Here is a 57671-nt window from a genome sequence, read left to right as displayed (position 1 = left end):
GGTATAAGTGTTTTTTACTTCTGAAATAATTTGATTTAAAACCTGTTTTCCAGAAACATCGAATAAGTTGAATGATTTTACATCTAAAGCATTGGGGTTGATAATTTTTAATTCTGAAATGGTGTTGTTCTGATAGATGTTAAAATCGGTAAAAGTAGCCTCATCTACATGTAATGCTTTGCTGTTAAAGGTTATTTCGAAACGGCTGTTGTGAATGCCTTCATCTAAAGTTATTTCAAACGAAGCATTTTTAATATCGGTATACGTGCCATTCAAATTGTCATAAATAAAAATATTTACATCTGAAGGCACATCTTTAAGCGCATTGACTTTAATACTGAATGGCATGTTGTCGTGGTAGGCTTTCAATCCAAAAGGGATTCTTGTTGTTGCGTCATAATTAATAGACTTAATAGCCAATTCTTGATTTTCAGAAAGCAGATAAGCATCTGAACTTAACGCATGAATATTTATACCGTCGTAAAATCGATTGTGAGTTGTATTGTTTGGTGTCGAACTTCGAAACGCAATCACGTTTTCTTTATAAAAAGTATTGTTAACTCGCGTATGTATTCTTATTTCGGGAATAATTGTTGGATTTTTTAAAATAGTCGCATAGTCTACGTTATTGTGCGACATTATAACGACATCTTTTTTCGAATCTTCTTTATCCTTATTTCCTTTTGCAAAAACAGATCCGTTACCTCCAGGAGTTGAGTCTTCTGCTAAATACACGCGCATACTATTATTAAATTCAAAATTCCCTCCCAGACCAATACTGCTTACCACAAAACCTTGGCCTATTGCGGCAAAACGCCTTGAGTTATTTGCGCTAAAATCCGTTGTGTTACCAGTGGTTGTGGTATTTGTGCTGCCATCTAAATTATAACTTTCAAAGGCTGCGGTTGCGTATGTACCATTATCCGATAAATCACCCGGAGCACCCGGAGTATATATGCTGTAACCGCCTTCGTAATTTGCTAAGGCATGTGAGTTTTTAGGTTTTTGCTCCCAGAAAAAAACCTCGCTACTTAAAACGGTTTGATTTGTAGCATTAATTAAAAACAGCTTTAAATCCAATGCGGAAGGATAGGGGTTTCCTGTTAATGTTTCAGCTCTATTGGGTATGCCAGAATTTGGTTCATCGTCTATTCCGTCAAAAGCACAACTAACTAAAATGGTTCCATTGTTTGGTCTGCCTCTAAAATCTAAAACGTTATTGGCGTTTGGGCTTCCTTTTAGTGTAAACCCATAGCCTGTAGTAACCGGGTTGTTATCAAAAACCTGTACCCAATCAAAGTAGCCTTCGCCATCTTTTAAAGTATATAACCAATAATTTGAGAGTTGGGTGGCTGTTCCGTTGTGGGAATTTGTAAATAAGTATGCAGACGAGGTGACGTTTGTTAAATCGGTATGGTCCTGCGGATCGTGTATTGAATTGTCGCCCTGAAAAGAAACGTTAGCTCGTGTTGTGCCATCTAAACTTATTCCAACTGGAGAGCACCAAAAGTTATAGTCGTAAATACCCGTGGTTTGGTTTTGATAAACCGATAACTCACCAGCATCCGAATTCTTAATATTCGTATTTTGAATAAGCTGTGCGTCGCCCCTCAAATAAAAGTTCGATGTTGGGGCCTCAAGCCTAATATCATTATTAACAAACACCACAACATCCCTTGCATAAAGCTCAGTGTTGTTGCCAACATATAAGTCTTGTGCAAAAGACAAGCCAGTAATAAACAATAAAACAAAAGTAAATTTATGGGGCATAAAAAAGGTTTATCTAAAAAACAAAGATAGATTTTTTTTACATAAAATACAAAATACCGATTATCGGTGCATTACAACGATTATGACGCTTGTATTTTACCGGCCATTTATTGATACTAAAACTATTTTTTAGTGTAATTTGGTAACCTAAATTTAAGCGACTTTTTAAATGAAATATTTTAATTACATATTAATCATTCTAGGTGCTGTTATAGCCGTATATTCCAAGGCTGGAACCGAACAAAATCAATATGTTTTAATTGGTGGTATTATGGTGTTAATGATTGGAATTTATAGGATTTCTAGAGGTATTCCGAGTAAAAACACCGATGATGAAGATGTTGTTAACACTAATAAAGAGGATGAATGAAGGCTTTTAAACTAGGAGATGCCGTTTTGGTTTTAGATGAAAATTTATCGGGGGTGATAACACGGATTGATGGCGATTTAATTTCAATTGAAACCGAAGATGGTTTTTTATTGGATTTTAAGGCTGAAGAGTTGGTTAAAAACAAATCTGATAAAACGCTAAAAAACGAATTGTTTTCGCATTCAAATATTGATACCGTTATCTCTGAAAAAGAGCAGCCTAAAAAGAAAGCTTCAAAAAAAGTAAAAGCTAAAGAGCGCTACGAGCCTACCATGGAAGTGGATTTGCACATCAATCAATTGGTGAAATCTCCAAAAGGCATGACAAACCACGAGATGCTAACCTTACAGTTAAATACGGCGCAACGGCAATTGGATTTTGCCATTAAAAACCGCATTCAAAAAATCGTTTTTATCCACGGTGTGGGCGAGGGCGTTTTAAAAATGGAACTGGATTATCTTTTTGGGCGCTACAACAATGTAAAGTTCTACGATGCCAATTATCAAAAATACGGTTTAGGTGCCACCGAGGTTTATATTTACCAAAATGTAGCTCCTAATTAAAATCCGGAGTTTCGGTTCTGGAGCCCGATGTTTTGCTGTCTGATAGCTCTCCAAAATCAAGAAGGTCTTGCGATAAAATATCTATGTCAATGCCCTTTAACATCAACGTTACCACATAGGTTTTAATAATGGTATGTTTTCTGTATGCCGTGGCTGGTGTGTCTGTATTGGCAACAGCTGGGTTTAAATAATCGGGCCCCACATCGGGGTTGGTAATATCGTCTGTAGGGTCTTGGTTTTGGGTGTTGGTTTCTTCATCTATGGTTTTTACGCCATCGCCGTCATCGTCATCATCTAAATAATTGGGGATGCCATCCCCGTCGGTATCATCATTGGTAAAGTCGCCATCACCATTTAAATCTTCATCTTTTGTGGGTACGTTGTCGCCGTCGTCATCTTCATCAATATAGTCCCAAATCTCATCGCCATCGGTATCGTCGTTTTCTAAATTACCATCACCGTTTCTATCTTCCAACGCCGCTGGAATTCCATCATTATCATCTTCGGTTAAAGTTGCCGTTATTTCGGCATCGCAAGTACTTGCGTAATCTTTTGTAATTATAATGTCCGACGGTGGAATATCGTTACAAAACAAATCGTTGCCTATTATTTTTTCATTGCTGTACGTTCGGTAATTAAAGGCATTCGTGCTTTTTGTTATTAAAGTATCTGCACCAGTAAAGCTTAATATTTTATCGAGCGTTAACGATTTTATAACCACGGATAAAGACTCCGAAGGATCGCTTTTGGTCTTATAAAACACTAAGTCTGAAGTGCCACAAGTTTTTGCGTAAAAATCATTCTCAAAATCTAGTTCAACATCAATAATATCGCCATCGCTACACGACATAAAACAAGCAAAACTAAAGGCTATTAAAGTAAAAAATAATTTACGCATGAGTTTGGGTTTTAAGGCAAAAATAATGGAATTGTTATTTATAACGTATCATATTGCTAATAATTTTATTTCAAGTATTTTTGGCACTTATTAAACCGCTTAATTTTAATTATCGATGAAACAGATATATTTTGATAACGCCGCAACCACTCAAATTCGTGATGAGGTTATTGATAAAATGGCTGAAGTGATGCGAGCTAACTACGGAAACGCTTCATCTTCGCATAGTTTTGGGAGATCATCTAAATCGTTAATTGAAAAGTCAAGAAAAACAATTGCGGGTTATTTGAATGTATCGGCTGCCGAAATTGTGTTTACCTCTGGTGGCACCGAAGCCGATAATTTAGTGTTGCAAAGCGCTGTACGCGACCTAAAAGTGGCGCATATCATTACCTCAAAAATTGAGCACCACGCCGTTTTGCACACCATCGATCAGCTTGAAAAAGAATACAATATAAGGGTAAGTTATGTGAATATTGACGGTAACGGAACCGTAGATTATGCGCATTTGGAAACTTTGCTCGATACGTCTGAAAAAACTCTGGTAAGTTTAATGCATGTTAATAACGAAATCGGAAACATTTTGGATATTAAAAAAGTGGCCGATTTATGTACAGCAAAAAACGCCTTGTTTCATAGCGATACGGTACAATCGGTAGGGCATTACAAATTAGATTTGCAAGATGTTAAGTTGGATTTTTTAGCGGCCGCAGCTCATAAGTTTCACGGGCCAAAAGGTGTCGGTTTTGTTTTTATTAGGAAAAACTCGGGCTTAAAACCATTAATTTTTGGCGGTGAGCAGGAACGCGGTTATAGAGCAGGGACGGAATGTGTGCATAATATTGTGGGTATTGAAGAGGCTATAAAACTGGCTTACGATAATTTAGACGAAGAGTCTGAATATATTAAATCTTTAAAGCAATATTTTATCGAACAGCTTATGGCAAAAGTCCCATCGGTAAAGTTTAATGGGTATTCAGGTGATATGGAAAAGGGAACTTATACTTTAGTAAATGTGTGTTTGCCCGTTGCACCCGAAAAAGCCGGTATGCTGTTGTTTCAGTTAGATTTAAAGGGCATTGCCTGCTCAAAAGGAAGTGCGTGCCAAAGCGGAAGCACAAAAGGCTCTCATGTGTTGGCAGAAATATTGGATGAGAGCGATATGCAAAAACCATCCATTCGGTTTTCGTTTAGTATATATAATACAAAGGAAGAAATAGATTACGTCGTTGATGTTTTGCGTGAATTTATTTAAAATGTAACCTCATTTATGCTTGATGTCGTGCAACAAATCTCTAATTTCTTCAAGTAAAATATTCGTTTTTTCATTTGAAGAAACAGATTGTGAGTTGTTTTTTGAATTCGATTGAATGGCCTCGCGCTGTTTTAAAACCTGCTTTTTAAAATTGCCGGAATCAATAATTCCAATAAGTTTCATATCACTGCCCTTTGGGTTGCTTTGGCCGGCGGTTTCAATTTTAAGAATACGCAAATCGAGGTATTTTAACAACGGATTTTCAATAAAGGTTAAATCTTGAATGTTTTCCAACGGAATTGTTTTTTCAACTTTAAACAGCACGCCTTTTTTAAACTCTAAATGGCGGTTTGTCAATTGGCATTCCAAATTGTCGTAAAACCGTTTGCTAATGTGTTGTCCGAGACCTAAAATCCAAAAGATTAATATCGGGATGCCCAAAATGGAAATCAATAAGAAAAAAGAAACCACATAAAGGATGTACGATTTAATTTTTGGGTTAAATTCTGCTTTTTTAAGAATAATAGGTTCTTCGGTCATTTTTGTTTTATATGATTCTAAAAAGAAGTTGCATAAATATACTAAATTTAAAACCTTAATAATGAGGTTGCTGTTTCTTTAAATAACAACACGCCATATTACATAGAAAACTAAAAAACTATATAATACAGCGTGTCACCAATCAAACTAACATAAACAATTCCTTAGGCTGCTTTTACATTTTTTAACAATTTGCTGATAATCATAGCCTCCCATTTTTTTACCAAATCGAATTCGTTGCTCATTTCAAAATTTACATCGATGTTGTAAAACTCCAAAATGCTTGCCGGTTTTTTAGGGGTTTTATAAGTAATCACCAAATCTATTTTATCGGTTTCAGATTTGTTTGTTGTTTTGTTTTTTAAGCGTCTTTCGGTTTTTTTAATACTACAGGAGTTAACCGAGCTTAAATCAATTACTGCAGTGTTGTGAACGCCGTTGATTATCTTGGAATAGAGTAGTTTATTAGCAACTTCGTCTGTTGCCATGGCGTAATAGGTGCCCCAAAAATCGACGGTTGTTAGGTCTAAATGATGTTTTTCAGCATCTTCAAAAAACTCTTTTTTAGACTGTTTCTTTTTCTTTTTTTGAGAGGCTTGTATTAAAATTAAAGGTGTTATGACTATCAATAATATAATGAATCCAATTATTGTGGCTTGTGTATCCATGATTGAAATTTTTATTTGTTATAAGTTGAATTAGTTGGCTGTTTTGCCAATTAAAATGAAATAATAGAGCCAATTAGTCAAACAGACCATTAGCGTAAATAAAAAGCAATCTGGAATTTAAGAAAACGTATGAAACGGGTAGAGCAGAGCCTTAATAGATAGCCCCGGTTGTATGTGTTTACTATAATTTAGGTAAGTGTTTACTTTGTTTTGCGTATACGGTTCTTTGTGTTTTAAAGCCGAAAACGAAGTTTTAAAATCCTCAGTTTCAAAATTAAAATCAAAAGAAAAATCGTTGAAAACGCTATCGATAAAACCTTTATTCGAATACAAATAAGAAACAAGTGCTTTTGTAGCATCTGAGTCTTTTACGGTATCGCCTTGATGCTTTTCAACGCTTGAAACCGAATTGCTAACAACCTGTTGTATAGAAATAACATTGCCTAAGCTATAAACAAGCAAAACACTTAAGGTAAAAATATTTCTAAAAAGCTGTTTCATCTTTTGAAGGTTTTGCAAACCCTGTTTTTAGTAGTTTATTAATTTCAAGCAACATGGGTTAAAGCATCCAAAAGTCCGTTTCGGACTTTTACATATACAAAGTTATAACTGTTTTTAATACAAAATTTAAAATGGCTGTTAAAAAAACATTAAAACTTCATGGTGGTTCGCACATTAAAAACCCGCGGTGTTAAAAAGTTGGGAATGGCATATTGGCGTTTGCTATACACATCGCGCACCCAAGTATTTGTTATGGAGTTTTGAACATCGAAAATGTTAAAAATCTCAACTCCAAACGTAAGTTCCTTAAATGGTTTTTTCCAACCGCTGTTAAATTGCTTTTTATCGTCAACAATTACAAACTGAAAACCAACATCGGCGCGTTTGTACGATGGCAAACGGTTTTGGTATTCATAAGGGTCGGCATAACTTGGCGAGCCACCCGGTAAACCCGTGTTAAATACCAAATTTAAGTACATTTTCATGCTCGGAATGTTGGGCACGTAATCCTGAAACAATGCCGCAAACTTTAAACGTTGGTCGGTGGGGCGTGCAATATAGCCTCTGTTGTTTATGTTTTCTTCGGTTTTTAAATAGCCAAAACTAAACCACGATTCGGTCCCCGGTACAAATTCGCCATTCAAACGCATATCCAATCCATAGGCATACGCTTTCGCGGAATTGTTAGCGCGATAACGGATGCGAACGTTTTCCAAAGTATAAGGGTTTACATCGCTTAAACATTTATAATAAGCCTCGGTTGTTAATTTAAAGGGGCGCTCCCACATTTTAAAACTGTAGTCATTTCCCAATACCAAATGAAACGATTGTTGCGCCTTTACATTGGGCTGAACAACGCCATCGGCATCTCGTAACTCTCTATAAAATGGTGGTTGATAATATAAGCCTCCTGCAATTCTAAACAACATATCTTTTTCCCAATAAGGTTTTATGGCGAATTGCGCACGCGGACTAAATACGATTTGATTAGAAGATGAAATGCCATCACCATTAACCGACCAATTATGCACTCGCAATCCCGCATTGTACCAAACATCACTGGTTCCTATTACAGAACGTTTGCTCCATTGGGCGTAGGCTTGCAGCCTGTTAATTTTGGTGTTGTTTGTGGCTCGCACGTTTTGAAAAGGTTCAATGGGGCCTTCAAACGGCGTGTAAGGTTGCTCGTTAAAAGCATCGATATGTGGCGGACGAATTGAAAATCCAGCCGAATCGATAATTTCCCATTCCACCAAACGATCGCGAATATCTTCGTTGGTATACTTTACAGACCATTCAATACGGTTGTCGTCAATTTTTAAATCGCCTTTATGCTCAACCGTGGTGATTAGTGCATCCAAATCGTTTCGCCCGTGATTCAATTGGCCGCCAATGCCTTCACTAAATTCAACTTCGCCTAAATCCTCATCGCCAATATTCGTGTTAACTTCACCTAATCGGTACTGCGCCAAAATATCAAAATACTCTTCTTCGGTGGTGTGATAGGTCGATGCTATGGCATGAAGCGTTAAATCGTCGTTCGCAAAATACGTACCTTTAAAAGCACCAAAAAGGGTTTGATATTGGTCTTTTTCCTGACCTTCGTAAAATACTAGCAACGCCAACGGATCTGCTAGCGTGCCAAAATTGGTTTGTCGCGTTTGTGGCTGGTAACTGTATTTGTTTAACGAGGCGTTTCCTAAAAAACTCAACTGGAATTTATCGGTAAACTTATAGGTTAAAAACGCCTGGGCATCCGCAAAAGCCGCATCGTAATTGGTTTCGGTTTCTTTGGCATTGACCAACAAGCCGTTATCGCGATAGCGAACCCCAACAATACTCGTAAATTTTGAATCTTTACTTATATCTTCGTACGAAAGGCTTCCGCCCAATAAACTTAAATCGGCATTGATTTCGAATTGATACGGATTTTTATAGGTAATATCTAAAACCGATGATAATTTATCGCCGTATTTGGCTTGAAATCCACCCGATGAAAAATCTACATTTTGCACCAAATCGGTATTTACAAAACTTAATCCTTCCTGTTGTCCAGAGCGAATTAAAAACGGCCGATACACTTCAATGCCGTTTACATACACCAAATTTTCGTCGTAATTACCACCACGAACCGAGTATTGCGTACTCAATTCGTTGTTGTTGCTCACTCCCGGAAGGGTTAACAATAAATTCTCGACACCGGCATTGGCACCTGGTATTTTCCTGATGGTTTCGGGTTTTAAGGAAGTCACCCCTTCAACATCTTTTCTGCGATTTCCTGAAACAACAACGGCTGCAATTTGGGCAACGGTGGTGTTCATTACGGGGTTAAACTCATGGCTTTCACCGTTTTTAAGATTAAAAGTAATGGTGATTTTTTTATAAACAAGATGTGAGAATTCAACGGTAATATCTTGGTTTGCAGGAATTTTTAAAGTGTAAAATCCGTTTTCGTTGGTGGTGGTGCCATCACTTCCGGCTTTAATGTTTACTTTGGAAACGGGCGTATTTTCTTCATTTAAAACAATACCTTTAAGGGTTGCCGTTTGCGAATAGCCCAATGCAAGAAACAATAAAAAAAGGATGGCTGTAAGTGAAAATCTTGAATTCAAAAGCGAGAAAATTTATTTCCTGTAAAACACAGTTTCAAAAGTAGAATTATTTCCAACATTATCGGTAACAATTAGCTTTAAATTATTTTTTGTTTCCGTAATCATCCCATCGTTAAAATCGTGTGTTAGGGTTTTTGTTTTGTAATCGTACTCCATTAAAATCCATATTCCGTTTACGGTTGCCCTATAATTTGATATGCCAGAAAGTTCATCATCAATCTTAATTTTTAAAAATCTAAAGTTGCTTAACCATTGTCCTTTTTTAAAATTTATCGGTGTTATGGTGGGGCTTATGGTATCGGTTGCCAATGCGAATTCTCCCAAATTTTTTGAGTAAGTCGTTAAAATATCGCCTATTTTTTTTGTTGAAGAATATGCCGGAAATTTTTTGTAACCTATCAATTTAGCAATATATAATTTGCTTTTATCCTTATCGGAATAGGCACTAACATCATAAGAAATTTTAAAGCTTTTTTTAGTTGGAATAATGTCTTCGTGCAAAAGAAGGGTGTCGTTTTTTACATCGAAATCCAAATAAAAATTTTCGTAAAAGGTGTCTTTATATAAATCGACCGATACTTTTCCTTTTTTTAAATTGGTGGTTTCATTGGCATTAATAAAATACGGTGTCGTTTTTTTGGGTAGCGCTTCACCGCGATTTGTTTTATTGCCTTTAATGTTTATGGTGGCCCAGGTGTTGTTTTTTTTAAAATCGCCCACTTTTATTTTGTAAACCGAATGGGTGCTATCTTTTATTGATAAAACACCATCGTTTAAAACATCTTTATACAAACTTAAAGGGTTGTTTTGATTGAATAGCTTTTGAACCCGAGATTTTTGGGTTTTGTAATGTTCGTAATCAATAAGTCTATTGAGGTGCTTGGTTTCGCTAAATGAAAACCGACTGAAATCGAGCTCGAAGTTTTTACTGCCATTAACAAAGGTTTGGATATTGTAAACCCCGTTTTTATTGGCGGCCCAATTTTGTCTGTCAATGGTTTCAATGCCAAAACCAATATTGCCTATGGCTTCAATGTTTTCAACTACATAATCGCCATTTTGTATAGGGATTAAGCGCAGTTTTGTTTTGGAATTGGATTGGTTTATAAATGAATGTTCATCCATCGGATAAGCATAAATAGAAGAAATTAGCGGGTTAATGGAATCTTTTATATCCATGCCAAACAACATGGGGTTTATGGGACGCTCCGTTTTATCGCGAATCTCATAATGTAAATGTGGGCCGCCCGAACCGCCGGTGTTTCCGCTTAAAGCAACAATTTGGCCTTTTTCAATTTTTAATTCATCGGTGCTCGGGAACAATTCAATTTCAAAAGATTCCTTTTCATATTGATGCTTTTTTACATAAGCCTCAATATCGGGCGAAAACTTATTTAAATGCGCATAAACCGTGGTGTAACCATTTGGGTGCGTAATGTACAGGGCTTTTCCGTAGCCAAAATGCGAGACCTTTATCCTGCTTACAAAACCACCAGCCGATGCGTAAACATTAAGGCCTATACGCTGTTGCGTTTTTATATCCAGCCCCGAATGAAAGTGATTGGAGCGCAACTCTGCAAACGTACCCGATAAAATTAAAGGAATGTCCAGCGGGCTTCTAAAATAATCTTGTGGATAGTTGTTTTGTGCCACAGTAATTGTAGAGAGCAATAAAAAAAGCATGAGGGTTAATCGCATATCTATGATTTACCAATTGAGTTAAAAAATGGTGTTAAATGGCTATTGATAGTTCTGATTGGAATTAGCTAAATTATTAATTTGGTGTGAATAAGCAAAGTTAAAAGCAATAATCGAGCCAATACTCTGGTTATGAGCCTTAATGAATAAATTAAAATTTTATGATAAAACAATTGTAATTTAAGCCTAGGTATCTTAACTTTGTGATATAAGTATTGAAATTTGTAAATGAGTCATATTGAAGATATTGTAGATTCTTTAGAAAACAAAATTAGCAAACTATTGCACAAACAAGAGCTTTTAAAGCAAGCTAATTTAAAATTGAATGAAGAACTGGAAGCTTCAAAACAAGCACTTCAAAACCAGGAATTGCAAATAACAACTTGGGAAGAAAAATACGAAGCGCTTAAAATGGCAAATTCGATACTTGGTAGTGACGATAATAAGAGAGAAACAAAGCTTAAAATAAACGCATTAATTAGGGATATTGACCATTGTATTGCTCAACTTTCAGATTAATGCAACATAGATTAAATGTCAGAAAAGCTTAAAATAAAGCTCTCAATAGCAAACAGGGTGTATCCCTTAACTATTGAAGCTAGTCAAGAAGAGGGATTGCGTAAGGCCGCAAAAAACATCGAGGCCATGATTAAGCAATTTGAACAAAGCTATTCTGTTAGAGACAAGCAAGATGTATTGGCTATGTGCGCCCTACAGTTTGCCTCTCAAGTTGAACAGAAATCTATTGATAAAGCGAATGTGAGCGAGCATGTGGAGGAAAAGCTAAATGCTTTAAACGAGCTGTTACAATCGCATTTAATCTCTTAAACGTTCTTTAAAATAAACTAAAAGTTACTGCCTACATTGGTTATTTTTTTTGATAAACTCAACGTTAATTCTTTAAAAAGGGTGAGTTTAAGTTGTAAAAGCAAGCTGCATGTGTTATTTATTAGCACCTAGCAGATCCTTGATCAGCTTGTTAGCCCTAAACTTGTTTTTAAGGAGTTTATACAAAACTTTATACTGGTGTAGGCTTTTTTATATACACTAACCAACAAACATAATGGATAATAATTCAATAATATTAACAGTAGGAGGCGTACTATTAGGGCTTATAATAGGATTTATTATAGCTAAAATGCTTGAAAAAAACAAAGCTTCTAAGTTAATACGAGATGCCAAACGAAGCGCATCCAACATATTAAAGGAAGCTAATACCGAAGGCGAATCTATTAAAAAAGATAAAATACTTCAAGCCAAGGAAAAGTTTATAGAGCTAAAATCTGAGCACGAAAAAGTTATTTTATCTCGTGATAAAAAGATTGCTGAAGCCGAAAAGCGCATCCGCGATAAAGAATCTCAAATATCGAGCGAGCTTTCAAAAAACAAAAAGTTGAATGCCACGCTTGAAGCCAAACAAAAAGATTACAGTTACAGACTCGATGTTTTGGACAAGAAACAGGAGGCCTTGGATAAACTTCACAAAAGCCAAGTGCAACAACTCGAGGTTATTTCCAGTTTATCGGCCGAAGAAGCGAAAGAACAATTGGTTGAATCCTTAAAAGGAGAAGCCAAAAACGACGCTATGTCCTATATCCAAGGCGCGTTGGAAGAAGCAAAATTAACTGCCGAACAAGATGCTAAAAAGATTATTATAAATACTATACAACGTATAGGAACTGAGGAAGCCGTTGATAACTGTGTGTCTGTTTTCAATATAGAATCAGACGATGTTAAAGGACGCATTATTGGACGGGAAGGAAGAAATATTCGTGCTATTGAAGCGGCTACAGGTGTTGAAATTATTGTTGACGATACGCCAGAAGCCATTATTTTGTCGTGTTTTGATTCGGTTCGAAGAGAAATTGCTCGATTATCGCTGCATAAATTAGTGACCGATGGCAGAATTCACCCGGCAAGGATTGAGGAGGTTGTAAAGAAAACACAAAAACAAATTGAACAGGAAATAATTGAAGTTGGTAAACGCACCGTTATAGATTTAGGAATTCATAATTTACATCCGGAACTGATAAAGATGGTTGGAAGAATGAAGTACCGTTCGTCTTACGGCCAAAACCTGTTACAACACTCACGCGAAGTAGCTAAACTTTGTGGTGTAATGGCCGCCGAATTGGGGCTGAATCCTAAATTGGCAAAACGTGCAGGTTTACTGCACGATATTGGAAAAGTGCCAGATGCAGAAGCAGATATGGAAACACCACACGCTATACTTGGTATGCAATGGGCTGAAAAGTATAATGAAAAGGATGATGTATGCAATGCTATTGGAGCGCACCATGATGAAATTGAAATGAAATCGTTGCTCGCGCCAATAGTACAGGTTTGTGATGCCATTTCTGGAGCACGCCCTGGAGCACGCCGACAAGTATTGGATAGTTATATTCAACGTTTAAAGGATTTAGAAGATATTGCTTTTGGTTTCCAAGGCGTTAAAAAAGCTTATGCTATTCAAGCAGGTAGAGAACTACGAGTTATTGTTGAAAGCGAAAAAGTGGACGACCAAAAAGCCGCGGAATTATCATTTAGTATTTCCCAAAAAGTACAAACCGATATGACTTATCCAGGTCAAGTTAAGGTGACCGTAATTAGAGAAACAAGAGCGGTAAATATTGCAAAATAGCAAGTTAAACGAATCATAAAAAAAAAAATCAGCTTTAAGCTGATTTTTTTTTGTTTGGAATAGTGATTGTAAAGGTGGTACCAACATTTACTTTGCTATCAAGGGTTATCTCGCCTCCGTAAGCTTCAATTTGGTTTTTTATTAAGTAAAGGCCAACACCTTCAGAATCTTGGTTGTTGTGAAACGTTTTATACAGCCCAAAAACGGAGTCTCCAAATTTTTCTAAATCGATACCAATACCGTTATCGGTTAATATAACTTTTATGGTTTCTTTTGTTAAAATAGTTTTTAGAGTGACTTCTGGTGCTCTATCCGGATGCCTGTATTTAATGGCATTGGTGAACAGGTTTTGTATGATGCTTTCTAAATAGGTTGGACTGTAAAAAATGTATAGTTTTGGGTCTATGTTATTCACTATTTTGGCATTATTCTCAGTGATAGCAATGTTTAGTACGTCCATCATCTTATTCACTTCCTCTGCCAGATAAAGTTTTTCAATTTTATTGTTTTTATTATTTTGTATAGAAACAATTTCATTTAAATTACTAATTGTTTTAGTTAATGAACTTGACAGTGATTTTAGGTAATCTATTAATTCTTGTTTCTCGTTTTCAGATTTGGCTTCCTCATAAAATTCGAGCAAGCTTTCAAAATTACCTGCATGCTGTTTTAAATTATGGGTAACAATATGCGCAAAGTTTTTAAGCTTGTTATTTTGTTCGCTAACCAGGTTTAACGTATTTGATAGTTTTGTTTCATTTTCAATATGCTTTGTAATATCCACATGTGTTCCAATAAAACGAATTGGTTTGCCATTTTTATCCCATTCAATTACTTTCCCTTTGTCCAGTACCCACCTGTAAGAGCCATCTTTACATTTTATTCTATGCTCGTTAACGTATAATGGTATTAATCCATTTATATGGTCTTGATAGTCCTGAAAGTATTTTCCCCTATCCTCCGGATGCACCCTGTCATTCCAAGCGTTTATATCGTCGCCAAAGGTATCGTCGTCTTCAAAACCTATAATTCGTTTTGATGGTTGCGAAAAATAAACCCTATTTAGTTTGGCATCAAAATCCCAGACACCGATATCGGAAATATCAACGGCCAATTGCCATTTTATATCTTCGCAAGGTTTTTTAGAATTATTGATTTTAGGAGTTTCTGGCTTCAGGAAACCCTTAAATTTATTTAGAATTAAAGTATGATAGCTGTGAAATTTCAATTGTATTTTCTAAGGTATTTAATTAGGAATGCATTTATAAAGTTAGCATTAATTTGTTAAAACTAAAAATCTGATTAGCAAAATGATACAATAAAATTTAATGCTTTCTATTTTCTAGGGTGGTATTTTTCTACAACATCGGTTAAATGGCTTTTATCTAAATGCACATAAATTTCGGTTGTGGTGATACTTTCGTGTCCGAGCATGAGTTGAATGGAGCGTAAATCGGCATTGTTTTGTAATAAGTGGGTCGCAAAAGAATGCCTAAAGGTATGCGGGGATATATTCTTTTTCAAACCAATTTTTTCTGCAAGTTGTTTAATAATCGTAAAAATCATGGCGCGTGTTAATTGTTTTCCGCGTCGATTTAAAAACAAGGTATCTTCAAAGCCCACTTGGATATTGATATGATTGCGCATTTCTTTCCTATAGATATTAATATACTTTTGAGTTATAGCAACAATAGGCACAAAGCGTTGTTTGTCGCCTTTACCGGTTACTTTTATAAAACCTTCATCAAAAAATAAATCGGATAATTTAAGATTTACCAATTCGCTTACCCGCAATCCGCAACCGTAAAGCGTTTCTAAAATAGCGCGATTGCGTTCGCCCTGGGGTTTGCTTAAATCGATGGCATTAATGAGTTGGTCTATCTCATCTTCAGATAAGGTGTCGGGTAATTTTCTTCCAATTTTTGGCGATTCAATCAATTCCAACGGATTGGATGTTCTGTAATCTTCAAAAACCAAATAATTGAAAAAACTGCGCAATCCGGAAATTATTCGCGACTGCGACCGCGCATTTACCTGTTTTGCCGTTTCGTAAACAAATTGCTGAATGACTTCAGAAGTAATGGAAACAGGCGATAAGCTAATATTATTTTCTTCTAAAAAAACAATCAACTTTTTTATATCAAGCGAATAGCTGTCTATAGAATTCTGCGATAATCCGCGTTCTATTTTTAAATAAAGTTGATAATCTTTAAGTGCGTGTTGCCATTTCATCAGTGTGTAAAAATAAAGAAAATCTTATAAAATAAAGGTTTAGTGCCTGTGAAACTAAAGATTAAAAGTTCTGCTTTTCAATTAAAACTCAATGCTTTTATTGAGACTTAAACCAATTAAATTCAATCTTGAAAGAAGACCTTTAGAACCCTGTTTTTACCAATTTCAAAGTAGAAAATTAAAGCTAATAGCATTTTTTTAAACTGTTGTTTTGTTAACACAGTTTGTTTTTATCATAATAAAACATTAAATTTAAAGATGTTAATCAACTAAAAACCAGCTAATTATGAAAATTAAATTTATTATTTTGATGTTTGCTGCTTTAACTTTATCTAGTTGTTTTTGTAGAAAAGGCATTAAAGCAGGTGTGAATTTCTCTTCTCTTTCGGGAGAAAACACTGAAGACTTAAGTTCCAGGACAGGTTTTCACTTTGGAGGTTATGGTAGGTTTTGCATAGATGCAGATGGCAATTTAGCAATCCAACCAGAGATATTGTTTTCCACTCAAGGTGCAAATTACGATGATGGTTTTGATGAAGGTTCATTTAATCTAAATTACATCAATGTTCCTGTATTGGCGCAAGTTAAAATAACCGATGGGTTTTATGCCGAGGCAGGACCGCAATTTGGGTTTATTTTGAGTGCTAAGGATAAATACGATGGGGGGGAAGATGATTTAAAAGACGATATAAATTCATTTGATTTTAGCGGAAATGTTGGGTTGGGTTATCAATTCGATAGCGGATTAAATTTGAATGCTCGTTATAATCTTGGGTTTTCCGAAGTGCCGGATACTAACAACTTAAATTGGAAAAATGGTGTATTTCAGTTTTCAGTTGGATTTTCATTTTAAATCATACGATTGAACTTTAAAGAAACCGGAGTTTAACTTCGGTTTTTTTTATGCCCAAACTGGATTCATAAAAAAACGTTTTAACGCTTTATTTGGTTTTATACATTAAATTAGCTGGTTGATAATTTCATTTTTTGCTTAATAACATATTGGCAGTCAATATTGTAGGAAAAAATATCTATATTATATATGTTTTTTCTTGTAAAACAGGTAGGGTTATTTTATGTTTGTTTGAGTATAATTAATAAACTTAAATCAATTATGAAAAAATTACTACTATGTTTTGCTGTGGCATTATTTGGATTAACCTCTATAAATGCTCAAAACTTTGGATTAAAAGCTGGAGCTGATTTTGCTTCCATGAAACTTAAAGCAGATGGAGACAATGTTTCAACCTCAGAAACGGGCTTCTATATTGGAGCTTTTGTTGAAGTAGAAGTTTCGGATTCTTTTATTTTCCAACCTGAAGTACTTTATGTGTCAGTTGAAGAATTAGATCAAATTGCAATACCGCTTTTAGCTAAATTTCCTGTTTCAGAAGAGTTTAATATATTAGCAGGACCTGCTTTAGGAGTTTTGCTTGATACTGAACCTGGTGCGAAATCGTTTAATTTTGGATTGGAAGCAGGTATAGGTTATGATATAACTGAAAATTTCTTGCTTGAAGCCAGATATAATATGGGATTAGCAAATTTACTTGAAGATGCTCCAAGTGGTTACTCGATTAAACTAAGTGGTTTCTTTGTTGGATTGGGGTATAGATTCTAATTTTATCAAATACTTAAATATAGAAAAGGAGCTTGTATAGTTCCTTTTTTTATGCCCAAATTTTAAATATATTTACGATATGAAAAAACTTATCATCATCAATGGGCCTAATTTAAATTTATTAGGAAAACGCGAACCCAATATTTATGGCAGTTTGTCCTTCATCGAGTTTTTAGAGGAAGTAAAAAGAAAATATACAGACATTGAAATTGATTATTTTCAATCTAATATTGAAGGCGAAATCATTGATAAATTGCACGAGGTTGGTTTTAATTTTGATGGTATTATTTTAAACGCAGCAGCTTACACACATACATCGGTGGGTATTGGAGATGCTGTAAAAGCTATTGAAACCCCAGTGGTTGAGGTGCATATTTCCAACACGTTTAATAGAGAAGAGTTTAGGCATCAGTCGTTTATATCACCAAACGCGAAAGGTGTCATTCTCGGGTTTGGTTTACAAAGTTACGAATTGGCTATTCAGAGTTTCAACTAATAGCCCCACCTAACCTCCCCGAAGGGGAGGAACACCACTCTTGCGTATAATAAATAATAAACAAAAAATGCGATTCAAGTTGAATCGCATTTTTTGTTTATTTACCCGCGTAAAAGTTCCCCTTTAGGGGGTTAGGGAGCATACTACAAATGTATCACTTCCCCATAAGCATCAGCAACAGCTTCCATAACCGCCTCGCTCATGGTTGGGTGCGGATGCACCGCTTTTAATACTTCGTGACCTGTGGTTTCTAGTTTGCGACCTAAAACAGCCTCAGCAATCATATCGGTTACACCGGCACCAATCATGTGGCAACCTAGCCATTCGCCATATTTGGCATCAAATATCACCTTTACAAAACCATCTTTTGTCCCGGCAGCACTTGCTTTGCCAGAAGCAGAGAACGGGAATTTTCCAACTTTAATATCTAGTCCTTTGTCTTTGGCTTGTTTTTCGGTTAAACCAACACTTGCAATTTCCGGTGAGCAATAGGTACAACCCGGAATGTTTCCGTAGTCTAAAGCTTCAACATGTTGTCCGGCAAGTTTTTCTACACACAGTATCCCTTCCGCGGAAGCGACATGGGCTAAGGCTTGACCCGGTGTAACATCGCCAATGGCATAATACCCCGGAATGTTGGTTTGGTAGAAATCGTTAACCAAAATTTTGTCTTTATCAACCACAATGCCAACATCTTCCAATCCAATATTTTCAATGTTCGACTTAATACCTACGGCAGAAAGAATAATATCAGCCTCTAGAGTTTCTTCGCCCTTTTTGGTTTTTACCGTAGCTTTAACGCCTTTGCCAGAGGTGTCTACTTTGGTAACCTCGGAAGATGTCATAATTTTTATACCACTTTTCTTGAAAGAACGCTCTAATTGTTTCGATACATCTTCGTCTTCAACAGGAACAACATTCGGTAAATATTCAACAATAGTAACATCGGTTCCCATAGAGTTGTAGAAATAAGCAAACTCAACACCAATAGCACCAGAACCAACAACAATCATTTTTTTGGGTTGGTTTTTCAAGGTCATGGCTTCTCTGTAACCAATTACTTTTTTACCGTCTTGAGGTAAACTAGGCAATTCGCGAGAACGTGCGCCTGTGGCAATAATAATATTTTCTGCACTGTATTCTTTTCCATCAACGTCAATTTTCTTTCCAGCTTTTAGTTTCCCATAGCCTTCAATAACATCAATTTTATTTTTTTTCATCAAAAATTGTACGCCTTTGCTCATGCCATCGGCTACATTCCGACTTCGTTTTACAACCGCATCAAAATCTTTATCATAGTCTTTTACAGAGAGTCCGTAATCATCGGCATGCTTAAGATATTCAAAAACTTGAGCAGATTTTAGTAAGGCTTTCGTAGGAATACATCCCCAATTTAAGCAAACGCCTCCTAGGTTTTCTTTTTCAACAATAGCCGTTTTAAAACCCAACTGAGAGGCTCTAATGGCAGTAACATAGCCACCGGGACCACTTCCAAGAACTATAATATCGTATTTCATCTGTAAAATTTTAAGTCGTTTTTTGAAGCTACGAATTTACGAAATCGAATTCGAATAAAGAATTAAGAACCCTATAAATCTAAAAAAAATCCATGTGGTATAATTGCAAGGTTTCCAACTTAATTTGTCATTCCATAGAAGTAAGGAATTTACCCATGTTTCACTACCTTTGCGTTGCAAGTACTTTTTTATGAACATACCTATTACAAGTTTTCCCAGAATAATTATCATTGGTGGCGGTTTTTCGGGTATAGCCTTAGCCAAAAAATTATCGAAACAAGAAGTGCAAGTGGTGTTGTTGGACAAGAATAATTACCACACCTTTCAACCTTTATTATACCAAGTTTCTACCGGCGGATTGGAACCAGATTCCATTGCATACCCCATTAGAAAAGTATTAAAGAATTTTCCCAATTTTCATTTTAGGTTGGCCAATGTTACCCAAATTGATGATAAAAACAACACCGTTATTACCGATATTGGTAATTTAAAATACGATTATTTGGTAGTGGCATCGGGCTCGACAACCAATTTTTTTGGAAATGCCGAAGTAGAAAAACACAGTATGGCCATGAAAACCATACCGCAGTCTTTGAATTTAAGAAGCTTGATTCTTGAAAATTTTGAAGATGCCTTATTAACCTCCGACTTGAACGAACGCAACGCCTTAATGAATTTTGTAATAGTAGGAGGTGGCCCAACAGGGGTGGAGCTTGCTGGCGCCTTGGCGGAAATTAAAAAAGGCATCCTCCCAAAAGATTACCCCGATTTAGATACGCGTTCGGTACAAATTAATGTGATTCAATCTAGCGATAGCATTTTAAAAGGCATGAGCGAGAAAGCCTCAGAAAAAGCCGAAGACTTTCTAGAAAAATTGGGCGTTAATGTTTGGAAAAACCTAAGGGTAACCAACTACGATGGCAAAACAGTAACTACAAACACCGATTTGGTTTTCGAAACCGCCACCGTAATTTGGGCAGCCGGCGTAAAAGGGGCGCTTATAAAAGGCTTGGACGCCGCCGATTTTGTTACCCGCAGCAACCGGCTTTTGGTAAATTCATTCAACCAAGTTAAAGGTTATAAACACATTTTTGCCGTTGGCGACATTGCTTGCATGGTAACCGACGATTTTCCAAACGGATTGCCAATGATGGCGCAACCGGCCATTCAACAAGGTAGGCAGTTGGGCGATAACATGCTGCGATTAATTGAAGGCAAACCCATGCAGCCCTTCATTTATAAAGACAAGGGCACCATGGCAACCATTGGCCGAAACAAAGCCGTGGTCGATTTAAAACGATTCAAATTCCAAGGCATATTTGCGTGGTACATTTGGATGTTCGTGCACTTGTTTTTCCTTATCGGTTTCAGGAATCGCATGGTCGTATTCGTAAACTGGGTCTACAATTATGTACGGTTCGACCGAGAAGCGCGCCTCATAATAAGGCCTTATAAAAAAAAGAATAAAGTTTAATGTCGCTATTTGGGCGAGTTGCCATAAAAATGGCAAACAGGCTATTGGCAGTCGCTTCCTCTTAAGTCGGCGAGCTCCAACAAACCTGTACTGAGTTTGTCGAAGTATGCCTCAATCCTTCTGGCGGGCCTACTTGCAAAAGTGTTGTTTCAGGAATTTAGTTTTTATTTTTTTTGGAATTTTTCTTTCCTATAAATCATCCGTAAAATGGCGCTTCCCTTTTGTTTTGGCAAACTTTTCTTCATTATATTTTACAGAATTACCTTTTGGAATAGATAACGATTCCCAACCTTCACCTTTAATAAGTTTCCCTAAAAACACGATTTGCCCGATGTGGTAGGCGTAATGTGCCAATTGCCTATTAATGGCCTCGGTAACGGTGTGCCCCTGGTTTCTAATATAAATAATACGTTCTAAATCCTCGGTCTTTAAAGGCTTAATGGCATTAAACAAACCGAGCCAACCATTTTCCCAGGCCGCCTTTAAATCTTCAATCGAATTAAACGAATCAACAAACTCTTCATCGCGTTGCCGCCATTCCTTTTCGCCATCTTCGGTTAAAAAATCAGACCATCTACTCAACATATTTCCAGCCATGTGTTTTACAATTATGGCAATACTGTTCGAGTCTGCGTTACTTTGCCACTGCATGTTTTCAAAAGTGAGTTGGTTAAAGGTTTTGTCACCCAGACTTTTATAATATTCAAACTGTTTAATAATGCTTGTTAAATATGAAGTTTCCATAAGAAGAAAGGTATGTGAAGTCTAAAAAAACAAATTTCAAATTTCGAAAAACATCATTTTGGAATTTAGTTTTTTACTATTGGAATTTTTAAACTTTATTCTTTCGGAATAAACTTTAAAGCCACTCCATTAATACAGTGTCTTTTGCCCGTTGTGTTTTTAGGGCCATCGTTAAAAACATGTCCCAAATGGCCGCCGCAAGTGGCACAATGTTCCTCGGTTCGCGTATAGCCTAAATCGTTATCTGTAGAAAACCCGACGTTGCCATTTATTTCCCTATCAAAACTGGGCCAACCCGTACCGGAATCAAACTTATGTTCGCTCTTAAATAACGGCGTGTTACATGCTGCACAATGGTAGGTTCCCTCAGCGTTGTTTTTATTCAACGGACTGGAAAACGGACGCTCTGTACCGGCATTTCGCAACACATAAAATTCCATTTCAGATAATTCGGCTTTCCATTCGCTTTCAGTTTTCGATACTTCAAAGGTTTTGGATACTTTTTCGTTCTGTTTTTGTGCCGAGGAGTTGCAGTTAAAAAGAAAAATAAAAGCCAATAAAGGGATTAGGTTATTCATGTTCATAGTTGTTTTTTTTATTAAATATGTCGGTAACACGCATTAAACTTAACAAACAAATTGTAAGAAGTTGAGCAAATCAGGTAAACTTAAAGCCAAATGGGTTAATTTAAAATATTAACACAGTTTATTTTTACCATGTTGTGACCAATAATTAAATGTTGTGTCAGAAACAATAAAGGTACAATTTTTGTATTTTTATCAAATATAAAAACCCTATTGAAAAATGAGATTTGAACAAACACTTATATTATTTGGAATGGCACTATTGGTTTTTTCTTGTGCCGAAAACCCATTTACCGGAAAAAGTACTTTGGCCATCATGCCAAACTCCCAATTATTCCCAACGGCCTTTGCCCAATACGACCAGTTTTTAAATGAACACAAAGTAGTAAAGGGAACCAAGGATGCCGAAATGATTAAACGCGTTGGGCAACGAATTGCTGTTGCGGCGGAGCGTTGGTTAAATGCCAACGGACACCAAGGCTATTTAAACGATTACAAATGGGAATATAATTTGGTAGAAGATAAAACAGTAAACGCATGGTGTATGCCAGGTGGTAAAATAGTGTTTTATACCGGCATATTGCCCATCGCAAAAGGCGAAACAGGGGTTGCTGTCATTATGGGGCACGAGGTGGCACATGCCTTAGCGAATCATGGACAACAGCGTATGAGCGCAGGTATGCTGCAACAAGCTGCTGCTGTAGGGCTTAACGTAGCATTAAAAGATGATGAAAATTTAGAACTTTATAACCAAGCATTTGGCATTGGATCGCAAGTAGGAGTGATGCTTCCTTTTAGTAGAGCCCACGAAACCGAAGCCGATAAAATAGGATTGTATTTAATGGCTATTGCAGGCTATAACCCGGATGAAGGTGCAGAATTATGGGAACGCATGAAAGCCAATAGTGGTGGGCAATCTCCACCGGAAATTTTGAGTACGCACCCGTCTAACGATTCGCGTATTGCAAACTTAAGAGCATTGGCACCACAGGCCAAAGCCGAAGCAAAAAAGTTTGGTGTTACTTCATTTAGATAATAAATATTATCTCTTTTAAAATATTTGATTACTTTAGAAGCTGCTCATAAAAGAGCAGTTTTTTTTATGAATCAACTTAAAAAAGGAAGTAAAAAACTTCTTAATGCATGGGCATTTTACGATTGGGCAAACTCGGTTTACACCCTTACTATTGCATCTTCTATATTTCCTATTTTTTATTCGTCGCTTTTTCTTTCGGAAATTAAAAACGTACAAGCTTTTGGAATGGAATTTAAAAGTACCGCTTTAATAACGTTTGTTACGGCATTTACGTTTTTAGTGGTGGCTTTTACATCGCCAATATTATCCGGAATAGCGGATTATGTTGGAAACAAAAAGAATTTTTTAAAGTTTTTTTGCTACGTGGGAAGCGCAGGTTGCGTTGGTTTATATTGGTTCGATATTTCCCCTGATGGCATCCACTTAAGTTTACTATTTTATTTTATGGGACTTATTGGGTATTGGGGAAGCTTGGTGTTTTACAATTCGTATTTACCGGATATAGCCTATGAAGACCAACAAGACGCCATTAGTGCCAAAGGATTTTCAATGGGTTATATTGGGAGCGTGTTATTGCTCCTTGTAAATTTATTTATGGTAATGAGTCAAGATGAAGGCGCCGCCAAAATGCAAATGATGCGCTATTCGTTTGTAACCGTTGGTATTTGGTGGGCATTGTTTAGCCAGTATTCGTTTTACTATTTACCAAAAGGTACATCGTTTGGACATAAAGTAACGCGAGCCATAGTTTTTAATGGTTTGAAAGAGTTAAGGCAAGTTTGGAAACAGCTCAAGCAAGATTTACGGTTAAAACGCTATTTGTATGCTTTTTTTGTGTTTAGTATGGCTGTGCAAACCATTATGTTGGTGGCTGTATATTTTGGTGAAGAAGAAATTGATTGGGGCGGCGATAGCGAAAAAACAATGGGTTTAATTATTAGCATTTTAGTGATACAGATTGTGGCGGTTTTTGGGGCGATATTAACTTCAAGGGCTTCCAATAAATACGGAAATATTAAAACACTTATTGCTGTAAACTGCGTTTGGATGTGCCTGTGTTTTTATGCTTATTTTATGAAATCGCCAATGCAGTTTTATATTGCAGCCTCTATAGTTGGTTTGGTTATGGGTGGTATTCAAGCGTTGGCACGATCAACCTACTCTAAGTTTTTGCCCGAGACCGATGATACCACGTCGTATTTTAGTTTTTATGATGTTGCCGAAAAAATAGGTATCGTTTTCGGAATGGTGATTTTTGCGACTATCGATCAAGTGACCGGTAGCATGCGAAACGCTATTTTGTTTTTGTTTGTCTTCTTTTTATTAGGAATCATTTTATTGTTTAGAGTCCCGAAACACAGAACCGTTGCATCCGATTAATAAAAAAACACCGTTTAAAAAGTGTTACTTTTTTGTCGTATTAACGATAATCCAAAGCTTGTAGATATTCCAAAATTTAAAAGCTGTCAAAATAAATGTTTGGCAGTCTTTTTGTAATATACAATTTGAAACTATTTTTCGTTAGTATTACATAATCACAAATTCTTAAATAGATTCTTAAGATGAAACACATATTTATTTTCCTATTATCTTTTATAACGTCATTTGCATTTGCACAAAGCATCAATCAATTTGATGCCAACGGAAAGCGCCATGGTATTTGGAAGAAAACATTTGAAGGTACTGAGGTTTTAAGATACGAAGGCAAATTTTTTCACGGAAAAGAAATAGGATTGTTCAAGTTTTATAAAAACATTAGAAAGAAACCCGTTTTAACCGCCACTAAACAGTTTAATAAAACTGACAATAAGGCTTATGTTACTTTTTTGTCCTCAAAAGGAAAAGTTATTAGTGAAGGGCAAATGGATGGGAAAACCTATATAGGTGAATGGAAATACTATCAAAATCGAAATGATAATTTACTCACTTTAGAGCACTATAACAATGAAGGTATTTTAGACGGGGAACGCTTTGTGTATTATGAAAACGGACAGGTTGCTGAAAAACAATTTTATAAAAACGGAAAGTTGGATGGGGTATCGGTGTGGTATTCAGAAAACAACATTGTTTTAAAAGAATTTTTTTATGTAAATGGCGAACTGCACGGACCATCAAAATATTATAATCCAAAGGGCGAGTTAATAACAGAAGGCCTTTACAAAAACGGAAAGAAACATGGCATTTGGAAATACTACGAAAACGGTGAATTAATGGACGAAAAAACCTTCACTTATAGTCCTAAGTATATTAAAAACGAGCCATAAAAAAAAGACTGCCTTTACGGGCAGTCTCCTCTTTTTCATAGACAAGATCTTCCCTGTCTACAATCTAACAACCAAACTAATCTAATTAAATCCCTGTTTATTAATTTAAAATCGTTTTGGCAATCAACTATAAAGATGATTTCGGTTATTCTATTTATAATTTAATAATAACAGCCTTAATGTCATAAATTGTAAGTATCAACTAAAGTTGTTATTGTGCTTTATTTATGCTGTTGTTTTATTTTTTAAAATCAGTTTAACTTTGGCAAAACCACTTTATCGATTACATGTATAACACCGTTAGCAGCTTGTACATCGGTAACTACTATATTGCTCACTCTACCATTGGAATCGGTTAATGTAGCGCCACCTGTAACATTAGCGGTAATATCACCTCCTAATGTAATTACGGTCATATTATCGGTTAAAGTAGATGCAAGCACATTGGCACCAGCAACAGCGTGTAAATCGAGGGTTGCTTTCAGGGTAGGTTCATCTATATCGTCTAAAGATGACACACCTAATTCAGAAAGTAAACTTACAAAAGCATCATTTGTAGGTGCAAACACTGTAAATGGAGCAGGTGCTGTACCATTTGAAGTAGATAAGGTAGTTACATAATCAAACGTTAAATCGCTTCTTGTTAATGCCGAGACCAATATCGAAAAGGTGTCATCTGCTAGTGCGAAATCCACTATGTTTGGTAAACCAATTACATTATCTACTATATGGATAACGCCGTTAGTGGCATCAATATCTGCTGTAACAACATCTGAAACACCATTTAGTTTCACACCCGCATTGGTGTTGATGTATATATTCAAATTGTTATCTGTAGAAGCTTCCGTAGCTAAGGTTTCACCGTAACCTGTTGTTAAATCACCCGATTTTACTTCTCCGGAAATCACATGGTTTAATAATACTTGTTTTAACACATCTACGGGGACGTCATCTAAACTAGCAAAGCCATTATCGGTTAAAAATTTTGAGAATGCCGCATTTGTGGGTGCGAATACTGTAAACTGTCCACTACCATTTAATGTAGTTACAAGGTCTGCGCGCTGTAAGGCTGCTACTAAATTACTTAAATCTGGTGTTGCTATTGCTAATTCTGCAATCGTTTCTGGTTGTTTAACCACAATAGGGTCGTCGTCGTCACTACATGAAAATGATAATACCGATATCATTGTGAGTAATAACACTTTTTTTAATGCTGTTAATGCTTTCATTTTTAATAGGATTTTTGTTTTGTTCAACAAATATATAATAAAGTTAAACAAAAAACCAAATTTTGTTCAAGTTTTTTATAAAAATAATAAACAAAATGTAGTTAATCGATGTTTTCAAATGATTTTTTAAAACTTCTATTTTCTATATTTATCTTATCTTTGTAGCCAATTTTTAATTATGAAACGCGTAATAATAGGACTTTCAGGTGGGGTTGACTCTAGCGTTGCAGCTTATTTGTTAAAGCAGCAAGGGTATGAGGTTATTGGCTTGTTTATGAAAAACTGGCATGATGATTCTGTGACTATTTCTAACGAATGTCCTTGGTTAGACGATAGTAACGATGCGATGTTGGTTGCCGAGAAATTAGGAATCCCTTTTCAAACGGTAGATTTAAGCGAACAATACAAAGAGCGCATTGTAGATTACATGTTTAACGAATACGAAAAAGGCAGAACCCCAAACCCCGATGTACTGTGCAATAGGGAGATTAAGTTTGATGTGTTTATGAAGATCGCCTTAGAGCTGGGAGCAGATTATGTTGCTACGGGCCATTATTGCAGAAAAGGAACCATTGAAAAAGATGGTGAAACCATTTACCAATTACTTGCAGGCGTTGATGATAATAAAGACCAATCGTATTTTTTGTGCCAGTTATCGCAAGCGCAATTGGCAAAATCACTGTTCCCTATCGGCGAATTAACCAAGCCGGAAGTTAGGGACATTGCCACGAAATTAGATTTAGTAACTGCCGAGAAAAAGGATTCTCAAGGTTTGTGTTTTATTGGTAAAGTGAAGTTGCCTGATTTTCTACAGCAGCAATTAAAACCAAAAGAAGGTGTTATTGTTGAGGTATCAAAAGAGCAAGAGTTTTTTAATGAGTCTTTACCGGAGTTTCAATCTGAAGAAGACAAACTAAAATTCCTGTCTAAAAAAATTGAATATAAAATAAACGACGGAAAAATTGTTGGCAAGCACCAAGGTGCTCATTATTTCACTAAAGGTCAGCGCAAAGGACTCGCTGTGGGCGGAACCGTTGAGCCTTTATTTGTAATTGATACCGATGTAAGTGAGAACATCATTTATACCGGTCAAGGAAAGGAGCACCCCGGTTTATATAAAAAAGCCTTGTTTGTAACTAACGAAGAATTGCATTGGGTGCGTGAAGATTTGGCATTAAACGTTGATGAAACCATGCAAGTTAAGGCTCGCATTCGCTATCGCCAATCTTTGCAAAAAGCAACGTTGCATAAAGTGGATAGTGGATTATATGTTGAGTTTGAAGCATTTCAGTCGGCCATCACCGAAGGACAGTTTGTAGCTTGGTATTTAAATGACGAATTAATAGGTTCCGGAGTAATTTCGTAACTTACCAAAAAAATTATAATATGTTAAGGCGATTTTTAATTCTAAGCTTTCTTGCGTTTCAATTTTTCACGTTTGCCCAACAAGAAGATGCTTGGGTATATTTAACAGACAAACCTACCAGTACATATCCCGTTAACAATCCTTCTGCATTTCTTATGCAAAAAGCGATTGACAGAAAGGCTAAACACGGGGTAACAATAGATGTTAGAGACGTTCCGGTTAACGAATCATACATTACCACACTTAAAAATGCCACGGGAATTACCGTTATGGCAAAATCCAAATGGTTTAATGCGGTACACGTTAGGGGGACTGAAACCAACATAAATGATTTACTAACAAATCCTGCAACATCATCGTTTGTAGACCGTATTGATTTTGCCGATAAAAGCTTGAACATCACCAAAAATTCTAATGAAAAAGAGGTTCTAAAAACCAAGGGTAAATTTACCGTTGAGAATACCTTTGTGAATTTTACTTATGGTAATACCCAAAATCAGGTAGAGATGATTAATGTCGATGATTTGCATGTTGCGGATTATACGGGCTCTGGCGTTACCATTGCAGTATTGGATAGTGGTTTTGAAAATGTTGATACTATGGGGGCTTTTCAGCGATTAAGAGATGCGGGAAACTTAATGGGAGGTTACGATTTTGTAAACCGAAACGCGAATGTATATGCAAGTCCTGGCGACCACGGTACCCAAGTTTTAAGTACCATGGCCGGTTATGTGTTAAATAATTTTGTGGGTACAGCACCAGACGCCACCTATTATTTGTTTAAAACGGAAGATAATAATGATGAAAACCCAGTTGAAGAAAGTTATTGGGTTGAGGCCGCTGAACGGGCTGATAGCTTAGGAGTGGATATAATAAACACGTCTTTGGGTTATAAAGATTTTCCCAATTATCCTAACTATGATTATACAACTGCCGAAATGGATGGGAATACGACCTTTATTACAAAAGGCACTAATATTGCTTTTGAAAAAGGCTTGTTACTGGTTACCTCGGCAGGAAACGAAGGTGGTGCAGGAGTTAGCGGTCCAGCAGATTCCGAATATACTTTAACCATTGGTGCCGTAAATTCAGCAGGGGGTTATGCGACGTTTAGTTCTGTTGGAAATGGTTTTCAACCCTCACAAAAACCCGATGTTGTTGCGCAAGGTCAGGCTTCGGCGGTTATAAATTCAAGTAATGTAATTGGTGCAAACAATGGTACATCATTTAGTTCGCCTATATTGGCCGGCGGAATTGCATGTTTAATGCAAGCCTTACCAAATAAAACCAATGCAGAAATCATGCAGGTGGTTCGCGAATCGGGTTCTCAATTTAGCACACCAGATTATCAATTAGGTTACGGTATTCCCGATTTATGGAGTGCGTTCAACGCTTTATCAATTGATGATTTAGAAAATGATAATAATATTTCAATTTATCCAAACCCTTCCAAAGCTGTTGTTTTTGTAAAAATGCCTTCTAACGAAGACAAACTAACCATAACGTTTTTTGATATTTTAGGTAAGCAGGTTTTACAACGTTTTATTAACAGTACAGATAATAAAATCGACATCGCTACCTTATCAAAAGGCATTTATATTATCAATGCGACATCAAAAAACAGCGTAAAATCTTTTAAATTTATAAAGAATTAAATGCCCAATAAAATTACTGAATTATTCCATATTAAATACCCCATTATTCAAGCTGGAATGATTTGGAATAGTGGTTGGCGATTAGCCTCGGCTGCAAGTAATGCTGGTATTTTAGGGCTTATTGGGGCAGGAAGCATGTATCCTGATGTTTTACGCGAACACATCCAAAAATGTAAAAAAGCCACAGATAAACCTTTTGGGGTTAATGTGCCTATGTTGTATCCTAATATTCAGGATATCATGGATATTATTGTTGAGGAGGGTGTTAAAATCGTATTCACTTCTGCAGGAAACCCAAAAACCTGGACCTCGTGGTTACAAGATAGAGGTATTATAGTGGTGCATGTAGTAAGTAGCGTAAAGTTCGCTTTAAAGGCTCAAGATGCCGGTGTGGATGCGGTTGTTGCCGAAGGTTTTGAAGCTGGTGGACATAACGGTAGAGATGAGACCACAACATTAACGCTTATCCCCATGGTTAAAGAACAAATTGACATTCCGTTAATCGCCGCCGGTGGTATTGCCACAGGCAAATCCATGCTTGCCGCAATGGTTTTAGGTGCCGATGCCGTACAGGTTGGCAGTAGGTTTGTAGCTAGCGAGGAAAGTTCGGCACATCAAAACTTTAAACAAGTGGTTGTTGATGCCAAAGAAGGTGATACCCAGTTAACCTTAAAAGAACTCGCGCCTGTTAGATTGATTAAAAACAAGTTTTACAACGATATTCAAGAACTATATAAAACTGCACCAACACCAGAAGAACTAAAACAATTGTTGGGACGAGCCAGGGCAAAACGCGGTATGTTTGAAGGCGATTTGGATGAAGGTGAGCTGGAAATTGGTCAAATTTCAGGATTGATTCACGATATAAAACCGGTGGCACAAATTGTTACAGATATGATGAGTGAGTTTGAAACCGCTAAAAAAGAAGTTCCTAAACTGTAAGTTTTCAATTGAGTATGTGTGTTTGGCTTATATGACGTAAGAATGACATACGCTTGACGGTATCAATAATACACAACGAAACTACATTTGTTCTAAATAATTTATACTACTAAAATGAAGAACAAAAATTTAGCAAATCGAGTTAAAGCATTAAGAAAAAGAAAAGGGTTTTCTCAAGAAGAGTTAACCGAGAATTCAGGTTTAAGTTTAAGAACCATTCAAAGAATAGAAAATGGCGAAACCGAACCGCGAGGTGATACACTTAAACGGTTGGCAAATGCACTACATGTTACTCCTGATGATTTAATTGATTGGACTGTGCAGGAAGATAATGGTTACTTGCAGGCTCTAAATCTATCTGCTCTTTCTTTTTTGTTTTTTCCATTATTAGGTATAATTATTCCATTGATTATGTGGATTTCTAAAAAAGATAAATTAAAAGATGTAAATGTTTTGGCGAAATCAATTATTAATTTTCAAATAACTTGGATAATAATTTTTTCTGTCGGCTTTATATGTAATGCGTTACTATTGGCTAATAAAATAGATACTACTGGAGTGTTAAGCCCAACAATAATTATTAATAATTTAAGAAATCAGATGATTCTTGTGGTTGTAATGTATTGCTTTAACCTCATAATGATTCTGATTAATTCATATAGAATTCATAAGAAAGTGAATGTTAGGTATTTACCAAAAATTAATTTTTTAAGAACCTAAAATTAATTTTTAAACGGATCAGTGTTAAATTTAATCGTATACAATCTACTCAACCCATTATCGTATTTATTAAACTCGGTTAGTAATTCGTTAAGAGTTAAAGGATTTTTAAAATGCGATTTGGTATTATCTAATTTACTTGTAAAGTAAAGGGTGTTTGTTTTTACATCAACAAATGGGCAATAATCCATTTTTTGGCTATTGATGGTGTCTCCTAAGTTTTTCGCTTTCGTCCAGCCTTCATCAGTGTTATAACTAATATACAAATCGCCACTGCCCAAACCGTCTTTTCGGTTGTAACCACCAAAAATCAAATACGATTCGTCGGGCGCAATAAAAGCATTGTATTCGTAACCTTCAGAATTTATGGTATTTGGTAATGCTTGGGGTTGGGTTAAGTTTCCGTTAATGTTTTTACTTACATAAATATCATCTTTACGTTTTAGCTCGGGGTTATCACGAGTAAAATAAAAGTTTCCGTTTTTGGCTATTGAAGGATAAAACTCCCCATGTTCGGTATTTATCGGGCTTCCCATATTTTTGGGTGAAGACCAATTGCTTTTTAAACCCTGTCGTTCAACATACCAAATGTCAAAATCCTTTGGCTCGTTGCTTGAAGCTTCTATTGGTCTTGTCGATACAAAATAAAGCTTTAACCCATCATGCGAATAAAAAGGTTCTAAATCGAAATACTGTCCAGAAAACGATGCGATTTTTGGATCGTTCCATAAACCATTTATTTTTGAAACGGTAACAATAGCAGATGTGTTCCCCATAACGCTTTGCGCAGAAAACATAATTTCGTTGCCCTTTGGAGCAATGGCAATATCCCTAACATTAGGAAATTGTTTTACAATATGCTCTAAAAATGGCGTAACGTTTTGTTGCGAAAAACTAAAAAATAAATTAAAAGTAAACAGCAGGAATAATAGTCGCTTCATAAAAAAAATAATAGGTATCACAAGATACTAAATGCATGAAATAAAAAATCTAAAAACTATGTTAATGTTAAAATGGAAAAAGAGGCTATCTCTATTTTGAGACAGCCTCTTTTAAAAATTTAGAAACATAAAAGCTTCAGTTTTTTTAAATCCCTATTAAACAAAAGCGAAAATGGTTTCTAATCAAATAGAATAAGCGCTTAACTATGTTGAGGGATTATAAATATACGAATAAATATTTAATAATCAGCTATTTATAGATTTTTTTATAATGTTTAATGTATGAATTATTAATTTTTCAGAAAATTATATCATAAAGTTTAAAAAGCTAAAGCTAAAGTTTACTTTTGCGGGATGCAATTAAAAGATTATACCAAAGAATTCAAATACAATTGGCAATTGGCGGCTCCGGTTATGTTGGGAATGCTAGGGCATACCTTTGTAAGTTTTGTTGATAATATCATGGTTGGTCAATTGGGAACTGCTGAATTGGCTGCCGTATCTTTAGGTAATAGTTTTATGTTTATTGCCATGTCTTTGGGTATCGGGTTTTCAACGGCTATTACGCCTTTGGTCGCCGAGGCTGATGCCGAAGGGAATTTTAAAAATGGCAAATCATCTTTTAAACACGGGTTGTTTTTATGTACGGTTTTAGGTGTTTTATTGTTTTTGGTGGTGTTTTTTGCAAAACCACTTATGTATTTAATGAAACAGCCTGTTGAGGTTGTCGAACTGGCCATTCCGTATTTGGATTTGGTGGCGTTTTCATTAATTCCGTTAATTGTTTTTCAAGGCTTCAAGCAATTCAGCGATGGATTGTCTATGACCAAATATCCCATGTACGCTACCGTTTTAGCCAATATTATAAATGTATTTTTAAACTATATTTTAATTTTTGGAAAATTCGGTTTTCCCGAAATGGGCATCGTAGGTGCCGCTTACGGCACTTTAATATCACGATTTATTATGGTTTGGTATTTATGGTATTTGTTAAAAGGAAAAGACAAATCGAAAGCTTTTGTAACCAATATTAAGTTTTTTGTGCTCAATAAATTGATGCTTAAAAAAATTATAAACCTTGGAGCACCAAGCGCTATGCAAATGTTTTTTGAAGTCGCCATTTTTACCGCTGCCATTTGGCTAAGTGGATTGCTGGGGAAAAATCCGCAAGCGGCAAATCAAATTGCCCTAAACTTGTCGTCAATGACCTTCATGGTTGCCATGGGTTTAAGTGTTGCATCCATGATTAGGGTGGGCAACCAAAAAGGTTTAAAAAGTTATTTTGAGCTGCGCCGTATTGCGTTTTCATTGTTTTTAATGGGCACCTTGTTTGCCGTTGGTTTTGCTATTGTTTTCTTTGCGTTTCATAATCAGTTACCTAAAATATATGTCGATTTTGATGATGCAAAAAATCTGGTTGATAATACCGAAGTGGTTAAAATCGCATCAAAATTATTAATTGCGGCAGCCATTTTTCAAATAAGTGATAGCATCCAAGTTGTGGTTTTAGGCGCATTACGCGGATTGCAAGATGTTAAAATACCAACTGTTATTACCTTTATTTCGTATTGGTTAATTGGTTTTCCCATAAGTTGGTTTTTGGGAAAGGAAGAGGCGTACGGAAGCTTTGGTATTTGGTTAGGATTGCTGGCGGGATTAACAACAGCTGCTATTTTATTGTATATTCGATTTGATTATTTGACAAAAAAATTGATTAAAGTTGAAAGTATTTAAAGTGCGCCTGAGTACTTAAAGTTAAATGAATAAATGATAACTTTGCTTTTTTAAAATAACTTTAGTGCATTTTAGGCACTTATAATTTATAACTTCCATGGCACTTCCAAAATTTATACTTGGCGATAATACAGAATACCCAAATGCTATTTTTGTAATTCATACTGAATTTCCTAGATTTATTATCAATCTTGAAGATGATGAGGTGGAATGGTTTGAGGATTTTGATGTTGAAGACCAAAAGGAATTGGAAAACGAAACCGAGAATGCTATAAAATTAGCGACCGAGTTTTATGATAGCGAAGTGGCAAAATACGAGGAATAGATACCTTGGGAATAGGGAAAGCTGTCTGAAGGTATTCAGCCGGAAAAATTAACAATAATGATTGATACACTTTTAGAATACGACACCGAACTTTTTTTGTTTTTAAATAATTTAGGGGCGCAGCCTTGGGACAATTTGTGGTTAATTATCACCAATAAGTTGGCGTCTATACCGCTTTATGCGTTGTTGTTGTTTTTTCTCTATAAGAAATTTGGAGCGAAATCTTTATTGGTTTTTGTTGTTGTAGTGGCTTTAATGATAACCTTTACCGACCAAATAACCAATGTTTTTAAGCGTACATTCGAGCGTCCGCGACCTTGTGGTGAAGCCGATTTAATTGATCAAATGCGATTTATTGCCGTTCGTTGCGGTAAGTATGGTTTTTTCTCAGGACATGCATCAAACTCCATGGCAGTAGCCGTATTTGCAGGGTTAATGCTTAAACCTTATTATAAAAACCTTATTTTTATTTTATTGTTTTGGAGTGCTGTTTTGGCGTATAGCAGAATTTACGTTGGCGTACATTACCCGTTGGACCTTTTATGCGGATTAACTTTTGGCGCAATTTCAGGGTTTTTATTCTACAAACTGGCAAAATATCTTTTAAACAGATTTGCACCCCAGAATTAATGCGCAAGGTTTAACAAATAATAAGCCGCTGCGAAAGGCGTGGTTTTATTGTTGTCTATTAAATGCAATTGTGTAGCCAATTCTTTTTTAATATCCGGACGGTTAAAAAAATCTGATTTTAATTGGTCTTCGATAGTTTGAATGAGCCAAAATTTATTTTGCTCCTTTCTTTTTTTGTTGAAATAATTATTTTGGGTTGTGGTTTCAATATACTCTAAAATGATATTCCAAATATCGTCAATACCTTCGTTTTTCAGCGCACTGCACAACATAACTTTAGGTTTCCAATTTGAGGTTTTTTGAGGATAGAGGTGTAGCGCTCTGTTGAATTCTACCTTGGCGATTTTAGCCTGTTTTAAATTATCGCCATCGGCTTTATTGATAGCAATGGCATCGGCCATTTCAATAATGCCGCGTTTAATGCCTTGCAGTTCGTCGCCAGCACCCGCTAATTTCAATAATAAAAAGAAATCGACCATACTGTGTACGGTGGTTTCGCTTTGCCCTACGCCAACGGTTTCAATGATAATCACATCAAAACCTGCGGCTTCGCATAAAATGATGCTTTCGCGTGTTTTTCTGGCAACGCCACCTAAGGATTTTCCGGAAGCCGACGGACGGATATACGCATTCTCGTCTTTTACCAATTCTTCCATTCGGGTTTTATCGCCCAAAATACTGCCTTTTGTTAGCGAACTACTTGGGTCGATGGCTAATACGGCAACGCGCTTTCCTAATGCGGTCAAGTGCTTTCCGAAGGTTTCGATAAAGGTGCTTTTTCCAACTCCGGGAACGCCGGTAATACCAATTCTAATGGATTTGTTGGCATGCGGTAAACACCGCTTTATAATGCTATTGGCGATGGGGAAGTGGTCGGTATTTTTACTTTCAACTAAAGTAATGGCCCTGCTTAGGGCCGTAATATCATTTTTTAAGATAGCCGCCACTAAGGTTTTTGGGTTTATTTTAGCGTTGCGTTTCTTTTTTATGTTTTTAATAGAGGCAGCGTTGGTGATTTCGGACTGCGAAACACCTTCATTTTCTTTTAAAGCTGATTTTTTTTCTTTTGCCACGAATGCACGAATGTTTGTCTAATTTACGATAATATTTTAAGACGGAAGACCGAAGACCGAAGACCGAAAACCGAAAACCGAGGCCTAAGGACTGCCAGCTGAAAACTGTCAACTGAAAACTGCCAACTTATTTAAGCGGTACAGCAACTTTTACATCGTCCCAAGCCATGGTTAAAAACAACTTATCGGTCGAGTTATCGAAAGCTATGGTGAATTGCTCGACGGTAGAGTCTAGTTTTTCAACCGGAATATCCACATTAAGCACATCGTAATTGGGGTCCCAATAAGGTTTCATTTCGTTGGTAACACCCCAAGGGTATTGCTTGGAGTTGAAAATTACCGTCCAAACCGAATCTTTGGGCACGGTCCAAAGCGTGTATTTGCCTTTTGGTAAAGGCATGCCGTTTACATCGAGGGTTTGATTGGTCTCAAAGGTAGTTGCTTCGTTTGCACCTGTTCGCCACACTTGATTAAAGGGCACCAAAGCACCAAAAATCTCGCGGTCTTTTTTTGATGGCCTGTTGTAAAATACTTCGAGTTCTAAATCGTTTAGTTTAAATTCTACGGTATCTTTAGGGCTTAAACGATTGGAAAAAATATTTTCAACAAAATAAGAATATAAAAATAATCCAAGTGCTACAACAGACAATAGGATTAAAACGCGTTTTAAAAAGGTGTTCATATAGGAGAATTTATTAAGGGATAAAGATACTTTAAAAAGTAATAATTAATAAAGTTGAAACGTACATTTATTTGGTTTGTTGTGTGGTTGATTTTTTTAGTGAAGACTAACGGCATTTGACCAATGTATATTGAATTTTTAACGGCTATTTACCGCTACCTTGGCGGATAAGCCCGCGTTAGGGATAGTAGCGGCATCCTTTTATTTGGTGACTGAGGTTCTCGAAGTTACCAAATAAAAGATATAGCGGATAGCCCGACCCGCAGGGAACGTCCAAAAACATATCATTCTAAAAAAAAAACAATCTTTTTTGCAACACGTTACTTTTTTAATCGTCTTTTATAATGACTAACTTAATCCCATGTGATGTGGGTTGGAACCAAAAGTAGAATTAGCATGCTTAAAGTTGACATTATTGAACAATGTAAACAAAACAACAGGAAAGCACAATTGCAGTTATACAACCAGTACTGCAACGGGATGTATATTGTTGCCAACCGTTTTTTAAAGAATGCTAATGATGCCGAAGATGTGGTGCAGGAGGCCTTTATTAAAGCGTTTTCCAAACTGCACCAATACAAAGCGGAAGTTACTTTTGGGGCCTGGTTAAAACGTATTGTTGTTAATAAAAGCATTGATTTCTTAAAGTCCAAAAAACAAAAACTTGTGGCCTTGGACGAGGTGCACCTAAAAGTGGTTGATGCCGATAACGACGACAAATGGTTGGTAGACGATGCCATTACATTAAACGATGTAAAAAGGGCTATTGATAATTTACCGGATAAATACCAATATGTGGTGATGCTGTATTTGATAGAGGGTTACGACCATCAGGAAATATCGGAGATTTTAAATATTACCGAAGTCGCATCGCGCACCCAATTGTTTAGAGGTAAAGCAAAATTACAAGAACTGTTAACACTTAAAAAAAATGGCACGAGATATTAGGGAATTATTTAAAGATGATAAGGCTTTGAACGAAAAGATGCCAAAAAACCATCAGGATAGATTTCTTGAAAAGTTGGATAAAGCATTGCCAAAACGAAGAAAACCCCTGTTTTACGGGATGCGTATAGCCGCTAGTTTGGTGGTGTTTTTAGGATTGAGCTTTGTGGCGTATCAATACTTTCAACCCGAAGGCCCTATTGAAGTAGCAACCACAAATGCCGCTGAAATTAAAACATTGGGCGATGTGTCTCCCGGGTTAAAAAAGGTTGAGGATTATTATTTGGCAAGTATCAATTTAGAGTTGTCTAAAATGAAATATACGCCAGATACCAAAGCCATTTTTGATGGTTATTTATTGCAGTTGGATGAATTGGATAAAGAATACCAACGCCTATCAATAGAATTAACCGAGTCCGGACCCAGCGAGTTAACGGTAAATGCCTTAATCGATAATTTAAAATTCCGTTTAAATCTGTTGCATCGTTTACGGTCGCAATTAAACGAATTACAAACTTCTGATGATAATTTTGAAGACACAAAACAAGCCGTCTAATCATCTTAAAAAAATCAAAAAAATGAACAGTACAATTATAAAAATCAAACAATTTGCTTTAGTGTTTTTTATTTCGAGCAGTTTATTGGCTCAACAAAAACTAACCAAAGTATCGCAATCCATTAAAGTAGATAAAGACGTTACCATCGATTTAAACACAAGCCATTGCAATATTGTATTCGATACCTGGAACAAAGGCACAGTGGAAATTGAAGCCTTTATTGAAAGCGACGATTTAAGCAAAGAAGAATTAGAAGCCGTTTTAAAAGACTGGGACGTAAATGTTGCGGGTTCGCAAGGGCAGGTTTCAATAAAAACCAGAGGGCATTCATCATCCCTTTGGGCATATAGCAGCGATGAAGATAATGAGGCTGTACACGCCGTATTAAAAGAGTTGAAGTTTGAATTGGCAGATATGCCCGATTTCGATTTCCACTTTGATATGTCCGATATGCCAGAATTACCCGAATTGCCGGAATTACCAAAAATGCCAAAAATGCCAGAGTTGCCCGAATTGCCAGAGGGCGTAAATAAAATTTATTTCGATTATAATGCCTATAAAAAAGATGGCGAAAAGTATATGGAAGAATACACCAAAAATTTCGAAAAAAAGTTTGGTAAGGATTACGAGGAGAAAATGAAAGCTTGGGGCGAGAAATTCGGAAAGGAATGGGGCGAAAAATACGCCGAACAAATGGAAGAATGGGCAGAAAAGTTTGAAGGCAAATGGGACAATGAAGCCTATGCAGAAAAAATGGAAGCTTGGGGCAAGCGTTTTGCAGAACGCATGAAAGCACAAACAGAACGCGTTGAAGCTCATAAAGAGCGAACCGAAGCACAGGCAAAAGCGCATAAAGAACGGGCCGAACAACTTGCCAAAGCCCATAAAGAACGGGCAGAAGTACATAAAAAGCACGCCAAAGAACGCAAAAAACTATCAGACGAGCGACGTGTTTTAATCGAACGCTTGGTTAACAAAAAGTCGAACTCAAAAGTTAAAAAAACCATCCGGATTAAAATGCCAAAAGGCGCCAAATTAAAAGTCAATGTTAGGCATGGCGAAATAGAATTCGCGTCAAACATCGACAATTTAAAAGCAGATCTATCGCATACCAAATTTACAGCACACAGCATTAATGGGAGTTCTACTTCCATTAATGCTTCCTATTCGCCAGTTTACGTAACGCATTGGAATTTGGGAGAGCTCAATTTAAAATACGTTGAACATGCCGAGTTAAACAATGTAAGGCAGTTGGTATTAAGCGCCAATTCTTCAAATATCGAAATACAAAATCTTTTGGGCAGCGCCATAATCGATGGCAGCATTGGCAACCTGAAAATCTTAAAAATCGACGATGCTTTTAATAACCTAAACCTTATTCTTCAAAATAGCGACGCTGTTATAACGCTTCCAAAAGCCAACCATAATTTGCAGTACAAAGGCACGCGCACACGCTTTAAGCACCCCGAAAAAACTACCGATAATAACCTCTCTTCGTTTACAACCAATAACACCGAAACCAACAAAACCATTGTGGTTAATGCCAAATACAGCAATGTGGTGATGCAGTAGTGTTTACTTATTTATACTCAAAAATTCTTATTTTATTTTTTTTGCGTTACCCCGCTTGGTCGCTGGGGCTCCCGAAGCTGTGTCGGGCTTTCCAATACAATCTTTTTGCTCGTGCCTCACAAAAAGGATTTCCATTTCAATCCCTAACGCGCATTTTTGCTAGTTAATATTTTTAAACCGATAAGTCTTTTGTTTTTTGGAGTGGTTCGGAAAATGGGTTTTGTGTATGATTTCGTTGTGTGTTTTCGCAACTAAATTAGAAAATACAACAAGGCATGTAAGGCTCTTTTTGATAGAATTGTAGCCAAGAAAAAGAGTGCAAAACTAGCGTTAATTGCAGTGGCAAATAAGTTGTTAAAACAGGCTTTTGCTATTGCAAAAAGTGGATTGCCTTATGATGAGAACTATGTTTCAAAATTAGCTTAATAATATTTGTTTTTTAACTCAGTTCTTTGTTGGGCATAGTTTAATTTATAGTTTTCATTAACCAATTTGTTCCTTCAATCAATTCTAAAATTTGCTCTTTAGTAGGCTCAATATCCTTTTTGTGTGAACATATATTTCTAATGTCACCAAGATAGCTGATTTTTCTCCAGTGCGTAACATCGTAGATTTCTTTTTCCTTAAGGAGTTCATTTAAATTTGAGATAGTTGGATTTTTTTTTCGAATTGTAAGATTATGGTTTTTAGCTACCATTTGTAGGTGTCCTTCTATAATTACTCCGCAAATAGCTCCTGAAGCTCTGAGGCTTACTTTCATTACTTGTTTTGCTGATGATAATTCATCTTCTTGTATTTCTGATAAAAGAGTAGATTCAATATTTGATAATATATTATCAATTCTAGATGCTAGCGATATTAAAATAGTATATTGATTATAAAAACAGATAAGAACTTGTTTGTCGGCATCAAAATTTGAATATCCTCTTGGAGAAACATTTTTAATATAGTCTTGAATTACATAAGTTCCATATCCTAATGTTTTTCTTTTAGGGTCGATTTCATAAAAACTTTTAAATTCATTATATCTATCTGAGGCAAGAATTTCTACAACCTTAAGTGCTTTTGAATACCAAGACTGATATTTCATATGAAAAGAAAAACCTTCTTCTTTACTTTCTGCTTGTAAGAATTCCAAAATAAGATTTGCCTCATCAATTAATTCAGATACCTCTTTTTTTATTTCAGTTTTGATTTTCATAAATTATGCCCAACAATTATAAATATTAACTATATACCAATTATGTGTATAATAGTTAATGCACATATTAATGCTGCAAACGAATTTAGATATTTTTTCTGACAATTTCAAGTTGATTTAAACTATTAAAACAAAAAATCCCAATAGACAAACTATCGGGATTTTTAATACTTTAAAACGGTTCTTTTATTTGTTTTCTTCCATTATTAAAGGCGAATGATGCTCGTGTACTATTCTCCAACCATTTTTGGTTTTTACAAGTAACAAGGTCATTTGCTCGTTAACCACCACGAGGTCTTCGCCAAATTTTAAATGAAAATCTGTATGAAGGGTTACATTTGCTACTTGCCCATAAACCGCAATTTTCATGTCGTTCATATCAAATTTCAATATTTCTGAGACCGAACCAAATACATTGCGTTCGTATTTTTCATTTTCTTCGCCGTCATTTCGGGGTTGTCCATCTTTAAATTCAGTAAACTTTGGGCTGTAGGCATGGAAAGAGATTAACTTATCAATATCACCATCCTGCGCACTTTTTGAAATACTATCCATGGTTTGTTTTACTTCCTGTTTGGCTTCAGGAAAATCGTCGTTTAAGAGGTCAATTTTAACTTCTTCAACTTCAACATGTTCCTCTTTTTGTTTACATCCGGTGATTAAAATTCCAAAAATTAAAATCAATGTAAATGATAGTTTTGCTTTCATAAATTTAGTGTTTAATTGGTTTTTGATTTTCAGCAAGTTACAACAATTTAAGACAGTATTATCTTATAAATTAAAACATCAAGTTTATGAAAGCAAAAGAGGCTGTCTAAAAAGTTCTTTGAATTTAATTTGTCAGGTTGAGCTTGTCGAAACCGATCTTGATTGTCAATAAGTTAAAATATTTCGACAAGCTCAATATGACATAGAACTAGACTTTTTAGACAGCCTCTTTAAAATGTTACGTTATTGCGAATCACGCTTTTTTACGCGATGTGGCAATCTGTTAACTGGAGTTTCGAGATTCAATTTAAAAGATTACCACGTCGCCCCGATAGCTATCGGGACGCCTCGAAATGACGTTTATTCCTCAACCAAAACCCAATCGCCTTTGGCAATTAAAGGTTCGGCTTGTTTGTATTTTAAGGTTTTGTTTTCGCCATTTAAAACGTGCTTAATGGTAACGCGGTCGTTTCGCCCAATTTTTGGTCGGTCGCGTACAATGGTTTCAACCACTTCCTGTTGGCGCTGCGTATTTCCTGCCGCTCTGTTTTGCGCAGAACGCTCGTCTAAATTAGGAATCTCGTCTTTTTGGATATTCAGTTTTTCCTTTTTACGTGCTCGCGCTTCTTGAATGGTGTCTTGTGTTTCTTGAGGCAATTCCCCTTTAAACAAGAATGAAATCACATCTTTGTTCACCTGGTCAATCATTGCTTTAAACAACTCGAACGCTTCAAATTTGTAAATCAATAAGGGGTCTTTTTGCTCATGGACCGCCAACTGCACCGATTGTTTTAACTCGTCCATTTTACGTAAATGGGTTTTCCAAGCATCGTCAATAATGGCGAGTGTAATGTTCTTTTCAAAATCGGTAATCAATTGTTTTCCGCCAGATTCGTAGGCTTTCTCCAAATCGGTAACCACGTTTAGGCTTTTTACGCCATCGGTAAACGGAACCACAATACGTTTGAATTTATCGCGCTGCGTTTCGTAAACATTTTTAATAACTGGAAAAGCGATATCGGCATTTCTAGCCATTTTTTCTTTATAATTATCAAAAGCGGCATTGTATATTTTCGAGGTGATTTCCTGTGCCGAAAGCTTCCCGAATTCTTCTTCAGAAATAGGCGAACTCATAGAGAAATAACGAATCAATTCAAACTCGAAATTCTTATAATCGTTGGCGCCTTTATTGGTTTCGGCAATACCTTCCGACGTATCGAAAATCATATTGGCTAAATCTACGCGCAAGCGCTCACCAAATAACGCGTGGTGGCGACGTTTGTAAACCACTTCACGTTGGGCGTTCATAACATCATCGTATTCCAACAAGCGCTTACGAACACCAAAGTTATTTTCTTCAACTTTTTTCTGGGCACGCTCAATGGATTTTGAAATCATGGAATGCTGAATCACTTCGCCTTCTTTTAATCCCATGCGATCCATCATTTTCGCAATACGCTCGCTACCAAACAAACGCATTAAATTATCTTCCAACGATACGTAAAACTGCGAGCTTCCCGGGTCTCCTTGACGACCGGCACGACCACGCAACTGTCTGTCTACACGACGCGAATCATGGCGTTCGGTACCTACAATGGCCAAACCACCAGCAGCTTTAACTTCATCGCTTAACTTAATATCGGTACCACGACCGGCCATATTGGTGGCAATGGTTACTTGTCCCGTTTTGCCGGCTTGATCTACAATTTCAGCTTCTTTTTTATGCTGTTTTGCATTTAATACATTGTGCGATATTTTGCGAATACTCAGCATTTTACCAAGTAATTCGGAAATTTCAACCGAAGTGGTTCCTATTAAAACCGGACGACCAGCTTCTGATAATCTTGTTACATCGTCGATAACCGCATTGTATTTTTCGCGTTTGGTTTTATAAACCAAATCTTCTTTATCGTCCCTGGCAATGGGGCGGTTTGTTGGAATTTCAACCACATCCAGTTTGTAGATTTCCCAAAACTCACCAGCTTCTGTAACCGCAGTACCCGTCATACCCGACAATTTGCGGTACATTCTAAAGTAATTTTGAAGCGTTACCGTAGCAAAGGTTTGGGTGGCATCTTCAATTTTAACGTTTTCTTTCGCTTCAATGGCTTGGTGCAATCCGTCAGAATAACGACGGCCATCCATAATACGACCCGTTTGCTCGTCAACAATCATAACTTTATTTTCCATCACCACGTATTGGGTGTCTTTTTCAAATAAAGCATAAGCCTTTAAAAGTTGATTAAGCGTGTGGATACGCTCCGATTTCACACCAAATTCCTTAAATAAGTCTTCTTTAAGATTGGCTTCTTCTTCGGCCGATAGGCCTTGTTCTTCAATTTTAGCAATTTCAATGCCTATTTCAGGCATGATGAAAAAGTCTGGATTGTCTTTACCGGAAAGGTATTCAATCCCTTTATCGGTCAGTTCAATTTGATTGTTTTTTTCTTCGATAACATAGTACAATTCGGCATCAACCTTTGGCATTTCGCGGTTGTTGTCCTGCATGTAAAAGTTTTCGGTTTTTTGAAGCAATTGTTTTACACCTTCTTCAGATAAAAACTTAATGAGTGCTTTGTTTTTTGGAATACCGCGATACACACGAAGCAGTTGAAAACCACCTTCTTTAGTGTCGCCCGCTTTGATAAGCTTTTTAGCTTCGGCCAAAACGCCCGTTAAATATTTACGTTGTACCGAAACTATATCGTCAACTTTGGGTTTCAGTTCGTTAAACTCGTGGTGTTCACCTTGCGGAATGGGACCGGAAATAATCAAGGGTGTTCGCGCATCATCCACTAAAACCGAATCCACCTCATCAACAATGGCGTAGTGGTGCGGACGCTGTACCAAATCGTCTGGCGAATGCGCCATATTATCACGTAAATAATCGAAACCAAATTCGTTGTTGGTGCCGTAAGTAATGTCGGCGTTGTAGGCTTTAATACGCGCTGCGGAGTTTGGTTGATGGTAATCAATACAATCTACGCTCAATCCGTGAAACTCAAAAATAGGAGCCATCCACGCGCTGTCACGTTTTGCCAAATAATCGTTTACGGTTACCAAATGCACACCTTTACCGGTAAGCGCATTTAAGTACACGGGCAATGTAGCTACCAAGGTTTTACCTTCACCCGTTTGCATTTCGGCAATTTTACCCTGATGCAATGCCACACCGCCAATAAGCTGCACATCGTAGTGCACCATATCCCAGGTAATGGGTTTTCCGGCGGCATCCCACGAATTAGCCCAAATGGCATGGTCGCCATCAAGGGTTACATACGTTTTGTCGCCCGATAACGATCTGTCAAACTCATTGGCTTTAACCGTAATATTCGTGTTGTCCACAAAGCGTTTTGCGGTTTCTTTAACCACGGCAAAAGCTTCGGGCATAATATCGTTTAAGGTGTTTTCAACAGCGTCGTAAGCTTCGTCTTCAATTTTATCGACTTCTTGGTAAATATCTTCACGTCTATCAATATCTTCGGTAGCTTCGGCTTCTTTTAAAAGAGCTTCTTTTCGCTCATTAAAGGGTTTGCGTGTTTCGGCAATAATCCCTTTAAATTCGGCTGTTTTGGCTCTTAGTTCATCGTGCGATAAAGCTTCCAATGCGGCCTCAAAAGTTTTAACTTGTTCAACTATGGGCATTAAAGCTTTTACATCTTGCTTGGATTTATCGCCAACAAACATTTTTAGTACAGAATCTAAAAAACTCATGGGTGTATGTTTTATGTTTACGCTTAGGCAGAGCTAAGTGTAATTAGTTATTTGTATTTTGGTTGATGCTTTTTTTAAAAGCACTCAAAGATACATTATGTAATTATTTTATAAAGATTCAGAATAAAAAAAAAGCCTCAAATCGAGACTTTTTAACTTATCTTTATGTTTTATTAATATTCATCTTCATTCCAAAGATAATCTTCGTCGGTTGGATAATCTGACCAAATTTCCTCAATCGAGTCATACGAGTCGCCTTCGTCCTCAATCGATTGTAAATTTTCAACAACTTCTAACGGTGCGCCAGTTCTAATAGCGTAATCTATCAATTCATCTTTGGTTGCTGGCCAAGGCGCATCACTTAAATACGATGCTAATTCTAAAGTCCAATACATTTTTTATGCGTTTAATTTTTTGCAAAAATAAATTTTTAGTTTAAACACGCAAGGAAAAAATGATTTATTTCATTATTATTTTTAAGAACGTATCCCACCTGCGTTTTAAACCGCTAAAAATTACCGTTGCAGATTCAGGTTTATGGCAAATAAAGCAAGATTATTTTTTTGGGCGTTCCCTTCGCTTCATACCTACAAGGTTGGATACTGAAACAAGTTCAGTACAAGAAACCTTGCAGGAAACGCTTCGGTCGGGCTTTACGCTACAAGTCCTCGCTCCCAAAAAAGGTCGCTGCGGGCTTTTCGCTGCAATCCCTAACGCGGATAACGTACCCATAGAAAATTACTTGTCATTACAAGGAGCTTTTGCGACGTGGTAATCTGTTGCAATTTAAAAGATTGCCTCATTACGCAAAAAAGCGTAATTCGCAATGACGAATTTAGTTTAATGTTTCTCAGGAATCCACTTCACCTCATTTGCTTGCAAGTCAAACGACAACTTTCGTGCCAACACAAACAAATAGTCAGAAAGCCGGTTTAAGTAAGTTAGGGCATTGGCCTCAAAAGGTTCCAAATCGTTAAGTGCCGAGGCCAAACGTTCGGCCCTACGGCACACACAGCGTGCAATATGACAGAATGACACCGTTTGATGCCCACCCGGAAGCACAAAATGCGTCATTGGTGGCAACGACTCGTTCATCGTGTCCATTTCCTGTTCTAAGCGTTCAATGTTTTCTGCGGTAATCTTTTCAATATTCAAGCGTTCTTTACCGCTTTTTAAAATCGCTTTTTCGGGGTCGGTGGCCAAAATTGCGCCAATAGTAAATAATCGATCTTGAATGTGCATCAATACGGCTTTGTAGTGCTCATTAATATCTTGGTCGCGAATTAAGCCCAAATGCGAGTTGAGTTCATCAATCGTTCCGTAGCTTTCAATACGAATATGGTGTTTGGCTACGCGCGTACCACCAAATAATGCCGTGGTGCCTTTGTCGCCTGTTTTGGTGTAAATCTTCATACTACGAAGTTAAATCATTTCTCGCAAAGGCGCAAAGGCGCAAAGATTTATGTGCTTGCTTTTTTTTTTTTTTTTTTTTGCCACGAATTCACGAATGATAATTTCTTGGTAAAATGCCTTGGCGTATTGAAAATTCAATAATTATTAAATCTAAATTTTCAATCAATTTTATTTGTTTGTCAGACCAATCATTCTTTTTAGCTAGCTCATAGAAAAGATAATTATGGGTTTGTATTGATGTGATTGGAAATAATTCATCAATCTTATTGTTTTTTATTTTTGCTAAAGTTTCTTGAACTTCTAATTTAAAATGACCTATGTTTTTTGTAGTCTGTGTAAATGAAGTTTGATTTTTCGTCAAAACTATTTGATATCTTATTTAATAGTATGGTTGCTTCATTTTTTAATTGTGAATTGGACAATCCTTCATAAAAATTAGCTTCAAATTTCTTTTTTTCCTTTTTAAATTTAAAGATGCCAGCAATAAGAAGGACTGGAATGATGAACCAAAATATATGCATATATTTTAAATTTAAATTAATGTAATCGACTTATCAACTTCATAGCAAACAAACTAAACTCTTATTACAAAATGTTCCTTAACCTGCTCTTTCCTAAAAAACACAAATCCCCAGAAAAACGTATCAATTGAAACGCTTACTTTGGGGTGTTGTTTTATGGTTTCCCAGGCCTCGGTCATGTCTTTGCTCCAATAAATATCATCAAAAATAAAAACTGAATCGTTGTGTGCGGTTTCAATTAAAGTTTCAAAATATTTTAAAGTCGCTTCTTTTTGGTGGTTGCCATCAAAGAAAATGAAGTCGTATTTGTTTGATGCCAATGCTTTTGTTGCGTTATCAAAATTATCAGTAATAACGGTGATGTGGTTTAGGTTGTGCTTTTCAAAATTGGCTTTCGTAAAATTTGAAATATTCGGGCAACCTTCAATGCTTGTAATATCTGCTTTGGGGTTGGCTAAGTGCATCGCTTGTGTGGCTATGCCCAACGATGTGCCCAATTCCAATATCGTTTCAAATTCAAAATAACGAACCAATCTGTGTAAAAGTTTGGCTCTTTTATAAGTAGTGCCCGCATTTTTTGCCATATCAGGAACACTTCTTTGGGTGCGTTTTAAAACTCGCGAGCCTGCACCTAAATCGGTTACTTTAATGTTGGTTTTCGCTTTTAGGAGTGCATTTCTGTAGTTTATAATGTTTTTATACGCAGGGTAATTGGCGGTATCGTAAAAGCATTTGGTTACCAAATTATAAACAAAAGGCGAATGCACACCGTGTTGGTTGGTGGATTTTAAAAGGAATTTTATGTATTGTTTTATTTGGTAAAGCATTATTTTAGTTCAGAGTTCAGAGTTCAGAGTTCAGAGTTCAGAGTTCAGAGTTCAGAGTTCAGAGTTCAGAGTTCAGAGTTCAGAGTTCGGGAAACTTTGCGTCTTTGCGTCTTTGCGAGAAAAAAAACTAATCTTCTAATTTAGAAGACAATTCAAACCAGCGTTCCTCCTTGGTTTCAATAGTGTCAATGATTTTTTGAAGCTCGTCAGACAGTTTATTGATTTCATCTTGCGATAAATCCGGATTATTGAATTTGTTTTCCAGTTCTTTTTTATCAAAAGCTAAAGCGTTTAGTTTGCTTTCAATGTTCCGCAGTTCTTTTTCTTCGTTAAACGATAGTTTTGAAGCTTCATTTTGTTTCCAAGAGGTATGGTCTTTTTTATCTTCGGTAACTTCAGAAATTACGGGTTGGCTATCTTCATAAACCCGATAATCGGTGTAATTTCCAGGGAAATCCTCAATAACCCCGTCACCCTTAAAAACAAAAAGATGATCGACCACTTTATCCATAAAATACCGGTCGTGCGAAACCACAATAATGCAACCCGGAAAATCCAAAAGAAAACTTTCAAGCACATTTAAGGTAACGATATCCAAATCGTTGGTGGGCTCATCGAGAATTAAAAAATTGGGATTCTGAATTAAAACCGTGCATAAATAGAGGCGTTTACGCTCGCCACCACTTAGTTTTTCAACAAAGTCGTATTGTTTTTTTCGGCTGAATAAAAAACGTTCCAACAGTTGCTGCGCGCTAATTTGTCGTCCTTTTTTTAAGGGAATGTAATCTCCAAATTCACGGATCACATCAATAACCTTTTGTTCGGGTTTTATGGTGATGCCGTCTTGGGTATAATAACCAAATTTTACGGTATCGCCCCTAACAACCTTCCCCGAATCGGGTTGGGCCGTTTGGGTTAAAATATTTAAAAACGTGGTTTTTCCGGTGCCGTTTTTACCAATAATACCAACGCGTTCGCCTTTTTTAAAGGTGTATTCAAATTTATCAAGAATAATTTTATCCTTAAAAGCTTTTGATACGTTGTGGAATTCCAGAATTTTACTGCCCAAGCGCTCCATATTCAATTCCAGCTGCACTTCGTGGTCGTTTCTGCGTTGGTGGGCGCGGTGTTCTATATCGGCAAAATCATCAATTCTGGATTTCGATTTTGTGGTTCGTGCTTTGGGTTGGCGGCGCATCCACGTTAATTCCTTTTTAAAGAGCTGTTTGGCTTTTCCGGTTTCAACGGCTTCCCGTTCAATTCGGGCATCGCGTTTTTCCAAGTAATACGAATAGTTGCCTTTGTAGCTGTAAAGTTGCCCTTCATCTAATTCTATAATTTCGTTACACACGCGCTCTAAAAAATAACGGTCGTGCGTAACCATAAAAAGCGTGAGGTTTTCTTTGGCAAAAAAATCTTCGAGCCATTCAATCATCTCCAAATCCAAATGGTTGGTGGGCTCGTCTAAAATCAACAAATCGGGTTTGTTAATTAAAGCATTCGCTAGTGCTAAACGCTTTTTTTGTCCACCGGAAAGCGCACTCACTTTATGGCTTAAATCATCAAGTTTTAACTTAAAAAGGATTTGTTTGTAAATGGTTTCAAAATCCCACGCTTGGTGTTGCTCCATAGCATCAAAGGCGCTTTGATAGGCCTCGGTATCATCCGGATTTAAAAGTGCCTTTTCGTAATTCGATATCACTTTTAAAATGGGGTTTTCGCTCGCTAGAATGGTTTCTTCAACAGTTAATGCGTTATCAAATTTGGGGTTTTGGGAGAGGAATGAAACTTTAATGTCCTTTCTGTAAATAATGTTGCCGGAATCGGCTTGGTCATCGCCCGAAAGAATATTTAAAATGGAGGTTTTCCCCGTACCATTTTTAGCGACAAAAGCAATTTTTTGGTCTTTGTGGATGCTAAAGGAAAGGTCTTTAAAAAGCGTTACCTCGCCGTAAGATTTCGATATGTTTTCTACTGTTAAATAATTCAAAGGGATAATTTTTCTGCAAATAACGGATAAAAAACCAAAAATACTGATATATGTTTTATTGTTCAAGACGAAAAGTTATATTTGTTGGATATCAACGTGCCTCAGTATGACAAGATTATTTTTAATAGCCTTACTAACCATTGCTTCTGTGTCAGTGTCCTGCGTCCCGTACAAAGACACGCTTTACCTTCAAAATAAAAACACTGCAACGGATTCAACCCAAATTATTGTTGAGAAACAAAAGCCGTATCGGGTACAAATCAACGATATTTTAAATATCAGAATTAAGGCTGCAAAGCAAGAAACAGTACAGATTTTTAATCCCATTGGAGAAGGTGATTTGAATGCCAGTAGCGAAGAGCGTGCTTATTTTGATGGGTTTACTGTGGATTTACACGGTAATATATTGATGCCTAAATTGGGCGAAATTAATGTGTTGGGTTTTACTACGGATGAAATAAAGCAAATTATTGAAAACAAATTATTGGAAACCGAATACAAAGCCGCCAACGATATTTTTGTAACCGTAAAACTAACCGGATTACAATACACCGTTACGGGCGAAGTTGGGAGTACGGGCACCAAAACCATTTTTAAAGAACGTGTTAATATTTTTGAAGCACTGGCGAATTCTGGCGATATACCAGACACCGGCGATAAAAAAGACGTGTTGATTATTAGGCAATTTCCGCAAGGGCAAAAAATATTCCATCTGGATTTAACCGATACCAATGTTATGAATTCGCCTTACTATTATATCCAGCCCAACGACATGATTTACGTGAAACCCTTAAAACAAAAATCTTGGGGAACGGGCACAAACGCCATTCAAAACATTGGAGCAATTGCTACCGTTTTATCATTAATTACAACAACTATTTTACTTTTAGATAGGATATAGCCATGGCTTACGACGATATAGAAGATATAGAATACTCCGAGCAAAAGAGCCTTAATTTTGATTTAAGGGGCTTCCTGTTTAAGCTGTTAAAATTCTGGAAATTATTTGTAATTTCTATCGCCATAGGCTTGTTTGTAGCGTATTCTGTTAATGATAGAAAACAGAATATTTACAGGCTGAGTTCTTTAATATCGTTAGAGAACGACCAAAATCCGTTTTTTACCGCGAACACCAGTATTTCGTTTAATTGGGGCGGCGTTTCCGGTAAAGTAGGCAAAACCATTATAGCATTAAAAACCAGAAACCACAACGAGCTTGTTGTTGATTCGTTACAGTTTTACATTCAGTATCTTAAAGAAGGTAAATACCGAAAAGAGGATATTTACAAAAAAGCGCCGTTTTACATTGATATAGATAAAAACAAGGGGCAATTACTCGGGAAACCCATAGGCATAAAATTTCTTAGCCAAACACAATATGAGCTTTTTATAAATTTTGAAAACGAAAAAGCTACAACTCAAAAATACAGCGATAAATCGGTGCAAAGTGTTGCCTTACCAAAAGGTAAGTTTTCTAAAATCTTTGACGTTGGCGAGCCCGTTGATTTGGCGTTTGCAAAGTTTACTTTAAACTTAAAAGACGATGTAGCCATTGCTCCAAATTCAGAATATTTTATACAGTTTTTAAGTTTTGATGGTGTTGTAAACGGCTACAAAGGAAGGTTAACTGTAGCACCTTACAATAAAACATCGTCATCTATATTAACATTGGCATTATCAGGAAATAACAAGCAAAAAATTGTTGATTATTTGAATGCCACGACAGCCATTTTAAGTACCACGGATTTAGAACGGAAAAACCAATACGCCACAAACACCATTAAGTTTATTGATAGCAGTTTAAGTATTGTTAACACAGAATTAAAAGCCATTACCGACACGATGAATGCTTTTAGAAAGCAAACCAAAATGTTTAATGTGGATGAGGAGCTTTTACAGATTTCGGAAAAAATAAGTGAATTAGAATCGCGTGAAGAAGAAAACCAATCTAAATTACAGTATTTAAGTATTCTGGCAGATTATTTACGAACTAAAACAGATTACACCAAAATTGCCGCTCCAACATCGGTAGGGATTGAAGAGATGAACATTGCGGGTAGCGTAAGTAAAATAACGGCATTGGCCATACAAAGGCAGGAGCTTGAGCAATTGGTGCAAGAAGGGTCTTCATCTTTACAGGAATTGGACGGAAGCATTGATGCCGAGAAGAATGTGTTGTTGGAAACCATTGCTTCAACAAAAAAAACAATAAATATTCAGCTTAATCGCGTTAGGCAAACAAAGGCTAATTTACAAAACAGGTTAAACGATTTGCCCGAAGACCAACAACAGTATTTAAAAATCCAACGTAATTTAAATATAAGTCAAGAGGCATATAATGTATATATGGCCAAACGTAGCGAGGCCGCTATTGTTAAAGCCGCAAATATTTCAGATATTTCAATAATTGAAGCCGCCAAAGATGTTGGAGGCGGATTGATAGGGCCTAATAAGAATTTGAATTATATGATGGCCTTATTAGTTGGTTTCTTTGGGCCTTTTGCACTGGTTTTTATTCTGTTTCTGTTGGACAACACCATTCACGGTGCCGATGAAGTAAAGCGTCTGTCAAAAATCCCTATACTTGGTTTGGTGGGCAAATTCGAGCACGATAACAGCTTAGTAGTTCATGAAAAACCAAAATCGGCGGTAGCCGAATCATTTAGAGCCATTCGTTCCAGCTTGCAGTTTTTCTATAAAAAAACAGATAAAAAGGGCGGGCGTACCATTATGTTAACATCTTCAGTGAGTGGGGAAGGCAAAACATTTTGCTCTATTAACATAGCTAGTGCCTATGCCTTATCGGGTAAAAAGACGATTCTTTTGGGGTTGGATTTGCGCAAACCCAAGATTTTTGGTGATTTTAATATCGATAATAATACCGGAATCGTTAACTATTTTATTGGGGATAAAAGCTTGGAAGAAGTAACGTTTAAAAGCCATATTGAGAACTTAGATGTGATTACTTCGGGCCCCATTCCGCCAAATCCTTCGGAATTATTGATGAGCGATGCCATGACCGAGCTGATTGAAGAATTAAGGAAAACCTATGATATGATTGTCCTCGATTCGCCGCCATTAGGTTTGGTTACCGATGCTTTGGAACTTTCGCAATTTGCGGATGCATCCTTATTTGTAATTAGATTGAATTACACAAAAAAAGGCATGTTAGAGCTTGTAAATGCCAAGCATAAAACAGGAGAATTGAAAAATGTAAGTTATGTGTTGAATTTCTATAAGCATAACAAAAGCCATGGTTATGGTTACGGTTATGGTTACGGTTATAGTTATGGATATGGTGTTTACGGCAATGCCTATCATGAAAACACTAAAAAGAAAACGTTTATAGATAAAGTAAAAAATTGGCTTAAAATAGGTTAATAAACAACCCAAAACACACATTGAATACGTCAAAAAACGATAATTGGTTATATACCATCTCTCCAAAACAAAGTTTGATTCATTTGAATTTTAAGGAGATTTGGCAATACAGGGATTTGCTGTTTTTGTTTGTAAAAAGAGATGTGATTACGCTTTACAAACAAACCATTTTAGGGCCTTTGTGGTATTTTATCCAACCATTATTTACCTCTATTATTTTCACTTTGGTTTTTAATAATATTGCTGATATTGAAGTAGGCAAGGGTATTCCTGCATTTCTTTTTAATTTAGCAGGAATCACTTCTTGGAATTATTTTAGCGAATGTATTAAGGGCACAAGCGATACTTTTAAGAAAAACCAAAACATATTCGGAAAAGTATATTTCCCAAGGGTAATTATGCCCATGTCTACGGTAGTTTCAAATCTAATAAAGTTGGGTATTCAGCTTTTAGTATTCGTTTGCTTTTATATGTATTTTGTTTTTTTTACTGACAAAGCAAGCCTTAGTTTGCCACAGATAGAATTAATTTTACTGCCCATTTTAATACTTTTAATGGGGATTTTAGGTTTAGGATTAGGAATGATAATTTCATCGATGACCACTAAATATCGAGATTTATCCTTTCTTGTTGCCTTTGGTGTTCAACTCCTTATGTATGGTTCAGCAGTAATGTATCCCTTGTCTTTAATTAAAGAAAAGGTGGCAGAAGGCAGTATATCTAATTTTGTAGGTATGTTGATTGAATACAATCCCATGACGATTATTATAGAGTTATTTAGATATATGACTTTAGGTGTTGGCGACTTTTCTATGTATAAAATAGGTTTTGCGCTTGTGTTTGGTATTATAATATTTTTATTGGGATTAATTGTTTTTAACAAAACGGAAAAAAACTTTATCGATACCGTATGACCGATAACCAAATCATATTAAAAGTAGATAATATTTCCAAGCAATACCGTTTGGGTTTGATTGGTACAGGTACCATTAGTCATGATCTCAATCGTTGGTGGAGCAAAATTAGAGGGAAGGGTGACCCTTATTTAAAAGTAGGTGATGTAAATGACAGAAAGGTAAAAAGCGACTCCGATTATGTTTGGGCACTTCGCAATATAGATTTTGAAGTTGCTAAAGGTGAGGTTTTAGGCATTATAGGAAAGAATGGAGCGGGTAAATCAACACTATTAAAAATACTTTCAAAAGTTACAGGGCCAACCCAGGGGGAAATAAAAACAAAAGGTAGAATAGCTTCTTTATTAGAGGTGGGTACTGGTTTTCATCCCGAAATGACAGGTCGCGAAAACATTTTTTTAAATGGTGCTATTTTGGGAATGACCAAAAAGGAGATAAAATCTAAAATAGATGAAATAATAGATTTTTCTGGATGCCAAAAATATATCGACACACCCGTAAAACGATATTCTTCGGGAATGCGTGTGAGATTAGCATTTGCCGTAGCGGCACATTTAGAGCCCGATATTCTAGTAATTGATGAGGTTTTGGCAGTTGGCGATGCCGAATTCCAAAAAAAAGCCATTGGAAAAATGCAAGATATTAGTAAGGGCGAAGGCCGTACTATTCTTTTTGTAAGTCATGATATGGCTGCCGTTAAAAGTTTATGTACAAGAGGCATCCTTTTGGAAAACGGACAGATTTCTTTTGAAGGCACCATTGAAGACACCGTTGAATATTATTTAAAAGAGAGCTATAATAAAAACTCAAATACCGGTTTGATTGAGTTTCCGGAAAATAATAAATCAACTCAAATTAAGAGCTTGGAAATTCTAAGAACAGATAAATCAAAAACAAGTGTATTTTTAATGGGAGAACCTATTGTGTTTAAAATTAATGTGCGTAACAAAGCCGTTTTAAACCGAATAAAAGCTAGTGTGGTAATTACATCGGCAAATGGCGTTAAGGTTACCGCTTTAAGGTCGCACGAAATGACTCAGCATTATTTTTCAAAGGATACGGATTTTTCTATTTCGGTAAAACTAAAAGATGTTAATTTAATGCCCAATAGCTATTTTGTTACGCTTGCACTTTTAGAGAATAATTACGACATTGAGGTTATTCAACAATGTACTTCGTTTTCGGTTATAGCAAACGATATTTATAAAACGGGAAAAATTCCAAAGGGAAAGTTCCTTACCTTTTCAAGAGCAGAATGGAGTTTTGAATAGAACAATTAAAGTGTTATGGCTATTAGATTATATAGATGGAAAGGAAAAAGACAAGATAATCTTGAAAATTACGGCGACTTATTGTCCTTGTATTTAGCTAAGAAACTATCTAATAAAAAAATTATCCCAATAAAACATCCCAGTAAAGGTTTTCAAAAATATTTTTTTAAAAATTACTTAAGTATTGGGAGCATAATTTCCTCGGCAACCGAAAAATCACTGGTTTGGGGAAGCGGCATTATTAAAGCAGATGAAAACATTCGTAAAGCCAATTTTTTAGCAGTAAGAGGGCCACGAACAAGAAAACGTATTTTAGAATTAGGCTATGATTGTCCCGAAACTTATGGCGATCCAGCTATTTTGTTACCCAATTTTTATAACCCTACGGTTCAGAAAGAATATAAAATAGGAATCATACCGCATTATGTTGACTATAATGAGATTGCTGCGGTTTTTAAGGATAATAAAACCACTAAGGTTATAGATTTAATGACCGATTCCATAGAGAAAACAACTCAAGAAATTTTAGAATGCGAACACATCATATCCTCGTCTTTACATGGGGTTATAATAGCACAGGCATATAGGATACCGGCACTTTGGGTTAAATTTTCAAATAAACTTTTTGGCGATGATATTAAGTTTTACGATTATTATGAATCGATGGATATTAACTTTACAAAAGAGTTTTTTATAGCACCAAAAGATCTATTAATAAAAAAAACAGAGCAACTTTTAGAAACCAACAAAGAAGTTTTGTTGCAAGATGAAAAAATATTAGAGTTGAGAAAAAATGAGCTGTTAAAAAGCTGCCCATTTTAAAATAATAGTATTTGTAGGCTATTAAAAATGAATTTTCAGATTTTATAAATAACCAATGAGTTTTTCAGTATCTGTTATAATTCCGGTCTTTAACGGCGAGCGTTTCATTAAAAAAGCTATCAATTCGGCAATAAGCCAACCTGAAGTTTCAGAAATTGTCGTGGTTAACGATGGCAGTACTGATAATACATTAGATGTTGCTGAACAAATGCAGCAGCAATACCCATTAATCAATATTTTTCATCATGAAAATCAATTAAACAAAGGGCGTTCGGCCAGTAGAAATTTAGGTATAAAAAACGCCACAAGACATTACATCGCTTTTTTGGATGCCGACGATTTTTATCTAGATAACCGATTCAAAAACGATAAAGAAATTTTTGAAAACAGTGATAATATTGATGGTGTTTACAATGCCATAGGTGCTTTTTTTTACAGGGAACCATCAAATTTCGAACAGAACAAACTCAAACTAACCACAGTTTCAGAACCAATAAATCCTGATGATTTATTTGAGGCTTTAACATCTTATAAAAAAGGTTATTTTTCAATTGATGGATTAACGGTTAAAAAATCGGTTTTTAATACCGTAGGCTATTTTACTGAATCGTTACAAGTTGCCGAGGACACCGAAATGATCTACAAACTCGCATTGAAACATCAATTAAAATCAGGAATAATAAACAGACCGGTGGCAATGCGCGGTGTACACGACGCCAATGTTTTCAATAATAAAAAGGTTTATAGCACCTTTACAATAAAAATGTTCGAATCGCTTTTTGCTTGGGCAAACAAAGAACACATTTCCGTAAAAAAAATGGACAGCTTGCTCAACTTGTTATGGATACATAAATTTAAAGAAGAAAACGGACTATTACAGTATATAACGTATTGGTTCGCTTTATTTTTTAACAAACCAAAATATTTGTTTTCCATTTTGAGTATCAAATACTTTCCGGTAATAAGGCTTAGAAAAAAACTTTTCCCGATTATTTATAAATAAATTATTGCATGAAAATATCAGTGATTATACCAACATTTAACCGGGGGAACC

At 36.2% G+C, this 57671-nt stretch carries 55 protein-coding genes, 1 other RNA gene and 1 pseudogene (2 of these 57 only partly in view); 33 read left to right on the top strand and 24 right to left on the bottom strand.

Translation table 11 applies throughout. The features are described from left to right. On the bottom strand, window positions 1-1770 hold the 5' portion of the coding sequence (locus tag ACN5J7_RS07470; RefSeq protein WP_418603411.1) for a T9SS type A sorting domain-containing protein. It extends 102 nt beyond the left edge of the window; the window shows 1770 of its 1872 coding nt (coding positions 1-1770); the start codon lies at window positions 1768-1770; the stop codon falls past the left edge of the window. 169 nt (window positions 1771-1939) lie between these two features. Here ACN5J7_RS07470 and ACN5J7_RS07465 point away from each other — a divergent pair, with 169 nt between their 5' ends. Both ACN5J7_RS07465 and ACN5J7_RS07460 read left to right on the top strand, forming a co-directional pair. Beyond that, complete coding sequence (locus ACN5J7_RS07465; protein ID WP_311940082.1) at window positions 1940-2140, top strand: hypothetical protein; 201 nt, start codon at window positions 1940-1942, stop codon at window positions 2138-2140. Beyond that, window positions 2137-2703: a Smr/MutS family protein gene (locus tag ACN5J7_RS07460; protein WP_311940084.1), complete on the top strand. Its 567-nt coding sequence runs from the start codon at window positions 2137-2139 to the stop codon at window positions 2701-2703. Before ACN5J7_RS07465 ends, ACN5J7_RS07460 begins: the two co-directional genes overlap by 4 nt. Here ACN5J7_RS07460 and ACN5J7_RS07455 read toward each other — a convergent pair. Next, window positions 2696-3601 (bottom strand): hypothetical protein, encoded by a 906-nt coding sequence (locus tag ACN5J7_RS07455; protein ID WP_418603410.1) that lies wholly within the window; start codon window positions 3599-3601, stop codon window positions 2696-2698. The genes ACN5J7_RS07460 and ACN5J7_RS07455 overlap by 8 nt on opposite strands. A 115-nt stretch (window positions 3602-3716) precedes the next feature. Here ACN5J7_RS07455 and ACN5J7_RS07450 point away from each other — a divergent pair, with 115 nt between their 5' ends. After that, window positions 3717-4856 carry a cysteine desulfurase family protein gene (locus ACN5J7_RS07450; RefSeq protein ID WP_418603409.1) on the top strand — a complete coding sequence of 380 codons (1140 nt, stop codon included), beginning with the start codon at window positions 3717-3719 and terminating at the stop codon, window positions 4854-4856. Window positions 4857-4865: 9 nt separating this feature from the next. Here the strand turns inward: ACN5J7_RS07450 and ACN5J7_RS07445 are convergent, their stop codons facing one another. The 5 genes from ACN5J7_RS07445 to ACN5J7_RS07425 form a co-directional block, all read right to left on the bottom strand. Then, a complete protein-coding gene (locus ACN5J7_RS07445; RefSeq protein ID WP_418603408.1) occupies window positions 4866-5396 on the bottom strand; it encodes a PH domain-containing protein in 531 nt (176 codons plus the stop codon). A gap of 164 nt (window positions 5397-5560) precedes the next feature. Beyond that, a complete protein-coding gene (locus ACN5J7_RS07440; RefSeq protein WP_311940091.1) occupies window positions 5561-6064 on the bottom strand; it encodes a hypothetical protein in 504 nt (167 codons plus the stop codon). Window positions 6065-6181: 117 nt separating this feature from the next. After that, window positions 6182-6565: a hypothetical protein gene (locus ACN5J7_RS07435; RefSeq protein ID WP_311940092.1), complete on the bottom strand. Its 384-nt coding sequence runs from the start codon at window positions 6563-6565 to the stop codon at window positions 6182-6184. Between the two features lie 149 nt (window positions 6566-6714). Beyond that, on the bottom strand, window positions 6715-9177 hold the full coding sequence (locus ACN5J7_RS07430; protein ID WP_418603407.1) for a TonB-dependent receptor: 2463 nt from the start codon (window positions 9175-9177) through the stop codon (window positions 6715-6717). 12 nt (window positions 9178-9189) lie between these two features. After that, on the bottom strand, window positions 9190-10875 hold the full coding sequence (locus tag ACN5J7_RS07425; RefSeq protein ID WP_418603406.1) for a M23 family metallopeptidase: 1686 nt from the start codon (window positions 10873-10875) through the stop codon (window positions 9190-9192). A 228-nt stretch (window positions 10876-11103) separates the two neighbouring features. On the opposite strand from ACN5J7_RS07425, the gene ACN5J7_RS07420 reads away from it, so the two are divergent. From ACN5J7_RS07420 to rny, 4 genes are all read left to right on the top strand, one after another. Then, window positions 11104-11394: a hypothetical protein gene (locus ACN5J7_RS07420; RefSeq protein ID WP_311940098.1), complete on the top strand. Its 291-nt coding sequence runs from the start codon at window positions 11104-11106 to the stop codon at window positions 11392-11394. A 15-nt stretch (window positions 11395-11409) separates the two neighbouring features. Then, complete coding sequence (locus tag ACN5J7_RS07415; RefSeq protein WP_311940100.1) at window positions 11410-11703, top strand: cell division protein ZapA; 294 nt, start codon at window positions 11410-11412, stop codon at window positions 11701-11703. A gap of 56 nt (window positions 11704-11759) precedes the next feature. Beyond that, window positions 11760-11883: non-coding RNA, 6S RNA (ssrS, locus tag ACN5J7_RS07410), on the top strand. A gap of 55 nt (window positions 11884-11938) precedes the next feature. Further along, window positions 11939-13516, top strand: a complete 1578-nt coding sequence (rny, locus tag ACN5J7_RS07405; RefSeq protein WP_311940102.1) for a ribonuclease Y — start codon at window positions 11939-11941, stop codon at window positions 13514-13516. Window positions 13517-13550: 34 nt separating this feature from the next. Here the strand turns inward: rny and ACN5J7_RS07400 are convergent, their stop codons facing one another. Both ACN5J7_RS07400 and xerD read right to left on the bottom strand, forming a co-directional pair. Beyond that, window positions 13551-14744: a sensor histidine kinase gene (locus ACN5J7_RS07400; RefSeq protein ID WP_418603405.1), complete on the bottom strand. Its 1194-nt coding sequence runs from the start codon at window positions 14742-14744 to the stop codon at window positions 13551-13553. A 107-nt stretch (window positions 14745-14851) separates the two neighbouring features. Next, a complete protein-coding gene (gene xerD, locus ACN5J7_RS07395; protein WP_311940105.1) occupies window positions 14852-15748 on the bottom strand; it encodes a site-specific tyrosine recombinase XerD in 897 nt (298 codons plus the stop codon). Between the two features lie 286 nt (window positions 15749-16034). Here xerD and ACN5J7_RS07390 point away from each other — a divergent pair, with 286 nt between their 5' ends. From ACN5J7_RS07390 to aroQ, 3 genes are all read left to right on the top strand, one after another. Continuing rightward, complete coding sequence (locus ACN5J7_RS07390; protein ID WP_311940107.1) at window positions 16035-16601, top strand: porin family protein; 567 nt, start codon at window positions 16035-16037, stop codon at window positions 16599-16601. Window positions 16602-16862: 261 nt separating this feature from the next. Then, window positions 16863-17369, top strand: coding sequence for a porin family protein (locus tag ACN5J7_RS07385; RefSeq protein ID WP_311940109.1), 507 nt, complete (start codon window positions 16863-16865; stop codon window positions 17367-17369). Between the two features lie 79 nt (window positions 17370-17448). Then, window positions 17449-17865: a type II 3-dehydroquinate dehydratase gene (gene aroQ / locus ACN5J7_RS07380; RefSeq protein ID WP_418603404.1), complete on the top strand. Its 417-nt coding sequence runs from the start codon at window positions 17449-17451 to the stop codon at window positions 17863-17865. 143 nt (window positions 17866-18008) lie between these two features. Here the strand turns inward: aroQ and lpdA are convergent, their stop codons facing one another. Beyond that, window positions 18009-19382, bottom strand: a complete 1374-nt coding sequence (gene lpdA / locus ACN5J7_RS07375) for a dihydrolipoyl dehydrogenase (RefSeq protein WP_418603403.1) — start codon at window positions 19380-19382, stop codon at window positions 18009-18011. A gap of 190 nt (window positions 19383-19572) precedes the next feature. On the opposite strand from lpdA, the gene ACN5J7_RS07370 reads away from it, so the two are divergent. Then, window positions 19573-20856, top strand: a complete 1284-nt coding sequence (locus tag ACN5J7_RS07370; protein ID WP_418603402.1) for an NAD(P)/FAD-dependent oxidoreductase — start codon at window positions 19573-19575, stop codon at window positions 20854-20856. A 189-nt stretch (window positions 20857-21045) separates the two neighbouring features. On the opposite strand, the gene ACN5J7_RS07365 is transcribed toward ACN5J7_RS07370, so the two are convergent. Together ACN5J7_RS07365 and msrB are read right to left on the bottom strand one after the other, a co-directional pair. Then, on the bottom strand, window positions 21046-21600 hold the full coding sequence (locus ACN5J7_RS07365; protein WP_418603401.1) for a DUF1572 family protein: 555 nt from the start codon (window positions 21598-21600) through the stop codon (window positions 21046-21048). A gap of 95 nt (window positions 21601-21695) precedes the next feature. Next, window positions 21696-22178 carry a peptide-methionine (R)-S-oxide reductase MsrB gene (gene msrB / locus ACN5J7_RS07360; protein ID WP_418603399.1) on the bottom strand — a complete coding sequence of 161 codons (483 nt, stop codon included), beginning with the start codon at window positions 22176-22178 and terminating at the stop codon, window positions 21696-21698. Window positions 22179-22404: 226 nt separating this feature from the next. On the opposite strand from msrB, the gene ACN5J7_RS07355 reads away from it, so the two are divergent. The 3 genes from ACN5J7_RS07355 to ACN5J7_RS07345 all read left to right on the top strand — a co-directional run bounded on the left by ACN5J7_RS07355 (window position 22405) and on the right by ACN5J7_RS07345 (window position 25484). Next, entirely contained in the window at window positions 22405-23220 is an 816-nt protein-coding gene (locus ACN5J7_RS07355; protein ID WP_418603398.1) for a M48 family metallopeptidase, read from the top strand. 66 nt (window positions 23221-23286) lie between these two features. Continuing rightward, window positions 23287-24600: an MFS transporter gene (locus ACN5J7_RS07350; RefSeq protein ID WP_418603397.1), complete on the top strand. Its 1314-nt coding sequence runs from the start codon at window positions 23287-23289 to the stop codon at window positions 24598-24600. Between the two features lie 182 nt (window positions 24601-24782). Then, on the top strand, window positions 24783-25484 hold the full coding sequence (locus tag ACN5J7_RS07345) for a toxin-antitoxin system YwqK family antitoxin (protein ID WP_418603396.1): 702 nt from the start codon (window positions 24783-24785) through the stop codon (window positions 25482-25484). 251 nt (window positions 25485-25735) lie between these two features. Here the strand turns inward: ACN5J7_RS07345 and ACN5J7_RS07340 are convergent, their stop codons facing one another. Continuing rightward, the gene (locus tag ACN5J7_RS07340) at window positions 25736-26713 is read right to left on the bottom strand and encodes a fasciclin domain-containing protein (RefSeq protein ID WP_418603395.1); all 978 of its coding nucleotides are present in this window, start codon (window positions 26711-26713) and stop codon (window positions 25736-25738) included. 178 nt (window positions 26714-26891) lie between these two features. Between ACN5J7_RS07340 and mnmA the strand changes: the two genes are divergently transcribed. The 4 genes from mnmA to ACN5J7_RS07320 all read left to right on the top strand — a co-directional run bounded on the left by mnmA (window position 26892) and on the right by ACN5J7_RS07320 (window position 31396). After that, window positions 26892-28079, top strand: coding sequence for a tRNA 2-thiouridine(34) synthase MnmA (gene mnmA, locus ACN5J7_RS07335; RefSeq protein WP_418603394.1), 1188 nt, complete (start codon window positions 26892-26894; stop codon window positions 28077-28079). A 20-nt stretch (window positions 28080-28099) separates the two neighbouring features. Next, window positions 28100-29734, top strand: a complete 1635-nt coding sequence (locus ACN5J7_RS07330) for a S8 family serine peptidase (protein WP_418603393.1) — start codon at window positions 28100-28102, stop codon at window positions 29732-29734. Next, complete coding sequence (locus ACN5J7_RS07325) at window positions 29735-30676, top strand: NAD(P)H-dependent flavin oxidoreductase (RefSeq protein WP_311940134.1); 942 nt, start codon at window positions 29735-29737, stop codon at window positions 30674-30676. A gap of 114 nt (window positions 30677-30790) precedes the next feature. Further along, the gene (locus ACN5J7_RS07320; protein WP_418603392.1) at window positions 30791-31396 is read left to right on the top strand and encodes a DUF4870 domain-containing protein; all 606 of its coding nucleotides are present in this window, start codon (window positions 30791-30793) and stop codon (window positions 31394-31396) included. Between the two features lie 2 nt (window positions 31397-31398). Here the strand turns inward: ACN5J7_RS07320 and ACN5J7_RS07315 are convergent, their stop codons facing one another. After that, window positions 31399-32337, bottom strand: a complete 939-nt coding sequence (locus ACN5J7_RS07315) for a hypothetical protein (protein WP_418603391.1) — start codon at window positions 32335-32337, stop codon at window positions 31399-31401. 354 nt (window positions 32338-32691) lie between these two features. On the opposite strand from ACN5J7_RS07315, the gene ACN5J7_RS07310 reads away from it, so the two are divergent. The 3 genes from ACN5J7_RS07310 to ACN5J7_RS07300 all read left to right on the top strand — a co-directional run bounded on the left by ACN5J7_RS07310 (window position 32692) and on the right by ACN5J7_RS07300 (window position 35026). After that, window positions 32692-34071 (top strand): MATE family efflux transporter, encoded by a 1380-nt coding sequence (locus ACN5J7_RS07310; RefSeq protein ID WP_418603390.1) that lies wholly within the window; start codon window positions 32692-32694, stop codon window positions 34069-34071. 97 nt (window positions 34072-34168) lie between these two features. Further along, on the top strand, window positions 34169-34396 hold the full coding sequence (locus ACN5J7_RS07305) for a hypothetical protein (protein WP_311940143.1): 228 nt from the start codon (window positions 34169-34171) through the stop codon (window positions 34394-34396). A gap of 57 nt (window positions 34397-34453) precedes the next feature. Then, on the top strand, window positions 34454-35026 hold the full coding sequence (locus ACN5J7_RS07300; RefSeq protein ID WP_418603389.1) for a phosphatase PAP2 family protein: 573 nt from the start codon (window positions 34454-34456) through the stop codon (window positions 35024-35026). Here ACN5J7_RS07300 and meaB read toward each other — a convergent pair. Further along, the gene (meaB, locus tag ACN5J7_RS07295; RefSeq protein ID WP_418603388.1) at window positions 35023-36099 is read right to left on the bottom strand and encodes a methylmalonyl Co-A mutase-associated GTPase MeaB; all 1077 of its coding nucleotides are present in this window, start codon (window positions 36097-36099) and stop codon (window positions 35023-35025) included. The genes ACN5J7_RS07300 and meaB overlap by 4 nt on opposite strands. A gap of 127 nt (window positions 36100-36226) precedes the next feature. After that, complete coding sequence (locus ACN5J7_RS07290; protein ID WP_311940149.1) at window positions 36227-36781, bottom strand: DUF2911 domain-containing protein; 555 nt, start codon at window positions 36779-36781, stop codon at window positions 36227-36229. A gap of 396 nt (window positions 36782-37177) precedes the next feature. On the opposite strand from ACN5J7_RS07290, the gene ACN5J7_RS07285 reads away from it, so the two are divergent. The 4 genes and pseudogenes from ACN5J7_RS07285 to ACN5J7_RS07270 form a co-directional block, all read left to right on the top strand. After that, window positions 37178-37729: an RNA polymerase sigma factor gene (locus ACN5J7_RS07285; RefSeq protein ID WP_418603387.1), complete on the top strand. Its 552-nt coding sequence runs from the start codon at window positions 37178-37180 to the stop codon at window positions 37727-37729. Further along, window positions 37713-38282, top strand: coding sequence for a hypothetical protein (locus ACN5J7_RS07280; RefSeq protein ID WP_418603386.1), 570 nt, complete (start codon window positions 37713-37715; stop codon window positions 38280-38282). The genes ACN5J7_RS07285 and ACN5J7_RS07280 overlap by 17 nt, the downstream gene beginning before the upstream one ends. Window positions 38283-38304: 22 nt before the next feature. Beyond that, window positions 38305-39855 (top strand): hypothetical protein, encoded by a 1551-nt coding sequence (locus ACN5J7_RS07275; protein WP_418603385.1) that lies wholly within the window; start codon window positions 38305-38307, stop codon window positions 39853-39855. A 258-nt stretch (window positions 39856-40113) separates the two neighbouring features. After that, window positions 40114-40281: pseudogene (locus ACN5J7_RS07270) on the top strand (IS110 family transposase); the annotation flags it as partial. Window positions 40282-40321: 40 nt separating this feature from the next. On the opposite strand, the gene ACN5J7_RS07265 reads toward ACN5J7_RS07270, so the two are convergent. The 4 genes from ACN5J7_RS07265 to ACN5J7_RS07250 form a co-directional block, all read right to left on the bottom strand. Further along, window positions 40322-41056, bottom strand: coding sequence for a hypothetical protein (locus tag ACN5J7_RS07265; RefSeq protein WP_418603384.1), 735 nt, complete (start codon window positions 41054-41056; stop codon window positions 40322-40324). Between the two features lie 186 nt (window positions 41057-41242). Further along, the gene (locus ACN5J7_RS07260; protein WP_418603383.1) at window positions 41243-41764 is read right to left on the bottom strand and encodes a YybH family protein; all 522 of its coding nucleotides are present in this window, start codon (window positions 41762-41764) and stop codon (window positions 41243-41245) included. A 360-nt stretch (window positions 41765-42124) separates the two neighbouring features. Then, a complete protein-coding gene (secA, locus tag ACN5J7_RS07255; RefSeq protein ID WP_418603382.1) occupies window positions 42125-45478 on the bottom strand; it encodes a preprotein translocase subunit SecA in 3354 nt (1117 codons plus the stop codon). A gap of 173 nt (window positions 45479-45651) precedes the next feature. After that, window positions 45652-45873, bottom strand: a complete 222-nt coding sequence (locus ACN5J7_RS07250; RefSeq protein WP_019387375.1) for a DUF2795 domain-containing protein — start codon at window positions 45871-45873, stop codon at window positions 45652-45654. A 59-nt stretch (window positions 45874-45932) separates the two neighbouring features. Here ACN5J7_RS07250 and ACN5J7_RS07245 point away from each other — a divergent pair, with 59 nt between their 5' ends. After that, window positions 45933-46253 (top strand): hypothetical protein, encoded by a 321-nt coding sequence (locus ACN5J7_RS07245; RefSeq protein ID WP_311940176.1) that lies wholly within the window; start codon window positions 45933-45935, stop codon window positions 46251-46253. A 65-nt stretch (window positions 46254-46318) separates the two neighbouring features. Here ACN5J7_RS07245 and ACN5J7_RS07240 read toward each other — a convergent pair whose 3' ends face one another. From ACN5J7_RS07240 to ACN5J7_RS07225, 4 genes are all read right to left on the bottom strand, one after another. Next, entirely contained in the window at window positions 46319-46891 is a 573-nt protein-coding gene (locus ACN5J7_RS07240; protein WP_418603381.1) for a cob(I)yrinic acid a,c-diamide adenosyltransferase, read from the bottom strand. An 88-nt stretch (window positions 46892-46979) separates the two neighbouring features. Further along, window positions 46980-47252, bottom strand: a complete 273-nt coding sequence (locus ACN5J7_RS07235) for a hypothetical protein (RefSeq protein WP_418603380.1) — start codon at window positions 47250-47252, stop codon at window positions 46980-46982. A 213-nt stretch (window positions 47253-47465) separates the two neighbouring features. Next, the gene (locus ACN5J7_RS07230) at window positions 47466-48239 is read right to left on the bottom strand and encodes an O-methyltransferase (protein ID WP_418603379.1); all 774 of its coding nucleotides are present in this window, start codon (window positions 48237-48239) and stop codon (window positions 47466-47468) included. Between the two features lie 127 nt (window positions 48240-48366). Then, window positions 48367-50229, bottom strand: a complete 1863-nt coding sequence (locus ACN5J7_RS07225) for an ABC-F family ATP-binding cassette domain-containing protein (protein ID WP_418603378.1) — start codon at window positions 50227-50229, stop codon at window positions 48367-48369. 106 nt (window positions 50230-50335) lie between these two features. Between ACN5J7_RS07225 and ACN5J7_RS07220 the strand changes: the two genes are divergently transcribed. The 7 genes in view from ACN5J7_RS07220 to ACN5J7_RS07190 are tightly spaced (at most 55 nt apart) and all read left to right on the top strand, a layout consistent with a single transcriptional unit that may run on beyond the window. After that, on the top strand, window positions 50336-51130 hold the full coding sequence (locus ACN5J7_RS07220) for a polysaccharide biosynthesis/export family protein (protein ID WP_311940184.1): 795 nt from the start codon (window positions 50336-50338) through the stop codon (window positions 51128-51130). Between the two features lie 2 nt (window positions 51131-51132). Continuing rightward, complete coding sequence (locus tag ACN5J7_RS07215) at window positions 51133-53610, top strand: GumC family protein (protein ID WP_418603377.1); 2478 nt, start codon at window positions 51133-51135, stop codon at window positions 53608-53610. A 20-nt stretch (window positions 53611-53630) separates the two neighbouring features. Further along, a complete protein-coding gene (locus ACN5J7_RS07210) occupies window positions 53631-54524 on the top strand; it encodes an ABC transporter permease (protein WP_418603376.1) in 894 nt (297 codons plus the stop codon). Then, window positions 54521-55795 (top strand): ABC transporter ATP-binding protein, encoded by a 1275-nt coding sequence (locus ACN5J7_RS07205; RefSeq protein ID WP_418603375.1) that lies wholly within the window; start codon window positions 54521-54523, stop codon window positions 55793-55795. The genes ACN5J7_RS07210 and ACN5J7_RS07205 overlap by 4 nt, the downstream gene beginning before the upstream one ends. A gap of 15 nt (window positions 55796-55810) precedes the next feature. Continuing rightward, the gene (locus ACN5J7_RS07200) at window positions 55811-56617 is read left to right on the top strand and encodes a polysaccharide pyruvyl transferase family protein (RefSeq protein WP_418603374.1); all 807 of its coding nucleotides are present in this window, start codon (window positions 55811-55813) and stop codon (window positions 56615-56617) included. Between the two features lie 55 nt (window positions 56618-56672). Beyond that, the gene (locus ACN5J7_RS07195) at window positions 56673-57620 is read left to right on the top strand and encodes a glycosyltransferase family 2 protein (protein ID WP_418603373.1); all 948 of its coding nucleotides are present in this window, start codon (window positions 56673-56675) and stop codon (window positions 57618-57620) included. 8 nt (window positions 57621-57628) lie between these two features. Next, a protein-coding gene (locus ACN5J7_RS07190) for a glycosyltransferase family 2 protein (RefSeq protein ID WP_418603372.1) crosses the window boundary here: on the top strand, window positions 57629-57671 show its 5' end (the start). Its footprint extends 905 nt past the window's final position; the window shows 43 of its 948 coding nt (coding positions 1-43); its start codon is at window positions 57629-57631; its stop codon lies off the right edge, out of view.

The organism is Hwangdonia sp., from assembly GCF_048381975.1.
In the GTDB taxonomy this organism is placed as follows: Bacteria; Bacteroidota; Bacteroidia; order Flavobacteriales; family Flavobacteriaceae; genus Hwangdonia; species Hwangdonia seohaensis.
The sequence above is the reverse complement of the archived record's forward strand: the minus strand, read 5'-3'. Positions and strand labels throughout refer to the sequence as shown.

Bases quoted from the DNA above. Each gene is read 5' to 3' on its own strand.
- ACN5J7_RS07200 (WP_418603374.1), top strand. From the start codon at position 55,811: ATGGCTATTAGATTATATAGATGGAAAGGAAAAAGACAAGATAATCTT.
- ACN5J7_RS07290 (WP_311940149.1), bottom strand. From the start codon at position 36,781: ATGAACACCTTTTTAAAACGCGTTTTAATCCTATTGTCTGTTGTAGCA.
- ACN5J7_RS07300 (WP_418603389.1), top strand. From the start codon at position 34,454: ATGATTGATACACTTTTAGAATACGACACCGAACTTTTTTTGTTTTTA.
- ACN5J7_RS07415 (WP_311940100.1), top strand. From the start codon at position 11,410: ATGTCAGAAAAGCTTAAAATAAAGCTCTCAATAGCAAACAGGGTGTAT.
- ACN5J7_RS07220 (WP_311940184.1), top strand. From the start codon at position 50,336: ATGACAAGATTATTTTTAATAGCCTTACTAACCATTGCTTCTGTGTCA.
- ACN5J7_RS07385 (WP_311940109.1), top strand. From the start codon at position 16,863: ATGAAAAAATTACTACTATGTTTTGCTGTGGCATTATTTGGATTAACC.
- ACN5J7_RS07325 (WP_311940134.1), top strand. From the start codon at position 29,735: ATGCCCAATAAAATTACTGAATTATTCCATATTAAATACCCCATTATT.
- ACN5J7_RS07465 (WP_311940082.1), top strand. From the start codon at position 1,940: ATGAAATATTTTAATTACATATTAATCATTCTAGGTGCTGTTATAGCC.
- ACN5J7_RS07450 (WP_418603409.1), top strand. From the start codon at position 3,717: ATGAAACAGATATATTTTGATAACGCCGCAACCACTCAAATTCGTGAT.
- ACN5J7_RS07215 (WP_418603377.1), top strand. From the start codon at position 51,133: ATGGCTTACGACGATATAGAAGATATAGAATACTCCGAGCAAAAGAGC.
- lpdA (WP_418603403.1), bottom strand. From the start codon at position 19,382: ATGAAATACGATATTATAGTTCTTGGAAGTGGTCCCGGTGGCTATGTT.
- ACN5J7_RS07330 (WP_418603393.1), top strand. From the start codon at position 28,100: ATGTTAAGGCGATTTTTAATTCTAAGCTTTCTTGCGTTTCAATTTTTC.
- xerD (WP_311940105.1), bottom strand. From the start codon at position 15,748: ATGAAATGGCAACACGCACTTAAAGATTATCAACTTTATTTAAAAATA.
- ACN5J7_RS07460 (WP_311940084.1), top strand. From the start codon at position 2,137: ATGAAGGCTTTTAAACTAGGAGATGCCGTTTTGGTTTTAGATGAAAAT.
- ACN5J7_RS07390 (WP_311940107.1), top strand. From the start codon at position 16,035: ATGAAAATTAAATTTATTATTTTGATGTTTGCTGCTTTAACTTTATCT.
- ACN5J7_RS07230 (WP_418603379.1), bottom strand. From the start codon at position 48,239: ATGCTTTACCAAATAAAACAATACATAAAATTCCTTTTAAAATCCACC.
- ACN5J7_RS07345 (WP_418603396.1), top strand. From the start codon at position 24,783: ATGAAACACATATTTATTTTCCTATTATCTTTTATAACGTCATTTGCA.
- ACN5J7_RS07350 (WP_418603397.1), top strand. From the start codon at position 23,287: ATGAATCAACTTAAAAAAGGAAGTAAAAAACTTCTTAATGCATGGGCA.
- ACN5J7_RS07435 (WP_311940092.1), bottom strand. From the start codon at position 6,565: ATGAAACAGCTTTTTAGAAATATTTTTACCTTAAGTGTTTTGCTTGTT.
- ACN5J7_RS07425 (WP_418603406.1), bottom strand. From the start codon at position 10,875: ATGCGATTAACCCTCATGCTTTTTTTATTGCTCTCTACAATTACTGTG.
- msrB (WP_418603399.1), bottom strand. From the start codon at position 22,178: ATGAATAACCTAATCCCTTTATTGGCTTTTATTTTTCTTTTTAACTGC.
- ACN5J7_RS07310 (WP_418603390.1), top strand. From the start codon at position 32,692: ATGCAATTAAAAGATTATACCAAAGAATTCAAATACAATTGGCAATTG.
- ACN5J7_RS07195 (WP_418603373.1), top strand. From the start codon at position 56,673: ATGAGTTTTTCAGTATCTGTTATAATTCCGGTCTTTAACGGCGAGCGT.
- mnmA (WP_418603394.1), top strand. From the start codon at position 26,892: ATGAAACGCGTAATAATAGGACTTTCAGGTGGGGTTGACTCTAGCGTT.
- ACN5J7_RS07245 (WP_311940176.1), top strand. From the start codon at position 45,933: ATGATTTATTTCATTATTATTTTTAAGAACGTATCCCACCTGCGTTTT.
- ACN5J7_RS07280 (WP_418603386.1), top strand. From the start codon at position 37,713: ATGGCACGAGATATTAGGGAATTATTTAAAGATGATAAGGCTTTGAAC.
- ACN5J7_RS07305 (WP_311940143.1), top strand. From the start codon at position 34,169: ATGGCACTTCCAAAATTTATACTTGGCGATAATACAGAATACCCAAAT.
- aroQ (WP_418603404.1), top strand. From the start codon at position 17,449: ATGAAAAAACTTATCATCATCAATGGGCCTAATTTAAATTTATTAGGA.
- ACN5J7_RS07370 (WP_418603402.1), top strand. From the start codon at position 19,573: ATGAACATACCTATTACAAGTTTTCCCAGAATAATTATCATTGGTGGC.
- ACN5J7_RS07240 (WP_418603381.1), bottom strand. From the start codon at position 46,891: ATGAAGATTTACACCAAAACAGGCGACAAAGGCACCACGGCATTATTT.
- ACN5J7_RS07250 (WP_019387375.1), bottom strand. From the start codon at position 45,873: ATGTATTGGACTTTAGAATTAGCATCGTATTTAAGTGATGCGCCTTGG.
- ACN5J7_RS07355 (WP_418603398.1), top strand. From the start codon at position 22,405: ATGAGATTTGAACAAACACTTATATTATTTGGAATGGCACTATTGGTT.
- secA (WP_418603382.1), bottom strand. From the start codon at position 45,478: ATGAGTTTTTTAGATTCTGTACTAAAAATGTTTGTTGGCGATAAATCC.
- ACN5J7_RS07275 (WP_418603385.1), top strand. From the start codon at position 38,305: ATGAACAGTACAATTATAAAAATCAAACAATTTGCTTTAGTGTTTTTT.
- ACN5J7_RS07315 (WP_418603391.1), bottom strand. From the start codon at position 32,337: ATGAAGCGACTATTATTCCTGCTGTTTACTTTTAATTTATTTTTTAGT.
- ACN5J7_RS07365 (WP_418603401.1), bottom strand. From the start codon at position 21,600: ATGGAAACTTCATATTTAACAAGCATTATTAAACAGTTTGAATATTAT.
- ACN5J7_RS07455 (WP_418603410.1), bottom strand. From the start codon at position 3,601: ATGCGTAAATTATTTTTTACTTTAATAGCCTTTAGTTTTGCTTGTTTT.
- ACN5J7_RS07445 (WP_418603408.1), bottom strand. From the start codon at position 5,396: ATGACCGAAGAACCTATTATTCTTAAAAAAGCAGAATTTAACCCAAAA.
- ACN5J7_RS07205 (WP_418603375.1), top strand. From the start codon at position 54,521: ATGACCGATAACCAAATCATATTAAAAGTAGATAATATTTCCAAGCAA.
- ACN5J7_RS07420 (WP_311940098.1), top strand. From the start codon at position 11,104: ATGAGTCATATTGAAGATATTGTAGATTCTTTAGAAAACAAAATTAGC.
- ACN5J7_RS07285 (WP_418603387.1), top strand. From the start codon at position 37,178: ATGCTTAAAGTTGACATTATTGAACAATGTAAACAAAACAACAGGAAA.
- ACN5J7_RS07320 (WP_418603392.1), top strand. From the start codon at position 30,791: ATGAAGAACAAAAATTTAGCAAATCGAGTTAAAGCATTAAGAAAAAGA.
- ACN5J7_RS07340 (WP_418603395.1), bottom strand. From the start codon at position 26,713: ATGAAAGCATTAACAGCATTAAAAAAAGTGTTATTACTCACAATGATA.
- ACN5J7_RS07260 (WP_418603383.1), bottom strand. From the start codon at position 41,764: ATGAAAGCAAAACTATCATTTACATTGATTTTAATTTTTGGAATTTTA.
- ACN5J7_RS07265 (WP_418603384.1), bottom strand. From the start codon at position 41,056: ATGAAAATCAAAACTGAAATAAAAAAAGAGGTATCTGAATTAATTGAT.
- rny (WP_311940102.1), top strand. From the start codon at position 11,939: ATGGATAATAATTCAATAATATTAACAGTAGGAGGCGTACTATTAGGG.
- ACN5J7_RS07440 (WP_311940091.1), bottom strand. From the start codon at position 6,064: ATGGATACACAAGCCACAATAATTGGATTCATTATATTATTGATAGTC.